Here is a 56,641-nt window from a genome sequence, read left to right as displayed (position 1 = left end):
TGCATCACCATGAGGGTGATACTGCATGGACTGACCAATAATGTTTGCCACCTTATTAAAGCGCCCATCATCCATTTCCTTCATGGCATGAAGGATCCTTCTCTGTACAGGCTTTAATCCATCCTCAATGGCAGGTACGGCGCGCTCCAGAATTACATAGGAAGCATAATCTAAAAACCAGTCCTTATACATTCCGGAAACCGGAACAGATACTTGTAAATCCTCGTCGTTATTTTCGTGAGTGTTATTCTCCTCGCTCATTTATTTATTAAAATTTTGACCTGAGACCTAAAATCCTTTAAGCTGCTTCTATTTCCTCCTCCTCAGCTTTTGACTCCCCACCGAGATCCAGGTCTTTTTCTATTTTCAGATTATCTATGATAAAGTTTTGTCTGTCCGGAGTGTTTTTACCCATATAGAACTTCAGAAGGTCAGCAATTTTGGTCTCCTTGTTTAATATGATAGGTTCTAACCTTATATCCTCTCCGATAAACCCTCCAAATTCCTCCGGAGAAATCTCTCCCAGTCCCTTGAAACGGGTGATTTCTGGTTTTCCTCCAAGTTTATGGATGGCTCTTTGACGCTCCTCATCAGAGTAGCAATAAATAGTCTCCTTTTTATTTCGGACTCTAAAAAGAGGCGTATCCAAAATGAATAGATGCCCATTTCTTACCAAATCGGGAAAGAACTGAAGAAAATAGGTCATGATGAGTAAGCGGATGTGCATACCGTCAACATCCGCATCTGTCGCAATCACAATTTTTCTATAACGCAATCCATCAATCCCATCCTCAATATTCAACGCATGCTGAAGAAGGTTAAACTCCTCATTTTCATAAACCACCTTCTTGGTCATGCCATAGCAGTTCAGGGGTTTTCCCCTTAATGAAAAGACCGCCTGAGTCTGCACATTTCTGGATTTGGTGATGGACCCTGATGCTGAATCACCTTCAGTAATGAAAAGCATGGTTTCATTTTTCAGTTCTTCATCGCCCTTGTTATCATCATAGTGCACTCTACAATCTCTAAGCTTTTTATTATGAAGATTGGCCTTCTTCGCCCGCTCATTGGCAAGTTTTTTAATACCTGAAATCTCCTTGCGTTCTCTTTCGGACTGAAGAATCCTCTTCAGTAAAGCATCTGCGGCTTTCGGATTTTTATGTAGGTAATTATCCAGCTCAACCCTTAGGAATTCGTTTACAAAAGTCCTTACAGTTGGACCATCAGGACCCACAGACTGCGAACCTAGCTTTGTTTTGGTCTGAGATTCAAAAACTGGCTCTTGAACTCGAATTGCTATCGCTCCAACCACACTCTGCCGGATATCCGCTGAGTCGTAGTCCTTTTTATAGAAATCACGGACCGTCTTCACTATGCTCTCCCTAAAGGCCGCCAAATGCGTTCCTCCCTGGGTGGTATACTGTCCATTTACAAAAGAGTAGTACTCCTCACCATACTGATTGGTATGAGTCAGAGCCACTTCTATGTCATTCCCCTTTAAATGGATGATAGGATACCTGCAGGCCTCTTCATCTACTTTATTCGAAAGTAAATCATAAAGCCCTTTATCCGAGAAATATTTCTTCCCATTATAATTTATGGTCAAACCTGCATTTAGGTATGCATAATTCCATATCTGGTTTTCAAGGTATTCAGGAATGAAATGATAATTCTTGAAGACACTGGCATCTGGCGAGAACACTATTTTAGTCCCATTTCGATCTGAAGTTTTACCCACTTTTTGATCATTGACCAAGACGCCTTTTTCGAATTCGGCAACTTTAGTTTCCCCGTCACGGTATGATTGAACTTTAAAATAATCGGAAAGGGCATTTACAGCTTTGGTACCCACCCCATTTAGTCCTACCGATTTCTGGAATGCTCCGGAGTCATATTTTCCACCCGTATTTATTTTGGAAACGCAATCGATGACCTTTCCCAGAGGAATTCCTCGGCCATAATCTCTTACCTCCACTTTGTGCTCGGAAATCTTAACCTCGATGGTACGGCCATGACCCATCATGTGCTCATCGATGGAGTTATCTAATATCTCCTTGACTAAAACATAAATACCATCATCCTGCGCACTTCCATCCCCTAGTTTTCCAATGTACATCCCTGGTCTTAGGCGAATATGCTCCCGCCAATCCAGTGACTTGATACTATCCTCGTTGTATTGAACTTTTTCTGCCATAGGCTAATAGATTCTAAGAATCTAATCTCACTTGTTTGAATTTATTGACTAATAGAATAAAAAAAGCTATCACCCAAATAACGAGCAAAAGCGGGATTAAGTAAAAGAAGAAATTGAATTCTGATGCATTAATTCCTTCCTGATTATTGATGGCATGAACAAAGAAAACCATAACTAAAAGACAGGTATTCAGAATCGCTCCAAAAGTATAAAACCATGCTAGAAAATAATCTCTGTAATCATCTCCTACCGGGAAAAGCTTATGCAGGCCGTTATGAGTTTTGGTTTCGAGCAATTTCGGAGGCAACAAAACCACTAAGTTGCACACCACAAACAAGGCAATAATGCTATAAAAAAAAGCATCTCTTCCATGCTCTGTAGGTGAGTCAGGTTGGTACTGAACAGTTTCTGGCATTGCTGAATAGAAATACAGCAAGAAAAAAATGAATCCAAAAACCATGAAGAAATAGAAGACTTTTCCGAAACGACTGTACATAAATTTATCGGGGGATTTCAAATGCTAATATAAAGGATTTGAGTGAACAGAATCATCCCATAAGGTGTTCGATTATTGATTATATTTGACAGTTAGTTTCAGGAAAATTACCCAAAACAATGAACCTCAGTCCGGTAGTGATCGCCATCCCGATGTATTTTATTCTGATGGCCATAGAAATGATCACTCTTCGTTTCCAAAAACACCCGGGTTATCGCTTAAATGATGCTGTAACCAATATCAACTGTGGAGTGATTTCTCAGGTAACAGGAGTATTCGTAAAAGTTATCTCCATTGGGATTTATACGCTCATTTACGAAAACCTGGCCCTTTTACAGATTCCTAATAATATCTGGACTTTTCTGTTGCTCTTTTTCCTTTACGATCTTTGCTATTATTGGGCTCATCGCAAAAGTCATGAAATCAATCTTTTCTGGGGAGGACATGTGGTTCATCACTCCAGTGAGGAGTATAATCTTTCAGTTGCCTTGCGGCAAAGCAGCACCCAAACCTTCTGGACTTTTTTCTTCTATTTCCCACTAGCCATTTTGGGGTTCGATCCGGTGATGCTTGTTTTAGCCTCGGGAATAAACCTGCTTTATCAATTTTGGATCCACACAGAAGCTATTGGCAAGATGGGTTTTCTGGAAAAATTCATGAATACTCCATCTCATCATCGAGTGCACCATGGAAGAAATCCTAAGTATATAGACAAAAACCATGGAGGAACTTTTATCATTTTCGATAAATGGTTTGGCACATTTCAGGAGGAGGAGGAGACCCCTACCTATGGAATTACCACTCCGGTAAACAGTTGGAATCCCTTTTGGGTGAATCTGGCGCATTACGCCACCATGAAAGAAGAATTAGCCATGATTCCTAAATGGGGCGATAAAGTCAGGTATCTATTCAATAAACCAGGATGGTTACCGGATTACCTTGGAGGTTATCGTGCCCCTAAGGAACCGGGAAAAGATTTTAAAAAGTATGATACTGTGGTGCCTCCAAGTTTCAACTGGTACGTTTTCTTTCAGTACATCCTCCTGCTGGTCCTCACAGGTTTTTTCCTATTTCAAGTGAACGCTTTTGAATGGATGATCAAAGTTGGTGTAAGTGCTATAATTATTTGGACAACCATAAGTTTTTCCGGGATTTTTGAGAAACGAAATTGGTTTCTTCCACAGGAGATTTTGAGGATATTGGTTTTTTCCACTGTGCTATTTCTTCTTTTCAATTCCTTAATCTCCATTCCCATTTTAAGTACTTTCATTGCAATTTATGCCCTTGTTTCCTTTGCCTGGCTATTTAAAAACCAGCAACAAAAAGATCAAATTACTTCAGCCTCTCTTTAAAATGGGTAGAATTTTAATAGCAGTTCTGGGACTTGTTTTAGTCCTTGGCTCATGCAGTTCAAAGCTGGACGCTGGTGATATCAATCTGGAAAATTGGAAAGCAGATCGGTATGGATGTAACGGGCTGAGAATTCAGGATTTGGAAGAGATAAGAAGAATAAAAAATACTTTCCTTGGAGCCTCCAATCAATCCATAATTAAGACTTTGGGCAGACCAGATCGTGTAGAGCTAGTGGATAAAAGCCAAAGTTTCTTTTTCTACTTTTTGGAACCAAGTAGGGACTGTGAAGGGGTAGAAACAGAAAAAGAACCCTTAAAGGTCCTTTTTCGAATGAATGCAATAAGTAAAGTATCTGAAGTGACGATTACAAACCTGAACCCATAAAGCAAAGAGCCGCCGCTCCGAGGGTTCCCGCGTCGTTTTCTAAAGTAGCTCTTTTGAGGTGAAGGCTTTTTGTGTAATACGAGGTTAGTGATTCATTTAGCACTTTTTTCATGCTTGGCAAAATGAATTCAAGTCCGGCTGAAACCCCACCCCCAAAATAGATTTCGGTAACATCAAGAATTCTAACGGTAGAGACAATAGCGGCTCCAAGAATTTCTCCTACTTCTTCAAAAACTTTTAAAGCCACCGGATTATTTTCTCTGGCACCTTTTACAAGCATATGAATGCCTGGAACTTCATGAGCTAAATCTCCAGCCTGATCAGGGTGTGCTTTTAGATATTTATCGAGAATATTTAAAATCCCTCCGCGTCCTACCAAAGTTTCCAATCTAGCATTGTCACGAGCCAACATATGCCCCATTTCCATGGCATTTCCTCTCGAACCCTTGAAAACTTGACCATCCAGTACCAAGGCACTTCCAATACCAGTTCCTAAAGTGATAAAAAGGAAGTTTTCAGCTGGGTCATCTTGACCAAAATAAAATTCACCTATTGCAGCGGCAGCGGCATCATTCTCGAGAAAGAAATCATGTTCTGGATAGGCTTTCTTTAGCCCTTCTTTTAATTTGAACCCGTTTAACCCTGGGATCGCCGGGATTTCCAGCGGAACGGTTCTATCCTTAGAAATCAGCCCAGGCAAACCAATGCCTACTTCCCGAACCTCTGGATACTTATCCAAGTATTTACCGAGCTCCTTAATGAATTTGGGACCAAATCCCTCCGGATACTCCCTGTATGTAGTGGTCTCTTCTTTCTGAAAGTCAAGTATTTCACCGGATTTATTAACTAATCCAATTTTAAGATGGGTTCCGCCCACGTCTACACCTAAAAATGGTATATCCTGATTCTGCATAGTTTCGATAGGTTATTGGGACATCAAAAAAGCAAAAGTTTTAATTTACTTCCTATAATCCTGACCAATCTGCTGGAAAATTTTAAGAACGGCAGGACAAACCAAAGTATTCTTTAAGGTCAAATTTAAAATCCCTAGCATATTTTTTCGATTAGTATGTGGGTATTCCCGGCAGGCTTTTGGCCGGTTTTCATAGACTAAACATGTGTTGTCTTCATTCAAAAATGGACAGGGAGCAGAGTTTAAAACATAATCCCCTTCATCATCCTGATGAAGATATTCATCAATGAATTCAGTGGACTTCATTCTAAATACTCTTGCAAGCCTATCGATGTCTGTTTTGATGAAAATAGGACTCGTAGTTTTGCAACAATTAGCACAATCCAAGCAATCAATTTCTGAAAAAACCTCCTCATGAAGCTGTTGGAATTTTGTATCCAAAGCTTTGGATTTGACCTTTCTGAGTCGAATTTTGAGCTTTTTATTTGCTGAGAAATCGGAGAGGGATTCTACTTTAAAAGCTTCGAGATCTAACATTAATTCGTTGAATTCAAAACTATCCCATCTGGAAGAATCAAAATTTTCCTGGCTTTGTAAAGCTGCCCAATGCTTTGTTTAAAATGCTTTTTACTCATTCCAAGCTCAGCCTTGATTTCCTCTGGAGCGGATTTATCATGAAGCTTCAGCGATCCTTTACTCTCCAGAATTTTCAAGATTTTCTCTGCACCATCATCGTACTTGGTTCTATTTGGTGGCAAAAGGAGTAAATCAAGCTTCCCATCCTCTCTCCTTTTCTTGATGTAAACGGTGCGGGTTTCACCAATTTCAATTTTTTCGAAAACTTCATTTTTATATAGCAGCCCTTCAAACTGATCCTCAACCAGTACCTTAAAACCTAGATCGGTCTTGTCAAAAATCAGCCCTGTCAGTGGCAAGCCTGTGGTAAACTCTTCAGGAGCCGGGTCCAAAAAACCAGCATACTTTCCTACTCCAATCAGCCGATTGGTTTTATTATCTATACAAACTTTGACAAGAACCTTATCTCCCTCCTTCATTTCCTTTCCCATTTCGGAATTAGGCAGGAAAAGATCTTTAGGCAATCCCCAATCCAAAAAAGCCCCAAAGGAAGTCTTATGCTTTACCTCCAACACTGCAAAATCATCCAGATAGGCTAGCGGTCTTTCTGTTACTGCGACTGGCCTATCTTCACTGTCCGTGTAGACAAAAACCTCAATCAAGTCTCCCTCCTTTTCATCGCCGGTAAGGTAGCCTTGTGGCAATAAAACTTCATCTCCTGAAGCAAGCCCTAAATAGGCTCCAAAATCGGTAAAACGATTAATAGGTAATTCAGAAACCAATCCTAATTCTTCCATAAATCAAAGTTAGACAATATTCTTCGCAAGCTCGAAATTGGTGAAAACATAAGTTCTTTAGAGAGGTTAAAAATTGGATTGTCACAGCCTGCATCTTAGCTTTGACATTTCAATAACCCATTATAAAACCCAATTAACTTTAACTCAATCTCATGAAAAATTTAGCTGTAATCGGTTCTGGAACTATGGGAAATGGAATTGCCCATGTTTTTGCGCAGTATGGATTTAATGTTTCTTTAATCGACCTTAAGCAAGAATTTTTAGACAAGGCTTTGGCAAAAATCCAAAAGAACATGGATAGGCAAGTTGCCAAGGGGGTTATTTCCGAAGTAGAAAAAGAAGCGGCTTTAGGAAGGATAAATACTTTCACCTCAATGCCCGACGGGGTGAAGAATTCAGATTTGGTCGTAGAAGCGGCTACAGAGAATATGGAGATTAAATTGGATCTTTTTAGACAGCTAGATGAAGCAGCACCTGAAGGAGCAATTTTAGCATCAAACACCTCTTCCATTTCTATCACCAAAATCGCTGCAGCCACCAAAAGGCCAAATAAAGTCATAGGAATGCATTTCATGAATCCTGTTCCAGTCATGAAATTAATCGAGGTAATCAGAGGATATGCCACGTCTGATGAGACCACAGAAATCATTATGGCTCTGTCTAAAGAGTTAGAGAAAGTTCCTGTAGAAGTGAACGATTATCCCGGCTTTGTGGCAAACCGAATCCTAATGCCAATGATTAACGAAGCAATTTACAGCCTTTATGAGGGTGTAGCGGGAGTAGAAGAAATAGATACGGTTATGAAACTGGGAATGGCTCATCCCATGGGTCCATTGCAATTGGCGGACTTTATTGGCTTAGACGTATGCCTTTCCATTCTGCGTGTTCTACATGAAGGCTTTGGTAATCCGAAATATGCTCCATGTCCACTTTTAGTAAACATGGTGGAAGCTGGTTTTAAAGGTGCCAAAACAGGAGAAGGATTCTATGCTTACACGCAAGGAAGCAAGGATTTAATCGTTTCCTCTCAATTCAAAAAATAAGCCATGCATCTGGCCATCGCTGGTAATATTGGAAGTGGAAAAACCACCCTAGCCGAAATGCTTGGAAAGCATCTTGGCTGGGATATTGAATTCGAGTCAGTGGATAATAATCCTTATTTACCCGATTTCTACGCTGATATGAAGCGCTGGGCCTTTCACCTTCAAGTTTATTTCCTCAACTCTAGATTTAATCAAATCAAGAAAATTCAGGAGAAGAAATCAAACACCATTCAGGATAGGACTATTTATGAAGATGCCTACATTTTTGCAGCCAACTTATATAAAAGTGGCTTTTTAAGCCAAAGGGATTACGATAGCTATTTGAGTCTTTTCAATTCCATGATCCCACATGTTAAAGCACCGGATCTCTTGATCTACTTAAAGGCTGATATTTCTAAGTTAGTCGGACAAATTGAAAAAAGAGGAAGGGATTATGAAACCACAATGAGGATAGACTACCTGAAAAACCTAAACAAACATTACGAGGAATGGATCTCAAGCTATCGGGAAGGTAATCTCTTGATTGTAGACGTGAATGAGTTAGATTTTGTGGAAAGACCGACAGATTTTTCTTTTATTTTGGAAAAAGTAAATCGCGAGATTTTTGGCCTCTTCTCTTAAATTAGGCCATTTTTCTTTTTAGCCAGTTCAGGATAATGACTTTGGTATCCTCATTTGCGGACATCAACAAATGATCTATACGTTGGAGTCTACCTCCAATCATAAGCGTTTCATAAGGAGGAATGCGTATCAATTTATATCCATGTAGTCGCGATTGGAGGTCCATTTGAAGATCATTGAAGGCAAGTAACTTCCAGCCCGGCGCACCTTCATCATAAAAATCTCCGGGATCACTGCCCTCACCAAAGTGTGCTTTAGCCATAGGGCTACCAAACCAAAACCTCTTTTGGAGCCCCACCTTTAGACAATCTTTCTCGAATGTTCGACAAAGTCTTTTATAGGCTTGAGAGAATGGAAAATTAAATTGATCGTAAATATCTGATTTTAAGGTTATTGATCTATATCTATTGAAGTGACTTTCATCGTCATACTTGATGACAAATCGATTGATTTTAAAATCAAACTTTAACTTATTTAGCAATGGGAACTCCGACTTTCCGCCTAGTTCTAAGTATGTCTCAGATAACCATTCTTTAGACTTCTCATCAAGAAAACTGTGGTTTAATTCAAGGTCAAAACCCGAATCATAAAAAAGGTCGCTTTCTTGTAAAATTTCATCAAGCTGACGAATAATTAGATTTTGCATAATCAGTCGCCTTCTCTCAAAATATCCCAGGTATGATCAGCGAGCAACTTCACCTCCGCTATGAATGCTGCAAAGCCCTTCTTTCTTCCCCAATCTTCTGGTGAAAGCATACTTAAAAAATCGGAGCCATCATCCTTTTGATATAGAAAATAGATGTGATTAATCAGAGGTTCAAAGCCAATTGAAGCTTGGTAAATACGCTCAGAAATCTCAACTCTGGATTGAATTTTTTTAGCTTGATCGGCCAAAAGCTGCATCTGCTGATAGATTTGAGACATCTGCATATCTGTTTGCGAATGCATGGCCGCCACGGCACGTCCTGTGATCTTACCTTTATCCTCGGGCTTAATGATCGCACTCCCACTATGATGAGCATAAGGAAGATTAGACGGACTCTCAGTCGTCTTTTCCTTCATCTTTTCCAGATCAATCTTATCTACGTCTATTTTATTCTTCTCCATTTTAATTTTGATCTGTGATCCGTTCCTGAAGTTGGGGTTTTGAACCAGGAAAGGTGGTTCGCTTAGAGATGTCATACCCTATCCAAATCATGATGAGCATGAAAATCAGGAAAGCCGCCAGGAATATTTTTTTCTTTTTTTCCATCAAATCCAAATTCTGATTCAAAATTACGAAATGCTTGACAATGCAAATGCTTTGATATGATTTTTACGTGCGACGTAAAATGACAACACAAAGCCGACTGCGGCTCCCAAGAGATGACTCTCCCAAGAGACTCTACCCACATTTGGCACTAACCCAAAGACTAAGCTGCCATAAATCATCATGACCAGTATTGATATGATTAAGTCTTTTGCTTTCCACCTGAAAAAGCCAAAACACATCAGAAAAAAGGCAAGCATATATACTAAGCCACTACTACCGATATGTAAATAAGGCCTACCCGCACACCAAACCAGTATATTCGTCCAGAGCATGCCATAAACTATGACCCATCCTGCGATTCGGTCATAGAAATAGTACAGTACCATGGAAAGAATAAGAAATGGCCAGAGATTAGAAATCAGATGAAGCCAATTCCCATGGATAAATGGGGTCAGGACAATCCCAAATAATCCATGAATTTTCCTTGGAAGAATCCCTAGGATTCCAAAATCAAGATTGAACGACTCCTGCACCGCAAAGACCAAGACCATTACCAAACCAATCCTAACCGGTATGGAAATGCTTCTTTTAAAATGCTTCCAATCAAACGCACACATACCATAGAAATAAGTGGTTTTGAAAAATGTTTATATTTTTAGCTGCTATTACAAAATTTTTCACCCACCTGCTTTAAAATGTATCAGCATATCGACGAGGAGACGATTTATAATTACCTAGGAAGGGATAACCTTGAACTTATCGAAGAGTTGCTTGGATTGGTGATTTCCGTGAATTTGGTTGAATTGGAAGAACTGAGTGAATTGTACCAGAAAAAAGATTATTCCACCATTAAAAAACGAGTCCATAAGTCAAAGCCTTCTCTGAGTTATATTGGAGCATCCAAAACACTTGAACTAGTTGATCAGATTGAATCAGAACTAGAGACTTCAGCACCCATTAACTCAGAACTACAGAAGCATATAAAATCAATAAAACTTGAACTCACCACATTTTTGGCGGAGCTCAGAAGTAACTAAGCCAACCTTATGAAAAAACTATTACTCTCTACTATCCTCATTCTAACCTTTGGTCTAATTAATGCCCAGGAAAGTGCTCTGAGTGTGGAATATATCATGCGTGACCCCGCATGGATAGGTACTTTTCCTTCATCTCCTTATTGGTCAAAAGACGGTCAAACGATCTATTTCAGATATAATCTTGAAAATGATCCTGCAGATTCTCTGTACAAAATATCCCTAGCCAATCCCGAGAAAATCAAAAAAGTAGATTGGAAAGAGGCTCAAAATTCCAGAGCCACAAGAGGTGAACTTAATATGAGTAAAACTTCCATTCTTTACAGTGAAGGCCAAAAGATTATGGAGGAAGATGTGAAAACCGGAGAGTCAAAAGTCATTTTTGAATGGTATACCAACTTAAATAATCCTTCGTATCTAGCAGATGAGTCTTTGATCTCTTTTAATTCCGAGGATAACATTTTCGTTTTTGATACTGAAAAAGAAAAAGTTACTAAGGTCACCAATATCAAAGACGGAAAAGCTCCTTCTCAATCTTCAGGATCAAGCAATACAGAAAAAGAAAAGGGCTACCTAGAGCAGGAAACTGTAAAATTGAGTAAGGTACTTCAGGAAAGGGAAGAGAAGGATAAAATGAGAAGGGCTTACCGAGAGGCAACTCAGGAAGAGAAGGAAGAAGAGCCTTTTGCTTTCTACAAGCAGGGAAAAAATCTGACGAACCTTCGCTTATCTCCCAATCAGAGATTTGCCACATTCAGCGAGTATAATCGAAATTCAAATAAACCTACAGGAGTTCCTGATTACATGGATGCCTCAGGTTACACCAAAGAATTGAGAGGGAGACCAAAAGTAGGTACAGAAGGAACCACAGTAGAAATAGGCTTTTACGATCTTGAAAATGATACAGTTTTTTACTTGAATAAATCAATACTAGACGGAATCAAAGATCTTCCTGACTATGTAGCTGACTACCCGGACAAGGAATGGGAAGAAGAGGAGCGTAAAGTTTTTCTAGCCGGCCCCTACTTTTCACCTTCGGGTGAGACCGCAATCGTAGTGGCAAGATCCTTGGACAACAAGGATCGCTGGATTGCTTCGGTAGATTTTGAAACAGGCGATTTGATCACCTTAGACAGGCAGCGGGACGAGGCTTGGATTGCGGGTCCAGGAATTGGATGGACCTACTCCTCAGGTGTTTTTGGGTGGTTACCAGACAGCGAACATATTTATTTCCAATCTGAAGAGAGTGGCTATTCACATCTATATTTACTGAACGTAAATACTGGTAAGAAAACGGCTTTGACTTCAGGAGATTTTGAAGTTTTTGACCCTTTCATTTCAAAAGACGGCGAGCATTGGTATTTCACCAGTTCGGAAGTTAGCCCAAGCGAGAGACACTTTTACAAAATGCCTCTAATGGGTGGAGAAAAGGAACAATTGACTTTTCTAGAAGGCAAGAATGACGCTTTTCTTTCTCCAGAGGAAGACAAACTCTTAGTTCTTAATTCTTTTAGCAATAGACCTGAAGAGCTTTTTCTGAAGGATTTAAGCAAGAGAAATGCTGAAGCAAAACAATTGACCTTTGGTCAAAGTGAGGAGTTCCAAGCATACGAATGGCGTGAGCCAGAGATAATTCGGTTTGAGGCTGAGGACGGTGCCATGGTTCCAGCAAGACTTTATACTCCGGAAGATTCTAAAAAAAATGGGGCTGCAGTGATTTTTGTCCATGGAGCAGGATATCTACAAAACGTTCACAAATGGTGGAGTAGCTATTTCCGCGAATACATGTTTCATAATCTCCTGACCGATTTAGGATATACCGTTCTCGATATTGATTACAGATCTAGCGCAGGATATGGAAGAGATTGGAGAACTGGAATTTATAGGCACATGGGTGGAAAAGATCTTTCAGATCAAATTGACGGGGCGAAATATCTTATAGATTTCCAAGACATTGACCCTGAAAGGCTAGGTATTTATGGCGGTAGTTATGGAGGTTTCATAACGCTAATGGCTCTTTTTACAGAACCAGATGTATTCAAATCCGGTGCAGCACTTAGATCTGTAACCGATTGGGCTCATTACAACCACGGATATACCTCGAACATTCTCAATACTCCCGAAGAAGACCCAATCGCTTACGAACGCTCCTCTCCTATTTATTTTGCCGAAGGACTGAAAGGAAATCTTCTAATCGCACACGGCATGGTGGATGTAAATGTTCAATTTCAGGACGTGGTCAGACTTGCCCAGCGTCTGATTGAACTCGAAAAAGATAATTGGGAAATGGCAGTTTATCCGGTCGAAGATCATGGATTCGTAGAGCCTTCCTCATGGACCGATGAGTACAAACGCATTTTAAAACTCTTCAATACCACTTTACTAGACTAGATCCCTATGCTTAGAGCAGGCAAATTCCTCCTAATAGCCATAATTCTTCTTTATGGCTGTTCACCTCAGGTTGAGCAACCCAAAAAAGTAGGTCCAATTGTAGAAAATGCCATGGTGGTTTCCGCTATGGAAGAAGCCTCAGCCATCGGAGTGCAGATTATGGAAAAAGGCGGAAATGCCTTTGATGCTATGATGGCAACCGAAATGGCTTTAGCGGTTTGCTACCCTTTTGCCGGCAATCTTGGAGGGGGTGGATTTATGGTTTATCGAATGGCCGATGGTAGTATTGGATCTCTTGACTACCGTGAAAAAGCTCCAGGAGCCGCCGATCGCGACATGTATTTGGATGAGGAAGGTAATATTATTCCTGGATTAAGTACTCAAGGCGCTTTGGCATCTGGAATTCCAGGAACTGTTGCAGGGGTTTTCGAGGCTCAAGAGAAGTTTGGGAAACTTGATCCAAAAGAAATTTTAGAACCTGTCATTGAATTAGCGCAGAAAGGATGGGCCGTCCGGCAAAGGCAAGCGAATAGCTTTGAAAGACTTCGCGAAACCTTTATTGAGGTAAATGGCCCTAATACTTTCTACTCGAAGCCTTATCCTGAGGGCACCATGCTGAAAATGCCCATTTTGGCGGAAACGCTAAGGAGGATTTCTGAAAATGGAAGGGACGAATTTTACAAGGGCAAAACTGCAGAAATGCTGGTGAGTCATATGGATTCTATTGGTGGAATTTTCACTATGGAGGACTTGGCAAATTATGAGGCTGTTTGGAGAGAGCCCGTAGTATTTGATTACAATGGGCATAGAATAATTTCTATGGCTCCCCCAAGTTCGGGTGGAGTAACCATAGGTCAGATTCTTCAGATGATGGAGCCATACTCCGTTGGAAATATGGAATATCATAGCGCTGAGCATATTCAGCTCATGGTGGAAGCCGAGAGAAGGGCTTACGCAGACAGAAACTTTTACCTTGGCGACCCTGATTTTGTAGATATTCCGATTGAGCAGTTACTTGATGAAGAATACCTTAAGGCTAGGATGAGTTCTTTCACCCCGGGAAAGGCAACCAAATCAGAGGATATAGCCAAAGGCGAAGTACTATATGCTGAGAGCATGGAGACCACACATTACTCCATTGTTGACGCAGAAGGGAATGCTGTTTCTGTCACAACCACCCTAAATGGAGCTTACGGTTCCAAAGTCTTTATTGATGATTTGGGCTTTTTCATGAATAATGAAATGGATGATTTCAGCTCTAAAGCAGGAGAACCAAACATGTTTGGCCTCATTGGTGCTGAGGCAAACAGCATTCAGCCAGGAAAAAGAATGCTAAGCTCCATGACCCCAACAATTGTTGAAAAAGAGGGGAAGCTTAAGTTCGTGGTGGGTACACCAGGAGGCTCTACTATCATCACCTCTGTGGCACAGGTAATCTCAAACGTGGTAGACTTTGACATGGGAATGCATGAAGCTGTTGAATCACCAAGATTTCATCACCAATGGCTTCCGGACCGAGTAATTTTTGAGCCTGGAGCCTTCGATTCTACTTTGATTCAGACCATGAAATCTAATGGATATCTGATCAGTGAAGAATATAGCAGAATTTTAGGCTATGTAGATGCGATCCTTGTTTTGCCTGACGGCAGACTAGAAGGTGGTGCTGATCCAAGAGGAGATGACAGCGCTCTCGGTTTTTAAAAATGAAATATTTCCTCCATATCTTTGCATTTCGAACTATTTTCTGAACAGGAATTGTTCTACTTCCAAGTATCCTAATGGACCTTTAATCCATTACAAACTGAAACACATGCAAAAAAAGAAAAGAGTGGTCGTGGGCCTCTCCGGAGGGGTAGACAGCTCTGTAGCCGCACATTTACTTATAGAACAGGGATACGAAGTCATTGGAATGTTCATGAAGAACTGGCACGACGAATCCGTGACCATCTCGAATGAATGTCCTTGGATGGAAGACTCTACGGATGCCATGCTTGTGGCTGAAAAACTGGGAATCCCATTCCAGGCTATAGATCTCAGCTATGAATACAAAGACAGGATAGTAGATTACATGTTCGCGGAATATGAGGCCGGTAGAACTCCAAATCCTGATATTCTCTGCAATAGAGAGATAAAGTTTGATCTTTTTCTGAAAGCAGCCGAAAAGCTCAAAGCGGATTTCGTGGCCACTGGGCATTATTGCCAAAAAGACGAATTCGATTCTGATGGTAAAACTATTTATCAGCTAAAGGCTGGTGCCGATGCAAATAAAGACCAGAGCTATTTCCTTTGTCAACTAGATCAAGAGCAGCTGAGCAAAGCCTTATTTCCTATTGGTCATTTGCAAAAATCTGAAGTGCGGCAGATCGCTAAGTCTTTGGACCTAATAACAGCAGATAAAAAAGACAGTCAAGGCCTTTGCTTTATTGGCAAAGTTCGATTACCCGATTTCTTGCAGCAGCAATTAAAACCAAAAAAAGGGAGAATCATCCAAATTCCCGAAGATCTTCCATCCTTACAGAAATATGCTATTCCCGCAGGAATCGAAATGGAAGATTTGAATGATGAGGAATTAGACAACATGGCTTTGCCACTTGGATTTAAACCAGAACAAGGAACCGTGATTGGTGAACACAATGGTGCTCACTATTTTACTGTAGGTCAAAGAAAGGGTTTAAAAGTAGGAGGAACAGGAAAGCCGCTATTCGTAATCTCCACTGATACTCGCCAAAACGTAATTTATACTGGCTTAGGAGAGGATCATCCTGGTTTATTACGAAATGCTCTTTTTGTAAAAGAAGATCAGATTCATTGGATTCGGGAAGACCTAGAATTAGAGGTGGGTCAAACTGCCACCTATCAAGCCAGAATTCGATACAGACAGCCCCTGGTAGGCACTACCCTTTTGCGACGCGAAAATGGTCTGTATTTTATTTTCGATCAACCACAGAAAGGCATTGCCTCAGGACAATTTGTAGCCTGGTACAAAGGTGAGGAATGTATCGGTTCGGGCACTATATTCTAGATCAGCTTGAAATTAGAAATCATCCATGAGGACGAGGATATAGTAGCAATCAATAAACCTGCTGGATTATTGGTTCATAAAACCAGAATTGATGCTTATGAAACCCTGTTCGCTCTCCAAATTCTAAGAGACCAGATAGATCATTGGGTAACACCCGTACACCGACTTGATAAGGCGACAAGTGGCCTTCTTTTATTTTCAAAGAAGAAAGCGCATCTCCCCTTTCTCAAGTCACAGTTCGAATCAAAAGAAGTTGACAAATATTATCTGGCCCTTTGTCGTGGAATACCAAAAGAACGAACTGGAGTTATTGATTACCCTCTTTCAAATGAATACTCTAATACAAAGCAGGAAGCTATTTCAGAGTATAAGTTAATTTCTGAAACCGAATTGCCTTTTAACACTACGGGTCGATACCCTACCAGTAGATATTCCCTTCTCGAAGTAAGCCCAAAAACAGGCCGAACCCACCAGATTAGGAAACATATGGCTCATATGCGGCACTACATTATTGGTGACAAAAAACATGGCGATAATCGCCAAAATCAATTCTTTGAAAGTCAATTTGGAAATAGAAATCTTCTCCTTCATTCCAGAGAACTAAGAATTTTACATCCTACCGACCAACGTCAAATTTCCCTAAAAGCAAAACTCCCGGATTATTTCAATCGAATACTTGATACCTGCGGGTTAGACTCTATGGAATAAATACCAAGTAAAAACCCTATTTTAGCGTCCCTAAAAATCACTCTAATGAAAAATGTCTTCTTAAGTCTACTGATTCTAGTGGGCTTCTCAACATCGACTTTCGCACAAAAGAAGAAAGTAGAAAAACGCTTTGATCGTGATGAGGCGGAAGCCCATCTCACTTACCTTGCCTCAGATGAACTAATGGGCAGGGACCCTGCTAGACCTGAAATGCAGCTGGCCATAGACTATATCAGCGGCGAACTGGAAAAATATGGAGTTATGCAGGTTCCCGGCGCTGATGGCTATGCTCAAATAATCCCGTTTAACTTATCCTCACCTCCAAAGTCAGGAAACTTGAAAATGGGCCCTGAAACCTATTCTCAAAAGGAATCTATGCTTGTTTTGGATGGAAAGTCCCTCTCTGGAAGCTTTGAATTGGTCGACTTAGGATATGGGCTAGAGGAAGATTATGAAGGTAAGGAAGTCAAAGGTAAAGTGGTGGTGACCAATCTTGGTGCTCCTGATCAAATGAGTCCAGCCGCATTAATGGCCTTGGGTCGTAAGAAAACAGCTTTAGCGGCAGAAAATGGAGCTATTGCACTTATCGAGATGTACAATATTCCTTCCATTCCGTGGCCGTTGATTGCCAATTACCTTAGCTCTGATCAGCTTTCTTTAGATCAAGGCTCTAAAAGTGATCTCCCCTACCTCTGGGTAAAGGATCTAAAAAGTGAGATGAAAAATTCAGTTGCTAAAGGCGACGTAAAAAAGGCAGACCTGGACATTCAGGGAAAGATTCAGAAACCCATTGAGGGACAAAATATCCTAGGTTGGATCGAAGGAACAGATAAGAATTTAAAGGATGAATTCATTATGCTTTCAGCCCATTATGATCATGTGGGAGTTGGCAATCCAGATGCTGAGGGCGATACCATTTACAATGGAGCCAGAGATAATGCTGTTGGAACGGTATCAGTACTTAATGCAGCTAAATATTTTGCAAAAAGACCACCAAAGCGCTCTGTACTTTTCGCTCTTTGGACAGCTGAAGAAAAAGGATTGCTTGGCAGTGCCTACTTTGCAGAAAATCCGTTAATTCCTTTGGATAAAATTATTTATAACCTGAATATTGACGGTGCTGGTTATAACGATACTTCTATAATCACCGTCATTGGTTTAACCAGAACCAGCGAGCAAGAGAAACTCGCAGAAGCAGCGAAGGCATTTGGACTTGAAGCAATCGAAGACCAAGCACCAGAACAAGGTTTATTCGACAGATCGGATAATGTTTCCTTTGCAAAAAAGGGAATCCCAGCTCCAACATTTAGCCTTGGATTTACCGCATTTGATGATGAAATCAGTAAATACTATCATAAGGCAGCGGATGAAGTAGATAGCATGGATATGGATTATGTAGTAAAATACTGGAAAGCATACATCCTCGCTGCAGAGTCGATTGCAAATACCCAAATCCAACCATTCTGGCTTTCAGGAGATAAATACGAAGAGGTTGGTAAGGAGCTTTATGGATTAGAATAAGCCATAGAAAAAAAATGAAAGGGCTCCGTTTTCGGAGCCTTTTTTATAGCTTAAAACAAAATCCCAGCTACTGTTCCAGTCATTAGACAGGCCAAGGAAGCGGCCAGGAGAGCTCTTAATCCCAATCGACTTAAATTACCTTGTTGATTTGGGGCGATGATGGTGATTCCACCCAACTGAATAGCGATGGATGAGAAATTAGAAAAGCCACATAGGGCATAAGTAGCTACGATAATTGACTTAGGTTGAAGCGTTCCAGCTTCTTTCATTTCTGCCAAACTTAAATAAGCAACAAACTCATTTATAGCGGTCTTTTGACCCAAGAGACTTCCCACCTGCAAGGTATCCTGCCACTCTATCCCTATTATCCATGCAAAGACTCTGAATATTTGTCCAAAAATATATTCTAAAGAAAAACCTTGAAACTGTCCTCCGGTAGAAGAAATCACCCAATTATTCAGCCCGGTCACGTCACCCAATAGGCCTTCAAGAACAAAATTTATGGCTGCAATTACAGCGATAAAAGCAAGCAGCATCGCGCCTACATTAAGCGCCAGTTTGAGTCCCTCAGAAGCCCCAATTGACATCGCATCAATCAGGTTGACACCCATCCCCTCCTGACTCAGCTCCAGCTTTTCATTTACATTGGTTTTTTCTACCTCCGGAACACAAATTTTAGCCATCACAATGGCTGCTGGGGCATTAATAAAACTAGCCCCAAGCAAATAGGCAGCAAACTTGGTTTGCTCCTCCGGACTATCTCCCCCTAAAAATGCAACATAGCCGGCAAGGACCCCTCCAGCAATGGTCGCCATTCCTCCTGTCATCAAACACATAAGTTCCGATTTACTCATGTCTTTGATGTAGGGTCTTACCAACAATGGAGCCTCGGTTTGGCCAAGAAATATATTCCCTGCCGCAGAAAGGGATTCCGCCCCGGATAGTCTCATGGTTCTGGACATGATCCAGGCGATTCCAAAAACCACTTTTTGAAGGACTCCGAGGTAATACAAGCCCGCAGAAACAGTTGAGAAGAAAATGATTGTTGGGAGGACCTGAAACGCAAAAATGCTTCCAAAGCTACCATTTGCTAAATCACCAAAAATGAACTCAGCCCCATCCATGCTAAAGCTTAAAAGCTTGACAAATGCCTGAGAAAGCACGGTAAATGCACTGGCTACAAAAGGCACCTTGGTGATCAAAAAGCCAAAAACCAACTGTAAACCAACTCCTATCCCAACAAGGCGCCAGTCAATTTTCTTTTTATTCACAGAAAAAAGAAAAGCAACCAAAAGGATCACCAGAATGCCAAAGGCCCCTCTTAAAATATCCATTCTTAATTTTAGTAAAGCCCCGTTAAAATAGGTATCCGTTTGTTCACAAAAAAGCTCGGCGATAGCCGAGCCGCACTTAATTTCTTTTGTTTATTTCGTCCCGGATTCGAGCAGCCTTCTCATAATCCTCGTCAGCGATAGCCTTATCGAGCATCTGATTTAGTCGATCGAGACTATAATCCTTTAGTCCAGAATCCCTCTTTGGAGAAGCTTTAACCTCAGCAGATTTTGCTTTCTGTTCTTCTTGGGTTTCATCATCAGAAGGTTCGACAGCAGCTTCTGACATTACTTTTTCAGAGCAGAAAATAGGGCAATCAAACCTTACAGCGATAGCAATGGCATCAGAAGGCCTGGAGTCTATTTCCACCTCCTCTGCCCCATTTTGGCCGAAAATTCTGGCGTAAAACACACCTTCCTTCATGTCAGAAATAACAATTCGGTTAAGTTCAAAAGAAAAGCTAGCTGCAAAAGATTTGAATAGGTCATGAGTCATAGGTCTATTCGGAACAATCTTCTCGATCTCAATGGCAATCGCCTGTGCCTCAAACATTCCAATGATGATGGGTAACCTTCTTGTACCCTCTGTCTCACCCAACACTAAAGTAAAAGAACCCGAATGTGAGTGATTCGATGATAAACCTAAAATTTCTAATTCAACTAGCTTTTCCACAAAAATTATAGTTCTGCCTTGAGCGCCTCGGTAAGTTTTGGAACCACATCAAATGCATCCCCAACAATACCATAATCGGCCGCTTTGAAAAATGGTGCTTCTGGATCTTTGTTGATCACTACAATGCATTTGGATGAATTCACGCCTGCAAGATGTTGAATAGCACCAGAAATTCCTACAGCAATATATAAAGATGGTGCCACTTTTATTCCCGTCTGCCCTACGTGTTCATGGTGAGGCCTCCATCCTATGTCTGAAACTGGTTTGGAACAACCGGTAGCAGCACCTAGAGTTTTTGCCATATCTTCTATCATTCCCCAGTTCTCAGGACCTTTTAATCCTCTTCCTCCTGAAACTACGATATCAGCCTCAGGAAGTAGTACGTCCCCAGTGGCTCGATCTGTAGAAGTTATTTTGGCGGCAAAATCAGAATCAGCTACACCTGCATCAAATTGTTCAACTTGTGCATCTGCACCATCGGTGATTAAATCTGCAGCATTTTTCTTAATGGCAAGGATTTTATTTTCGGTGGCCAAAGAAGTTTCTGCGAAAGCTTTACCGGTGTAAATACTTCTTTTGACCGTGTATCCTCCATCCGTATTTGGAAGTTCAACTACATTGGATACCAATCCTGCATTGATTTTGATTGCTAATCTTGCTGCTACGGCGTCAGCAAGTGAGGACTTCGCCATAACCACCGTTTTAGCTCCTGTCTGTTTGAAAGCTGAAGCTACAGCAGAGGCATGCGCTTGAATGACGCCAGCACTTAATTTATCATTTGGGTCATGCATTACTTTGCTTGCACCTGCAGATCCGGCTTTCGCCAAAGCAGCTGATTCAATAGAACCAAGTGCCACAGCCACTACATCACCTTCACCTGTTTTATCTACAAGTCCTTTCGCAAAGGAAATAGCTTCCAAACTTGTTTTCTTTATTTGCCCATCGGCATGTTCAATATATACTAATACTGACATAATATCTTGAATTTAAATATTTTAAATCTAATTGATTAAAGTACTTTTGCCTCATTTTTCAGCAGTGAAACAAGCTCAGAAACATTATCTGCATCGATCAACTTCACCTCAGCCTTTGCAGGAGGTAGAGCATAGCTTTTGGCTTCAGCCTGAGTCTCATCTCCCACCGGATCCACCACATTCATAGGTTTTGTTCTAGCAGACATAATACCACGCATATTTGGAATTTTCCATTCTGCAATTGGCTCCTGGCATCCAGCTATCAAAGGAAGGTTAGCTTCTAAGTTCTCTTTTCCTCCTTCAATCTCCCTCTGCATATTTGCTGTAGTTCCGTCAATGTCCAGCTTCATAACAGGAGAGAAACTAGGCATCCCAAGAATTTCACCAACCATTCCATGGACCATTCCACCATTGAAATCGATGGATTCTCTACCCATTAGGATTAAATCATATCCACCCTCTTTAGCGTAGTGCGCTATTTGTTGAGCAACAAAGTAAGAATCCTTTGGTTCAGCATTAACCCTTATGGCTTCGTCAGCTCCGATAGCCAGAGCTTTTCTTAAGGTAGGCTCAGTTTCAGCTCCACCTACATTTAGTACGGTAAGTTTTCCACTCGTTTGATCCCTCAACTCTACAGCTCTGGCCAGTGCATAATCATCGTACGGTCCGATGATGAATTGAACCCCTGTAGTGTCAAATTTTGTATTATTATCAGTAAACTGAATTTTGGAAGTCGTATCGGGCACATGCGTGATACAAACAAGAATATTCATTGGTTCAGATTTAGATTTTAGATTTATTTTGCGTGAAATTAACAGTCACCCTCTAATTAAAAAAACTTATCAGTGAGCAATTTAAATCGATTGAGAGCACTCCACGAGTTTTGCGAAACCGAACCTGACAATCCTTTCAATTGGTATGCTCTGGCACTTGAATACCAAGAACATGATCCTGAAAAAACAAGCGAATTGTTTAACAAATTATTGCTTGAACATCCAGATTACCTTCCTACCTATTATCCTGCCGCTCATTTCTTTTCAGATCAAGATGATATAGAAAAAGCTCTGGATATCTTTGAAAAAGGAATAAGCCTTGCCAAAATTCAAGGAGAAACCAAAACTTTAAATGAGCTTAGTAGTGCTCTTGAGATGTTGAAATTCGAGAACGATTTAGATTAATCTATCATAAATCCACTCGGAAAATGCTTTGCTTTTATTTCCTGCGATCCAGCCTCATAACCTAAATCATATAACTTTTGGCAATTTTTGGCATTGTCCATAGCAGCCAAATCATCGACAACCTTTTGCGTATAGGGCTTTTCAGGATTGAATCTTTTATTTAAATCATCCACATCTAGCAGTACATTATAGCGCAAATAATGAAGTAGCGGATCACGTTTCTTTTGACCAAAACCAAGGAGATCATTCCTCAAATCCCCGGTCTGTCTATCGATAAACTGAGGAGTGGGCGAATTAGAAATCCACTGTAAAATCGTTTGATTCTGCCAGCTGGCATCCTCCATTAACATGTTTGGAATCTCTGAAGCCCAATTCAAAAGATGATTTTTCTGAATTTTCTTTGGTAGCTTTTTCATTTGATGCATTCCCGTTCCCACAGAAGTTAACAGAATCTTATCTTCTCCCATTTCCCATTTAAATGGAAAACCAGACATAGTGGAAACCATAAGTAGCTGTAATGCAGGATTATTTGCCATGCTCACCCCTCCATCTACAAATGCCGCATATCCCATGTCACCACCCACTTCTATGGACTGCGGTAAAAAATAGGTAGGTGCAGCAGCACTTGCCCTGACAGCTTTCCAAATTGGAATTTTGGAATTATTTCCATGCTCAGAGTCAAAGAACTTTCCATCGGGATGGTTTAATAAAGTCCAAACACTATTGGTATCTGCTCGCTTTGCAACGATACACAAGCCCGTTTTTAAATGATCTGTATCCCCAAGAGTTATATCCCCAAAAACAGATTTCAATTCAGAATCAAGTGCCTGATGATCATATTTTGCCTTAAAGGCATCGTCAATTTCAAATATTCTCCACCACTTATACTTTCTTCCAAAAATCTTCGTACCTAACTCGAAGTATTTCTGCTTTATTTCATCTACTGAGAGACCTATGGCCAAAGCTGATGCTATGATCGAACCTGTACTGGTGCCCCCAATAAGATCAAAATAATCTCCCAAAAGCAGATCAGGATTTTTATGTTGTTTTCTGAGATAATCTTCAATGTGTTTTAGATAGCCTAAGGTCAAAGCACCTCGAATACCCCCTCCGTCAAGTGCAAGAATTCGTTTAGGTCCTTTGGTTTTGAGTTTTTGTTTAAAAGTTTTCATTGGAAAAAAATCAAGGATGAATTACTAAAATGATTGATAATCAATTTAGTAAATTCCATTTTTAGATTAAAACCGGAAAGACCAATGAAGAGCCAGGAGGAAGTCAAGGCATTACTCATTCCCATATTAGAAAAGCATGGCGAATGTTTTCAGAAGTTTCTGTGCATCAAAGCTAAATCTGCAGTTCCTGGTGAAGAAGTGATTACCAGAACGGCAGATGGTGTAGAAACCGTTAATTTGGCGGAGCAGGGAGATTGGCTTGTTGAAAATCAAACTAAAGCGAAAGAAAGGTATCTGGTTCCAGATAAAATTTTTCAGGATAAATATGAGCTGCAGGAGTCCAATGGCGAATGGAAAAAATTTAAACCGAAGGGGAAAATTATCGGGATTGTGTACGACAAAAGCCTTTTTCATAACAATGATTTTCAGGAAGAATTAGTGTTCGAAGCTCCCTGGGGCGAAAAAATGCGATTACGAAAAGGCGATTATTTGGTATGCCCTCCTGATAAAACCGAGGTCTACAGAATTGCGAAAAAAGAGTTCGAAGAAACGTATAAACCTTGCTAGGGAGTCAGGACTATTTTTCCCATCTGTTTCCCCGCCTTCATACGATCAAAAGCATTTACAGCTTCCTCCAATTCAAAAACCTGATCGACTACCGGATGTATTTGGTTCCTGTTTACAAAGTCCAACATTTCTTCAAAGTCCTGGTCTGAGCCCATCGTAGATCCTTTAATGGTGATTTGATTCCAAAAAACTCTCCTTGCATCTAATCCTTCAGGGTTTCCTGTGGTTGCACCATAAAAGACTATTGTCCCGCCGGGAGAAACAACTTTGAGCAGGTTTGCAAAACCCTGTCCAGCAGCTCCATCAATGATCAAATCGAAACCTTCACTTTCTTCCTTGGCCTGATTCACCCAATCTTCATTTAGATAGTCAAAGCCTCCTTTTGCCCCGAGAGAAATAGCTCTTTCAATTTTTTGCTTGCTACTACTACTCACCCAAACCTTCGCACCGGCATAGATGGCAAACTGAGTTGCAAACTGGGCTACACCACCTCCAAAACCAGTGATCAGAACCTTTTGATCTGATTGAAGCCCTCCTCGGTAGAAAAGTGCACGATAGGCTGTTATCCCGGCTAATGGCAGTGCAGCAGCCTCTTCCCAGGAAAGATGTGATGGCTTAACTTTAATCCGATCCGAAGGAACATCTACAAATTCGGCAAGGGTACCGTTTGTAGGGATACCCAAAATTCCGAAATCTTTGGATTGTGCTCTTTGATCATCTCCCCAGAAGAGCGATGGATTTATGATAACTTCCTTCCCGAGCCAACCCTTCGATACCCCAGAACCTACTCCGCTTACTTCACCAGCCCCATCTGAGCCGAGGATAATTCCGTCTTTCAGGTTTGGATATAAACCTTTTCGCGCCCATTCGTCTCTATGATTCAGGGCTGCAGCTTTAACCCGAACCCTGACATAATCTGGCTCCAAACTGCCTTGCTCTACATCAACAATTTGAATTTTATCGGCTAAGGATCTTTCAAGGACAACAGCTTTCATAAATTAAAAATCGGCTAGGTTCCCTAACCCCTTCGGATCATCATCATCCGAATCCCCATTCGCTTTACTCTGGTAGCTAATTGTATTCCCTTCATCAAAATCTGAATAACCAGTGGATTGTGATGGAAGTGAATTCCCATAAGGCTTCATAGATCCCATATCAGGAGTGGAGATGGTTTCATAGTCTGTAAATTTGGTAAACTGACCAATGAACCTAAGTCTTACGCTTCCTAAAGAACCGTTTCTGTGCTTTGCAATGATGACCTCTCCCATTCCATTGGTGTTCACGATCTGGTTGTTTTCATCCTCCACTTCATTGATTCCATAGTATTCCGGACGATACAAAAACATAACCATATCAGCGTCTTGCTCTATGGAACCAGATTCCCTCAAATCAGAAAGCTGAGGCTTTTTATCACCGCCTCTGGTTTCCACCGCCCTGGAGAGCTGTGAAAGTGCAATCACAGGTACATCCAACTCCTTGGCGATTTTCTTCAAGGCTCTGGAAATACTGGCGATTTCCTGCTCTCGGTTACCTCCCCCTCCTTTGGTATCGCCTGACATCAGTTGTAGGTAATCTATTACGATCAATTGTATATCGTGCTGGGCCTTGAGTTTTCGACATTTTGCTCGCAATTCCAGAATAGATAAGGCAGGAGTGTCATCTACGAATAAGGGAGCCTTGGAAAGTGCAGCTGTTTTATGGACCAGTTGTTCCCACTCGTAGTTTTCAAGTGAACCTTTTTTAATTTTCTCGGAGCTCAATTCAGCCTCAGCACTAATTAATCGATTAACCAGCTGAACCGAAGACATTTCCAGGGAGAAAATCGCTACAGGCTTGTTATGATCAACAGCCGCATTTCTCAAAACAGAAAGAACAAAGGCCGTCTTACCCATGGCAGGACGAGCAGCTATGATTACCAGATCAGATTTTTGCCAGCCGGAAGTAACCCTGTCCAAAGCTGTGAATCCGGAAGGGACACCAGTTAATCCATCTTTTTGGGTTTTTCGGATTTCCATTTCTTGGATGGCCTCCCTCATAATGGACTTCATATCGGAATAATTTTTCCTGATATTCTTTTCTGAAATCTCAAAAAGAGATTGCTCCATTTTATCTAGAAGCTCGAAAACATCAGTGGTTTCCTCGTAGGACTCCTTCTGGATTTCTGAGGAAATCTGAATCAATTCCCGCTTAATCGCCTGCTCTGTAATAATTCGAGCATGGTATTCAATATTCGCTGCTGAAGCTACTTTGGAAGTTAATTCCGTAACGTAAAAAGCACCTCCGGCAATTTCCAGAGTTCCGTTTTTGCGAAGCTGAGAAGTTACTGTCAGAAGATCTATGGGCTGAGAATCCGTAAACAGGTCTAGGATAGCTTGAAATATCACCTGATGGGCATCCTTGTAAAATGACTCAACCTTAAGGATATCGATGACATTTGTCAAGGCATCCTTTTCCAACATTAAAGCACCTAAAACCGCTTCTTCTAAATCAGTGGCTTGAGGGGGTAATTTTCCGAGTGGACTTGGGGTTTCAAAATTTGGTTTCTTACGGCTAATTCTAGGCTTAGAGCTTTCTGACATATTACAAAGGTATTTTCTTTTCGGTCAAACTTTTAAACAATTTTTACACCCAGTTTTGCACGAATTGTCCACAATAATTCGTCAAACTATGACAATTTATGTCAGTTGATGAATTCAATAAAATCAGGCTCTACTTGTAATAAACGCCATTTCTATACCCTCTGAACATACTGCAAAGCATACCCCAGGTGGTATGCCAAAGCATTTCGGATAGAGGAATGTTAGCAACTCTGATGCCTAGAATAGGCTTATCATCTAACATTCCATAGTCATCCCAAAAATTTGGAAAAAGGATATTAAAATTAATGGAGTAAATGACAAAGGTAATGACACCGACAGCTACCGCTGAAATCAAAGAAATCCCGATTAAATCAGGCCGTTGGATCCAGATATATACTGAAAGAAAGAAAAAGGTGAAAAAAGTGACATACCCAGAATGAATATTAAACCCAATACTGAAAATAGTCATACTGCTCACACCTGCGATAAACAACCAAAAGAAGTCTCTGTACTTGGCTGGAGTCTTTTTTGAGTAATCAATTTCTCTTTTTGTAAAAGAAGAGTAAATGTATCCACCCACTCCAAACATGGCAAATCCTATAAGATAGTCCTCTATCCCTGGTATTCCCTGACCAAAAAGTGTTGGCGGACGCCAGTAATCCCTAAAATACCAAACCTCGGCAACCACTCCCATAAGCCCACCTACCGCTCCCACTTTGATCATCCCTCGTTTATAAGGACTGTAAATGAAGACCACCAGCCAGGCAAGAAGATAAAGAAGAGCAAGTGATAAATAGGCGTATTTGTCAGGTAGCATATCCAAATTTTGGCCCGAAAATAAGGGAAAAACCTTTTGTCTAAAAAATATTCAGTTTAAAGGTTTTTTATCCCCTTAGTAGATGATATAATTCCTAAGTTTAAATCTTGAAAACTATACGACCGACAAGATGAAAAAGTACCATTTTATAGCTATTGGGGGTGCAGTGATGCATAACCTGGCCTTGGCTCTTCACCAAAAAGGATATGAAGTGAGCGGTTCGGACGACGAAATTTATGAACCATCCAGGTCCAGACTTGCCAAAGCAGGAATCTTACCAGATGAATGGGGCTGGTTTCCTGAGAAAATTGATAAAAATCTTGATGGAGTAATTCTAGGCATGCATGCTCGAATTGAAAATCCTGAATTAGTCAAAGCCAAGGAACTGGGTCTACCAATCTATTCTTTCCCAGAATTTATTTATAACCAAAGCAAAGATAAAACACGTGTGGTAGTAGCCGGTTCTCATGGCAAAACTTCCATCACCTCCATAATTCTTCATGTCCTGAAGGATCAGGGAATTGATTTTGACTATCTAGTGGGTGCTCAAATAGAGGGCTTTGACCTGATGGTGAGACTATCAGATGCCCCGATAATTATCATCGAAGGCGATGAATACCTCACTTCTCCCCTTGACCGAAGGTCAAAGTTCTTTCACTACCACCATGACATCGGATTGGTGAGTGGAATTGCCTGGGACCATTTTAATGTTTTCCCGGATTTCGATAAGTATAAAGATCTTTTCAGACAATTTATGGAAATGACTCCGGAAGGTGGAAAACTCATTTACTGCGAAGTGGATCCTTTGGTGAAAGAAATAGCTGATAAGCTAAAATCGGAGGCCACTTTGATTCCATATAAAGCTCATCCATCAGAAATTCGGCAGGGACAAACCATCTTAAAAACCGAAAAAGGAGACGTTCCTATCCAGCTTTTTGGAGAGCATAATCTTCAGAATTTACAGGGTGCAAAGGAAATCTGTCTCTCACTTGGCGTAAGTGAAATAGAGTTCTACTCCAGTATTCAAAAGTTTAAAGGAGCCGCCAAAAGACTCGAACTGGTCAAGAAAAAGGGGAACTCTCATTTATTTCGGGACTTTGCCCACGCCCCATCAAAGCTTAAGGCCACCTCGGATGCCGTTAAAAACCAATTTCCCGATTCCAGACTTATTTCCGTTCAGGAACTGCATACCTACTCGAGTTTAAACAAGGATTTTCTTCCAAATTATGCTGGTACTATGGACTTAGCAGATGAGGCCATTATTTATTTAAATCCGCATGCGGTAGCCTTAAAAAAACTGGAATTAATGGATGAAGAAACTTTGAGAGAGGGATTCAAAAGACCTGATCTGAGGCTCTTTACGGATAGTCAAGAATTAAAGAAGTATCTTCTATCCCAAAATTACGACAATACCAACCTTCTTCTGATGAGCTCTGGAAATTATGACAACATGGAGCTGGAGGAAATCATAGCAAAATTCGAATAGAATGAAACTTAATTTAAAAAACCCTATTGCATTTTTTGACCTGGAAGCCACTGGAACCAATATTTCTACAGATAGAATTGTGGAAGTATCCGTGGTGAAACTGAAGCCAGATGGCCAAAAAGAAATTTTCACTCAGAGAGTAAATCCCGGAGTACCGATCCCACTGGAATCTTCTCTGATTCACGGAATCTATGATGCTGATGTCAAAGATGCTCCAGCTTTCAAGGATATCTCAAAAGACCTCTTACAGTTTTTTGGAAGCTCAGATCTTGCTGGATTTAATGTTCTAAAATACGATATCCCACTTTTAACTGAAGAGTTTCACAGGGCAGGCCTGGAATTTCCACTAGATAAAAGAAATCTTCTCGATGCACAGAAGATTTTCCATCTAATGGAAAAAAGGAACCTTAGCTCAGCCTATAAATTCTATTGTGATAAAACCCTTGAAAATGCCCATAGTGCTGAAGCTGATACACTGGCAACTCTGGAAGTTTTTCAGGCTCAAGTGGACCGGTATCTTGGTGAAGAAGCAGAAGACTTAAAAGGAAATAAGCTTGGGATCTTTGAAAATGATATGAAAAAGATCCACGATTTGGTGAACAATAACATGGTGGATTTGGCTGGACGATTTGTATTTGACAGCGAAGGGACCGAGGTTTTTAATTTTGGAAAGCACAAAGGGAAACCAGTCAGCACAGTCCTCTCCGAGGAGCCTGGTTATTATGATTGGATGATGCGGGGAGACTTCCCAGTGGATACAAAAAGGAAGCTGACTCAAATAAAACTTAGAGGATTTCAACAATAAGAAAAGCCGAGCGATGCTCGGCTTTTTTTATAACTCTCCTCGATAATATTTCATCGCTCTTTCCATTTGCTGTTCAAGCTTTTGCTGACGATTTTCAGGCCCAGGGTGTGTGGATAAGAATTCTGGTGGAGCTTCTCCTCCTTGTGCAGCCATCCTTTCCCAAAAAACTGGAGCTTCTCTAGGGTCATAGCCAGCTTTGGCCATAAAAATCAATCCAAGTTCATCAGCCTCAAGTTCATGCTTCCTTGAAAAGCTCAGCATTCCCAACTCGCTTCCCATTCCTATAGACTGTAAAAAAATCTGCTCAGTAAGGGTTGGATTTTGACCAATTGCTGTAGATAAAACACTCATACCAAAATTAGCCAAAAGGCCATTGGACATCCTCTCCCGCGAATGTGAAGCTACAGCATGGGCTATCTCATGACCCATCACCACCGCAATTCCGGTTTCATCCTCACAGATCGGCAAAATACCAGTGTAAAAAGCAACCTTTCCACCTGGCATGCACCAGGCGTTTACATTTGCATTCTGCAGTAGATTGAATTCCCATTCGAATGTTTGAGCAAGATCATTATAGCCTTCCTGAATAAGAAAACCCTCCACCACGGCAGCCATTCTGTTGCCTACTTCTAGAACCTGCTGTCCTTCCGGTGTACCAGTAATTACTTTCTCTTGGCTCAATACCTTTTTATATTCCTCATTCACCAACGGCTGTATCTCCGAGCTTTCGACTAGCGCAAGCTGGCTTCTACCCGTAAGAGGTACTTTTGCACAAGCATAAATTATCAGGCCCAGGAAAACGATTAAGGCTATTTTTTTCATATTAGATTGATCTGTTTCAAAGATATTCTTGGTAGCAATTTTTTGTACTTTGTACCAAAGTTACAAAGTATGTCACCACAAACTCAAAAATCCTCACTCAATAAAGCACAGCAGAAATACCTGGATCAAATGTCCAGTCCGCTTACTTTTTGGTTCGGAATGCTTTCTAAATTACCTACGGCTATTTTTTGGCGGCTAAGAATTAAATCACTTTCTCTGGAAAAATGTCAGGTGACCATCCCATATTTCTGGCGCAGCCAAAACCCATTTAAATCTATCTACTTCGCAGCCATGGCCGGTGCAGCTGAATTGAGTACCGGAGCACTATGTCAGTTAGCCATGGCGGGCAAAGGAAAGTTCAGTATGCTGGTGGTGGATTTTCGAGCTCAGTACAGCAAAAAGGCAAACCAGAAAATTACCTTCACCTGCGATCAGGGATTAGAGTTAAATGAAATAATCGATTCGCTGAAGCCTAATGAAACGAATCAATTAACCATGGTGTCAGTGGGTATAAATGAAGATGGAGATGAGGTGGCTAGATTTTTTGTGACATGGTCATTCAAAAGGAAATCTTGATTTTGAATAAGGTCTGGCCCTTTCGATAAAAGCATTCAAAGATGCATACACCTGCTCAGATGACCAGTCTAAAAACTGATGAGATCGATTTAATTGATTGTATTCGATAATTAAAGCATCCCAGATTTCTCTGTCTAATTGATGCTTTACCATAAGATTTTTTCGGACAGAGTCCGATTCTACAATTTCATAATACCCTGCCCGTCGGGAATGCCAAAGCTGCTTTTCCCTATACTCTCGGGCTTGCCTTGCGCTTTTAGTGAAATATGAAATAACCCCATAAATGGCCATCCCACCATTCGGAGAATTCAGTGTACCAGCGCTTATTTCGCCTTTCTTGGATTGGGGTTGAGCCTCATTTTCATCAACCTTGGAAAGTACTCCATCCTTAAACCTATAAGAATAGGGTTTGGCTTCTACTTGAAAAGTGGGCAACAACCTGGCTTTATCTTGGAGCTCTACAAAAAGAAATCTTTCCTCCCCGGCGGACAAATTAGTATCCAAAAAACCTGGAAAGGAGAGCCTTAAGGTATCTCCAAAACTTGCCTTCAAACTAAAATATCCACGATTGTTAGTAAATGCCTTTTCGCCTGTTTCTATATTCACTACGAGCACAGATTCAAGATATTTCTTATCAAATGCATCTACTACATTACCAGAATAAGTAGCCTGTCCAACGAGTTGGTGGGTTAAAATGAACGCAAAAAAGAAGGTTAGAACTGCTCTCACCTGCGCAAGATAAAAGCCGAAATAATCTCAAATAACCTTTAGGGGTTAATAATCCTTAAGTAAATCTTAAGACTTCTAAACTGGAATCGGCAAGCCATTTCAATTCTCTCCTTCGATTTTGACCAATTTATCCGTGGCGAGAAATTCAGGTATTTCTGTTCTGTACCATGTGCGATTTTGGGGTATTTTCATTCCGTTATGTTCCAGTTCTCCATCCAGATAAATAATCTCACCCTTTTCATTAGGTTCATCCTGGTAAAACTTATAGGCGGCCATGCGGTAAGTTTCAGGCTCCAAATAAAAGTACCAGATGTCTTTTTCATATGGAATTCGAATCACATGATAAGTCTTGCCATTTAATATCTCATCACTTACTTCCTCCTCTATGATCGTTCCAGGATCATTTAATTTCATGGGGAGACCCCAGAGATAAGTATAATAATTTCTCATTCTTAATGCTCTCTCCTCCTCTACCTCACCCTCCAAGTTCACAACAGAATCCTGAATTACTTGATACTTCAAACCTTCAATGCTGTAGGTCATTTCAGAATTTGAATTATCCAGTTCTACCTGATAAACCCTATCTTCCCTGTGAGGCGGTAAACTATCTTCAAAAAATAATGTACCCTTAAAATTGGTCCATTGACCTTCAGGATCATGATAATTGATAGAAGCCTTAATCATTTCAGGACCAGTGCTTGGGTCACTTTTGGATGAAATACCGCAGCCAGAAATAACCAAAAAGATTAAAACCTGATAAGAGAAAAGTTTAACATTTTTCAATTTTCTTTGAGTTAGATGAATTCGAAAGTTACACGTTTTGCACCAACTCCCAGTGGGTATCTACATCTCGGAAATCTTTATTCTTTTTTGGTGACCAAAGCTATGGCTAACCACCATGGTGCCAAAATTCTCCTCAGAATTGACGACATGGATCAAGAGCGAGTTAGGCCTGAATACATTCAGGATATTTTTGACACCCTGGAATTCATGGATTTGGGTTATGATTTCGGACCGAAAACCAGCAAAGAGTTAAAGGAAGTTTGGTCACAAATGAATAGACTTAAAAAGTACAGTAAAGCCATCGAACAACTTATTTCGGCACAAAAACTTTTTACATGTGATTGCTCTCGAAAAACCATTAAAAAGAGAACCCCTGATGGTCAGTATGACGGTTTTTGCTTAGCAAGAGAATTACCCCTGGATCAGCCTGATACTGCACTAAGACTCAAAACGGATGATTTTACCTCGAGTTTTGGACGGTCCGAAGCATTCCCTGTCATCCTCAAAAAAGACGGCTTTCCTGCTTATCATCTCTGCTCCCTGATGGACGATTTGGAATTTGAAGTGGATTTGGTAATCCGGGGATTGGACTTATTAACTTCTACGGCTACCCAAGAAATATTAGCCAATGCACTGAATCAATCTGAGAATTTTGGAAAAATTAAATTCATTCATCACGAACTACTGTTTGATGAAAACGGAGGTAAGCTCGCAAAATCTTCAGGCTCCCGATCCATCAAGCATTTGAGAGAAAGTGGGAAAACAAAAAGTCAAGTTTATACTATGCTTTCTAGTGCACTAAACTGGAAAACTGAAGTGGATAATTTCCAGGACTTTTCCAGTGAAATAATAAAAAAAAATGGCCTCCCATAATTGAGTGGCCATTTCATTTTTTGAATCTTAGTATTTAGCGGGCTGATCAGGCATCACTTTAGACTTTTCAATGAAGTCTCTGATGTCTTGATTCGAAGTTTCCAGATCTTCTGCTCTAAGATACATCATATGCCCACTTCTGTAGCCTTTGAAGGATGTTCTGTCACTCATTCTACCCGTTGGGTCTATATGTCTGAGGCTATATTTTGCATTAAAGTAATCCGTCCCTCCATCAAAATACCCAGACTGTATCATTACATGTAAGTATGGATTTTGTCTCATCGCAGTTCCCAAGTCGTAACCTGTAGTCTCATTTGATCTATCCCATGGATGAACCGGTCCAAAAAGATTATAAGTCAAATCGGTCTCAAAGCCCAATACATTCTTAGCGTAAATATTAAATGCCGGGGCAAAGGCATGATTCCAGGAAGTTAGTGCTGGATCGAAATCATAAGCCGTTCCTGCATTTTGTCTATCTATTCCGCGATAGCGGCTATCAAGCCTTCCGACAGTTAAACCTTCATCCCTCAGCAATTCTTTCCAAAAAAATCTTGTTGGAACCATAAGATTATGGTCTAAAATAGCCTGCTTACTGATGCCTGAGTAGTACGACATTTTTTCTGCAATAGCATCTCTTTCAGTATCGGAAAGGTACCCTCCTTTTACCATGGCGGGTAAGAGTTCATTGATGGCAAATTCTTCTGCTTCAGGTAATATATCATCCAGATCCTTACTTTGCAGCGCCTGCGGCAATTGTTTGTGATACCAGGCGGTGGCAGTAAAATAAGGAAGGTAATTTGCCATTTTCACTGGACCTCCACGCTCGATCCCCATATCTGTAGGAGAAACTAATATCACTCCATTGAAATACATCCAATGCGAATTTTGAAGTTGTGAAACCAAACCAGCAACCCGAGTGGTACCGTAGCTTTCCCCGATCAGGTATTTCGGTGAGGCCCATCGGTTATGACGGGTAACGAAAGTATTCACCCAATCTGCCAAATACCTTATATCGGAGTTAATCCCAAAGAAAGTAGATCGATCCACCTCTTTATTTAAAATTCTGGAATAGCCTGTATTCACTGGATCTACATAGACAATGTCAGCAACATCTAGGATGGAATGAGGATTATCCTTTACTCCGTATGGCTGAATGGGATAGCCTTCATCATCTATTTTCAAAAGCTTTGGGCCGGTATAGGCCAAATGCATCCAAATTGAAGCAGAACCGGGTCCACCATTAAATGAAATAACCAAGGGACGACTTTCCTTATCTGAAATATCAGATCGCTCATAGTAAGTGTAAAAAAGCGAAGCCATTGGTTTACCATCTTCATCCCATACGGGTTGCGTACCTGCAGTAGCTGTGTAAGGAACCGTTTGACCTTTAATCATAACAGAATGACTTGTTTGGACTTTGGACTCAGGCTCCAAAGCTCTTTCGACCTGGGCAGTAGAAAGATGACAAACTATTAATCCGGTGATTAGAAATAAAGTTTTTCTCATAGTATTATAATTATCAACTTAAAACTAGTCTGACGAATCAGAACAAAACAGGAGATTTACACAGGTGGATTAAGGAATTACTTACTGCTGGAAACCAATTTGGCTATCACCACTGCAGGATAAAGTATTCCAATGGTGGATAAAAATACGGCAAACATTTTAGCCATAATATTCACTGCCACTATATCCCCATAACCTACCGTAGTAAGTGAAACGAGACTGAAATAAACATATTCTGGAAAATCTAATTCAGTGCCAGTTAACGGTCGCGATCCTTCAATAGACGATCCCAGATAAATATGGATCAATTCAAAAACGTAGGCACCCAACACAGCCATCAAAAGATAAACATTGACAGCTCCAAATACCCTGTAAAGATTTACTTCATTATCTCTGAATAAAAGCCTGAAATTCACAACAATAAATACGGCCATATTTGCCAAACCGACCATAAGTTCCACATTATAATATTCGGCAGAAGTAGGTCCAAAACGAATGATCCTTAAAATCACTTGACATAAAAAAAGTGTGGTCGTCAGATAGATCAATGCAGGTTCTCGGGAGGACCAAATTCCTGTAAAAAACAAGAACAAGAATGTAGAACTTACCAAAATAGGGCCTATAGACTCGTACTCAATAAGTATAGGTAGTACAAAAACTAAAAATAAAAGGATAAAAAAAAGTAAAACAAAACTCGCATCAGTCAACCAATAACTGGTGAACCTGTGAAAAACCTTTCTTACATGTGGCCTCCTATACCTTTTAGCTTTTGATAAATCTGGCATAACTTAAAATTCCATAATTCCCTGCATTACTCCAACTGCCTTCCCTCGAATCATAACTCTATCCTCTACCTTCTCTATTTCCATCTCCCCTCCTCTTTTGCTCGCCTGAAAAGCTTTTAGCAGAGTTTTACCTGTCTTTTTACTCCAATAATCCATCAAGGCACAATGAGCAAAACCTGTAACTGGATCTTCAGGAACACCTACATTCGGTCCAAAAAAACGTGAATAAATATCATATCCTTTGACACCTTGTGCAGTAATAATAATACCCTCCTCACTATGCTTAGCTATTTCCAGAAAGTCTGGCTCACATTCCTGGACTTCTTTCGCCGATCCCAACTCAAGTATCCAGTTTTTCTTCAACTCAGCAGAATTTACAACTGCTGAGCCCATGAATTCATGTGAAAAGTGCGGGTGAGATTTATGTTTTGTTGGGATCAAAGGAAAATTCATTTCTAGCTTTTCGCCAATACTTCTAACTATTAACTCCCCACTTTTAGTAGAAAAATGCATCCTTTCTCCTTCTCTAGCCCATCCTGACCTTAGCATCCAAAAAGCACTCGCCAGGGTGGCATGTCCACATAAATCAATTTCTAAAGTGGGTGTGAACCACCTTAGGTTAAATTGATTAGGCTTATCTGTTTTCTGCACAAAAGCAGTTTCACTCAGATTCATTTCCATGGCAATGGATTGCATCTGATCGGGTGATAACTCTTCTTCCAAAAGAACAACTCCAGCCGGATTACCTGAAAAAGCTTGCGAAGTGAATGAGTCAACGGTTGCGATAGAAATTTTCATTTAATATTTCTCCTTTAAAACTTGAAAGTGATGCGCAAAATGAGCCGGGATAATCCAAAAGAGCGAATTCACAATAATATCACTCCCATTCGCCTTGCCTTTTTGCCTCAAGGATTTTTCATCCAAAGTCCTTAGTAAAGACAAAATAGCAATTCGGTTGATTTTAAAATCACTCAATAGATCTTTTGAATCAAGTGAATTAAAACCTGCGCCTTGAACATACGGATCCTGATCATAGCCCGGTAAATCTGCTTTCTCACCTCGTGATATGGAAAGTGCCCGATAGGCAAATATCCTCTCAGAATCCGTGATATGCCCCAAAACTTCCTTTGGGCTCCATTTCCCCTTGGCATAGCCAGAAACCGCCCAGGCCTCATCTTTCGACTCAAATAGCTTTTCAATTTCCTTAACTTGCTTATTCATCAAGCCAAGGAATTCTTGCCCTTTGACATAATTGAGATATTTATCAAAATATTTTGGATGGTCTCCCTCCTGGGGAAAATCTAAGGTTTTCATGAGTTCTGATTTAGTTTTTTGAAAGTAGGAAAAAAAATAAATCCAGCTTTATGGTTTAAATTAAACCAATTCTAAATTCTATAACCAACCAGCAGATAAGAACCAGAGGGCTACTTTATTGGTTATAATTGTGTTTAAAATCTGAAACTATGAGAGAAAAAGAAATAGTAACCCTACAGAGATCCTTGCTTTCGGAAACGGAAGAGTTACTGAATAAGCAAATTGAAATGGAAGGTACATCATCCGCATACTATCTTTCTATGGCTTCCTGGTGTGATATGATGGGCTACGCGAATGCTGCTAAATATCTATACACTCATGCCGATGAGGAAAGAATGCATATGATGAAACTTTTTCACTACGTGAATGAGGCAGGTGGACATGCTATTCAACCGGAAATCACAGGAATCCGACATAATTTTAATTCACTTCGTGAGGTTTTCGAATTGATCCTTGAGCATGAAATTAAAGTCACCAAGTCAATCAATTCCATTGTGGAGCACTCTTTTGGCGCCAAAGACTTCGCAACATTCAGTTTCATGCAGTGGTATGTGACTGAACAAAGAGAAGAAGAAACTATGTCCCGAAGAGCTCTAGAATTATTCGATATCATTGGAGAAGAAGGAGTTGGACTTTGGACCATAGATCAGGAACTAGGAAAACTCCATGATCAGGCCATCAGCAAGTCTGGAGCGGAATAATCAAACTGACAACTATTGAAAAAGCGGCTCATGCCGCTTTTTTTGGTTTCTGATGCCCATTATTAATTTCTGCAAAACCCCAACAGGACAATTATTAGATTTTTCAAATTGAGACGAGATTTTTATTCCTGAAGATCACTTTTTGCATTTTTTGTTAAAATCACCTCTTGGCTTTTTCATACAGTAAAAAACTCAAAATTCTCTTTCTCATAGCTTGAGTTAAAAAAGCTATGAAAAACACAAAACCTAACCCACGCCCAACTCCCCGACTCTTTTGCATTTTTCAGGCCTTCCTAATTCTTGGATCTATCCTAAGTTTAGGGATTTTGTTAGAATCAAATCGGATTCTCAGTTATGTGCTAATTTTTACTTCAGGATGGTTTACCTGGACTTTTATCGAATACGGCATGCATCGATTTTTAATGCATGAACTCATCGTCCCTGGAAAGAAGATCACTCTTTTTAATCATCTTGAGCATCACAAATCACCACAGCATTTAAAGGTAACATTTTGGCATCGGGTTCTTTCAGTGAGTGCGTTAATTGTAAGTTCAATCTTTGCCTGGTACAAAGGAGGCGCTTATCCTTTGGCAGCTGGATTTATAAGTGGATTCGCGACGTTTAATCTTATTCATTATGTTTTACATCAGCGTATCGGGTCATATTTACTCCCTCACACTCAAAGAGCCCACATCCTTCATCATTCTACCCGACCTCATCACGGCTACAGCTTCAGTACCACTTTTTGGGATTGGTTATTCAACACTTTACCCCCAAAGAATGATGTGGTCACTGAAAGGATGAAAAAACACTACTATTCGAAGGAAAAAACTACTTCGCACATTGAAAAAGCACATCAAGCTGTCTCTCGCCAAATTTCAATAATTGCCTTCGGTTTTCTTCTTCTAAGTACCTCTTGTGTACCTGTATTCTCAGATCTACAAAGCGCCAGAACCCTAGGTTCAGGGGGAGTTGAAGCCACCCCTTACTATACAAATACAGGGAATGAAGTCTCTCATTTGGGTTTTAATTTTGGAGTAGGACTATCTGAAAGTGTTGATATTAGAGGAAAACTTGATCACAACTGGTATGGTAATTCAGAGGAACGGGAGAATTTAACCGTTCTGGGAATAGGACCTAAAATTTCTCTTGTACCCAATCGTCTTTCATTTTTTATTCCTGCCGGAAGGGCTCTAGGTAGTAGGGCTAATGAAACTTGGGAAATCCATCCAACTATTTTTTATTCACAACCATTAATTCCTGAAAGACTTGAATTAACAGTGTCACCCAAGTGGATAAATTATTTATGCGAAGACTGTGGTTCATCATTTGCCACCAACCTTGGTTTGGCTTACGGAAAAGACTTGAATAAAAGTGCCTTGAGAATAGAGTATGGGAGGATCTTGGCAGGAGGAAGCGTTGGACAATTATCCATCGGCTATTCATTCAATCTTAATCAAGGCAAAAACCGCTAGAAATCTGAATTGATTAATGATGGATCATGCTTAAGTGTAAGGCAAATCCAATAAAAAGTCATATATTATTTCATTATTCATGTCATAACAGAATTTTATTCTAAATCATGAGTACTCATAACTTAACACAGGTGGCATTTTTTGAAAGCTTGAAAACTGCCATACCCTCATATGCTTCTATAGTCGATGTAGTTTCCGAAACATTAGATATAAGTATTGACAGTGCTTATAGAAGAATTCGTGGACAAAAACTCCTGGACTTCTCAGAATTAGTTTTACTAAGCAATAAGTTCAATATCTCTTTAGATCAGGTATTTGGCAATCAAAGCGATACGGTGCTTTTTCATGCCAATCAAAATGACTTTAACGATCAAGGCAATTTCAAAAGTTGGATGGAAGATGTGCTAGCCCAACTAGAAATGGTTTCAAGTTTTAATGAAAAACATATCTATTTTCTACTTAAGGATATGCCTCCGTGGTATCATTATTATTATCCCGAATTGGCAGCATTTAAGTTTTTCTTTTGGCAAAAATCCATTCTATTCAATGACAATCTAAAGGACAAGAGATTCTCAGTATCAAATCAGGATTATGCTCATTTAGAGCAGGTTAAGCAGAAGATTTTAAGAACGTCAACTAAAATACCCACCACGGAAATCTGGAATCTTGAGGGCATGAACACCACCTTGAGGCAGATAGATCTATATCATGAAATGGGCATTATGAGTAGTTCAAAAGATACAGCCAAACTCTACGAATGCGTGATTCAGGTGGTTGATCATTTGGAAAAAATGGCTGAATATGGAAAGAAGTTTATGCCGGGTACTTTACCGGATTCAGATTCCGCAGATTACAATTTCTATGTAAATGATTTTGTCCTCGGTGACAACACATTTTTTGTCCAACTCAATGACACCAAGGTTACCTACCTGAATTACAGTGTGATCTATTTCATGGGAACCTCTGACCCATCATTCAATGAGGGAATGTTCAGAAATTTGGAAAACCTCATTAAAAAATCCACCCTTATCAGCAAAACTGGAGAAAAGGATAGAAGGCAGTTTTTCAATAAACTTCGCAGAAAAACCCAAACCAGACTAGATAGCCTCTATGAGGCAATTTAATCCTCAGGCTTTCAGCCAAAAAAATGTGATTTAACGTCTTTCTTATTACTTTTATCATACTAAAGAAAGGTGAATGCAATTGAAGAGTAATAGATTAAAATTGGCAGTGGTGTTGGCCACAACCATCTTGATTTCCTGTGAAAAACCATCTGAAAAGATCACAGAAAAAAGCCCTAAAGCGGTAGAAGAAACCCTGAAGCAACCAACAGAAAATCCTGAAGGAATGGTCTGGATTCCTGGAGGGCAATTTACCATGGGAACCAACGAAGCCGATGCTTATCAAGTAGAGCGACCTGCTGTTGATCTAACCGTGGAAGGCTTCTGGATGGATGTGCATGAAGTAACCAATGCTGAATTTCAAGCTTTCGTGGATGCAACTGGCTATGTGACCTTGGCAGAGAAGGCAACTAAATGGGAAGATCTGAAGAAACAACTTCCACCTGATACTCCTGAACCTGACCCTTCATACTTAGCGCCCGGTTCTATGGTTTTTACCCCACCTTCAGAGCCTGTACCCTTACAGGATATTTCTCTTTGGTGGACCTGGGTACAGGGAGCAAATTGGAAGCATCCTGAAGGTCCTGGAAGTGATATTAAAGGACTCGAAAATCATCCCGTAGTCCATATTGCATATGAAGATGCCGTTGCATACGCCGACTGGGTAGGAAAGAGATTACCTACAGAAATTGAATGGGAATTTGCTGGAAGAGGCGGGCTGAATGGAAAAAGGTTTGCCTGGGGAGATGAGTTGAGCCCAAATGGACAATATCTTGCCAACACCTTTACTGGTACGTTTCCTCATGAAAATTCTGCCCTTGATGGTTATGAAGGCACTTCTCCTGTAAAATCCTATGCACCAAACAATTATGGCCTTTACGATATGATTGGAAATGTTTGGGAACTTACAGATGATTGGTTTGATGCCTTAAAATTTGCTCGGCTAGCCGGTCAGGCACCAAAGTTGGATGCAGATATGAATCCATGCTACGTTCCTGGAAATCCATATGCCAAAGAAAGAGTAATCAAAGGAGGATCTTTTCTCTGTGCAGATAATTACTGCATAAATTACCGTCCCAGTGCAAGGCAAGGGCATGCAATAGATGGAGGTTCCTCAAATGTTGGTTTTCGTTTAGTGAAATCACCTGAGGAGGATATGCTAGGTATGAAATAAAGGCTTAAGGATAAGTCTAGATTTAATACCCTTGAGTAATCCTTTGGATATACTTTCCTACGATATCGAACTCAAGATTTACGGAGTCACCAACTCTCAATTGATGAAAGTTCGTATTCTCGAAAGTATAAGGAATGATGGCAACGGTAAACTCTCCTGGCTTTGAGTTAAAGCAGGTGAGACTTGTTCCGTTTATTGTGATCGAACCTTTTTCTACAGTCACATTCGATTTATGATCATCAAAATTCACAGTAAAAAGCCAGCTACCGTCTTGGTCTTCTATTGATTTAATAATTCCAATTTGATCCACATGACCTTGTACTATGTGCCCATCAAAACGTCCATTTGCTGGCATACATCTTTCTAAATTCACCTTCTTACCTACTTCCCAGCAACTCAAATTAGTTTTTAACAACGTCTCATCAATTGCAGTGACTCTATAAGCATTACCCTTTACTGACACCACAGTTAGGCAAACTCCATCGTGAGCCAATGATTGATCTACTTTCAGTTCAGACCCAATTTCGGAGACCAGGTCAAAATGAATATTCGTTCCCTCTCGGGTAATGGCTTCGATGGTTCCAAAGGCTTCAATAATTCCTGTAAACATTCCTATTTCTATTTTTTCGCTTTTGAAGGATAAAAGTCAAAAATGGTAATTTCGGTTTCAAAATACGTTAATAATTCAAGTATCTTCGGCCAAAAATCACCCAAAGAATGCTTCGCCTTCAAGACACCTATCTTCATAAAGGAAAAAGAAAAGCCTTAGTCAAGACAATCCGTGAGAAAGGAATTAAGGATGAGAGGGTGCTCGACGCAATCTATCAATTACCTAGACATTTTTTCTTTGATTCGGCTCTTGTTTCCCATGCTTATGAGGATAAGGCCTTCCCGATAGGCGAAGGCCAAACGATATCCCAGCCGTACACTGTTGCTTTTCAGACCGAGTTACTTGAAGTGAAAGAAGGCGATAAAATCTTGGAAATTGGAACCGGATCTGGTTATCAGGGTACTATTCTCCATATTTTGGGTGCTGAGGTTTATAGCATTGAGTATCAAAAGAAACTATACGAGAGAACTCGGAAGTTTTTAGAGAGACTTGGTGTTAGCTTCCACCTCTTTCAGGGTGATGGCTCCAAAGGTTTACCCCAGCACGCTCCATATGATAAAATCCTTGTAACTGCTGGTGCTCCTGTAGTTCCTAACGAGCTAATCAGACAATTAAAAATTGGAGGGATTCTGGTTATCCCAGTTGGAGATAGGTCCAGTCAGAAAATGCTTAAATTGACGAAGCAATCAAATACAAAGGTGGTCAAAGAGGAATTCGATTCTTTTGCCTTCGTTCCTCTTTTGGGTAAAGATGGCTGGAAATAATTTCGAAATATTATTTCGAATAATAAAGGATAATAATTCCAGTCAAAATTTTATTCGTAATTTTGAATAAATACTTTGATAATGGCTAAAAAGAAGTTTGCAAAAGAATCAGCAACCATCATGACGGAGATGGTTCTTCCCAATGATACCAATACTTTAAATAATCTCATGGGGGGTAAACTTATGCATTGGATGGATGTGGTAGCTGCCATAGCTGCCCAAAAGCATTCAAATCGCATAGTGGTCACCGCCTCAGCGGATAACATTTCATTTAAACAACCCATTGCCCTTGGTAATGTTGTCACTCTTAAGGCGCAAGTAACCCGGTCCTTCACCTCTTCTATGGAGGTCCATATTGAGGTCAGTGCAGAAGATATACCAGCAAACAAGAGCATCGTCACCCATAGGGCTTTTTTCACCTTTGTGGCCGTAGATCAAAACGGAAAACCGATAGAAATACCCGAAGTGATTCCGGAGACTGAAGAAGAAAAAGAATTGTTCGATGGTGCCTTGAGAAGACGCCAGTTGCGATTAGTTTTAGGCAAGCGAATGAAGGCAGAGGACGCACATGAACTCAAGTCCATTTTTAACATGAAATAATTTTAAAGGCCACTTCAGAAAGTGGTCTTTTTTTTTGGCAAAAGTGCAATTAAAAGCCAATTTCCACCATGGAAAAAGAGAACCTGAACGAGTTGTCATCCCTCCTTACGGAGGAGATTTACTTTCTTCCTGAGGAATTCAATGAAGCGCCACAAGAGGAAAAGGAAGAAAAAAGGCCTGTCCCCAGTATTAGTTCTGTAGAAGAACCAAAAATAAAATCTCTAAAATCCGGAAAAACAGAAGATTTAAAACCTGAGCCCATTAAGGTAAGGAGTGAATTCTCTCAACAAGTGTTGGTTTTGCATGAGGAAAGCGAATTAACCGAAGATGCCCTGGAACTTCTATCAAAAATATTAGGTGCAGTGAATCACTCCATGTCCGATATTGGCCTATTGTCATCGGAGGAATTAGAAGGGAGAAGTTTGGAGGATTTTAATGAAATCGGAGCACATAAAATCATTCGTTTTGGTCGAATCAAACACCCAATTAATGCTACCCCAGCACCTGAATATCAAGTCTATTCTGATGAGGAAACTGAATTCTTATTTGCAGATGCTTTAACCGTAATTAAAGACGATAATTCTTTAAAAAGGAAACTTTGGGGAGCTCTTCAAGTATTATTTCATGTCACCAAATAAAACCAAATGACTGAGGAGCAAAACAAGTGGTATAATCGATTTAGATATATAAGTCTCACAGAGGGTATTTCCTTCCTGGTTCTTTTATTTCTGGCAATGCCATTGAAATATGCCTTTGACATGCCTATGGCAGTTAAAGTGGTGGGTTGGGCGCATGGTGTTCTTTTCATGGCTTATCTTTATGTTCTTATCCCTACGGCCCTAAAGCTGGATTGGAGCTGGAAAAGAATATTTATGGCCTTAACAGCATCTGTTTTACCTTTTGGGCCTTTTGTATTTGACCAGGACCTAAAGAAGAAATACCAAATTTCTGCCTGATAATGGCCTTAATCAGCAAAAAGAAAAAAATCTATCCCATTAGCGAGGGGCTACGAGAGTATCTTGTAGGGTACGGAAGGGAGGTGGATATTCCCATTCATTATGATGAGCTTCTTCGATATTCCAGTTCAATAGCTCTTTATGATTCACTGGAAAAAGACACACTTTGGGAAACCGTTTTCTATGATCAGTCTGACAGGGAGGAAATTCATCTGAATGTAAAGAAAATATACGCTCTGCTCAAAGCTGGAGGAGATATGAGCGTCATGCAGCACCTTTACGTAGATCGCATTGACCTATGTGTGTATGGCAATACCCAACCTTTTCGGGTGAGGATTGTGAATAGAATTAATGATAATTTCGATTACTTCTATATTAAAAATGCTGATGCTTCCAGGGTGTATGGCCTTGAGCTAGAGCACTTATTATCCCCGAATAGAATCAGCTATTTGGTGCATCAAAACACCCTGATTGAAGAGCACATAGCAGGGATTCCGGGTGATAAATTTATGAAAGATCACATGGACCTCCATGATACCAATGCCATTCGGCTAGCCAAGGAGTTTGTGAAATTTAATGAACGTTGCTTTGTGAGGCTTTTGGGGGATATGCATTCCTCAAATTTTGTGATCGATGTAACACCAGATTTTGAGGAGACACACTACCGCATTCGGGCAATAGATTTTGACCAGCAATCATATGAAGGCAAAAAGTCCATTTATCTTCCGCAGTATTTCAAGGAAAACAACAAGCTCATTGAATTAGGGATGAAATACATCACCCCTGAATCAATGCGGCAGTATCAAAAAGAAGAAAGAACTTTAATTTCCAACCGGGTCCGTTCAGCAAAAGTCACCATTCAAAACATCCTGAATGCGATGGAAGGTGATGTGCTTTCCCAACGTGAAAACGTGGACAGTCTTCGTCGTGAACTTGCACGACATTACAAGAAACAGGAGTTTTTAAAGGCACAGAATATGGGACAATTGCTCAGAATAAGCCTGAATCAGTTATAATTAGATTATCCGCTTTAAATAATCCCCATAACCGCTCTTTCCGAGTTTCTTCGCAGCCTCTAGAAGTTGATCCTTTCCAATAAACCCTTTGCGATAAGCAATTTCTTCAATACAGCCGATCTTTAAACCCTGGCGTTGTTCTATTACCTCCACAAAAGTAGCTGCCTGTAGCAAAGAGTCATGGGTGCCGGTGTCCAGCCATGCTGTGCCTCTTTCCAGGATAGCCACATTGAGTGCTTTCTTTTTTAAATAGGCATTATTCACATCGGTAATTTCCAATTCTCCACGGGGACTTGGCTTAATTCCCTTGGCAATACTAACCACCTCATTATCATAAAAATAAAGGCCAGGAACTGCAAAATTAGACTTTGGTGACTTTGGCTTTTCTTCAATGCTCACTGCCATCTGGTTTTCATCAAATTCTACCACTCCATAACGTTCAGGATCTGTAACATGATAAGCGAAAACTACTCCCCCATCCGGATCTGTATATTCTGTCAAAGTCTTCTCCAAACCTGCTCCGTAAAAAATATTATCCCCAAGAATAAGGGCCACCTTATCATCACCTATGAATTCTTCTCCAATCAAAAAAGCCTGGGCCAGACCATCAGGACTTGGTTGGACGGCATATTCAAATGAACACCCAACCTGAGAGCCGTCTCCTAAAAGCTTTCTGAAGGAGTCAGAATCCTCCGGAGTAGTGATAATCAAAATCTCCCGAATTCCCGCCATCATCAGAGCTGACAATGGATAGTAAATCATCGGTTTATCATAAACCGGCATAAGTTGCTTGGACACTGCTATGGTAAGCGGATACAATCTCGTTCCAGAGCCTCCAGCCAAAATAATTCCTTTCATAAGTGAAATTTCAAAACAAATCCTAGATTGAAGTCTAAAGCTATTAATATTGGCTCATTCCCAAAAGCACTATGAAATTTCTGTTCATGGCTCTCGGCTCCAGAGGTGATGTAGAACCTTTTCTCGCACAGGCAGCTCTCTTCGATAATTCCCATGAAATTCTATGCGTTTTTCCAGAGCAATTCCGAGAGGAAGTAGAAGGCCTTGGTTATGCATTTGAAGGCTTCCCAGCTGAGTTTTTGGAACTCTTAAGTTCACAAACAGGTAAACAGGTAATGGGAGGACAGGGAGGATTTTTTGAGAAAATCAAAGGATACCTAAAATTGATGAAATCTTCGATGAAGCTTCAAAATAGAATTATAGAAGTTCAAAAAGAGGCCATTGACAGGTTCCAGCCTGATCGAGTCATGTATCATTCCAAATGCTTATATGGTTTATTTGGAGGCCTTTTAGAGCCATCTAAATACATCGCTGTTCATGCCATGCCATGTCTCACTCATCCATCTTCAAAATATCCACATATCGGATTTGGAAAATGGAATATAATATCTCCCTTTTGGATTAAACTCAGCTATAGTTTTGTGAATGGAGTCAGGAGAAGAATGCTCAAAAGGTTTTTGGGTCAATTCTACTCTGATCATCCTGAAATGGATTTTTCTCCCAAAAACTTTAAGGAATTGGAAGAGAAAATTCTGACAAACATTTATAACATATCCCCTTCCCTGTTTCCAAAACCAGCCGAATGGCCTGAAAATGCTAGAATAACAGGCTACCTGCACAGAAATCAAAAAAAAGACTATCAGCCAGAGCCAGGGCTTGAAAACTGGCTTGAAAAATACCCAAAAGCTATTTTGGTGACTTTTGGCTCCATGAGTAATACTCGGCCAAGGGAGATTTCTGAAATATTTGTGAGAATGCTTTCAGAAATGGAAATACCTGCCATTATAAACACTTCATGGGGAGGATTGGAAAAAGTAGAGAATGCTCCAGATTCTATCTTATTTGTCAATCGCATACCTTACGATTATATCATGCCAAAGCTTTATGGTGTAGTCCATCATGGCGGTTCTGGCACCACTCACCTCGCTAGCTATTATTCTTGTGTTCAACTTATAATTCCTCATATAATTGATCAGTATTTTTGGAATAGGCTAGTGTCTGATAAAGGGCTGGGGCCAAAAGGCATTTCGGTGCATAAATTGAATCAGAAAAATCTTTCACCAGTACTTTCTGACTTTTGGTCAAATGGAAAATACTTAGAAAATGTATCTGAAATGGCAAATCGAATGCAAGGAGAATCAGATCCTAATCTGGTAAAAGAGCTCATAATGAATCCCAAGTCATGAATAAAACACTACCCTTTGCATCTATTTTTCTCTTATTAATTTTTGGTTGTAATACAGGAGAACCCATAAAATTCGAGTCTCCCAATGGTGAAAAATATAGATCAGAGTACCATTTCACCCCCAAAACAGGCTGGATGAATGATCCCAATGGTATGGTCTATATCAACGGAGATTATCACCTTTTCTATCAATATTATCCGGACTCCACCGTCTGGGGTCCCATGCATTGGGGTCATGCTACGAGTAAGGATATGCTAAGATGGGAGCATAAACCCATTGCCCTTTATCCGGACAGCTTAGGCTATATTTTTTCTGGGAGTGCAGTCTTTGATTTGAAAAATTCATCTGGTTTGGGAACAGCTGGCAACCCACCTTACATAGCGATTTATACCTATCATGATCCTGTAGGGGCTGATTCAGGTTCAAATACATTCCAAAGTCAGGGAATTGCCTTTTCACTTGATGAGGGAAAGACCTGGAAACCCTATGATGAAAACCCTGTTTTGGAAAGTCCCGGGATAGCTGATTTTAGAGATCCCAAGGTCATGAATTTACCAAAAGAGGATGGAAGAGATAATTGGATCATGACCTTGGCCGTGAAAGACGAAATTCATTTCTATGAATCCTCAAACCTGATCAACTGGGAAAAAATAGGTGACTTTGGAAAGAATATAGGTGCACATGGTGGTGTCTGGGAGTGTCCCGATCTACTGCAGTTTACGGCTCCAAATGGTGAAGAAAAATGGGTTTTACTGGTTAGTTTAAATCCAGGTGGCCCACAAATGGGTTCTGCCACACAGTATTTTATTGGGGATTTTATGGATGGAAAATTCATCCCTGATGATGATTTGATCAGATGGCTGGATTATGGACCGGATAATTACGCGGGTGTTACCTGGAGCAATGTTCCAGAATCTGATGGAAGAACTCTCTTTATGGGATGGATGAGTAATTGGCTCTACGCTCAGGTGGTGCCCACCAAAACTTGGAGATCGGCAATGACCCTTCCTCGGGAACTCTCCCTTTTTGATGTGGATGGAACTCTACTGGTAAAATCAAAACCGTCAGAAGAATTGCTTTCGCTAAGAAATCAAACTTTCCACATTTCCCAATCCTCCCCTCTTCCGGGTCAGGCTTTCGAATTAGAGGCAGAAATAGATTCTAATACCTTCAGCTTCAAAATTGAAAATAACTCAGGAGAAGAAGTCCATTTTTCCAAAGAAAATGGCTTAGTAACTGTGGACCGAAGGAAGGCAGGAAAAAGTAATTTCCATCCCGACTTTGCCGCATCACATTCCGCACCCATGAGTTGGGAAGCAAACGAATTAAGACTTTTTGTCGACGCCAACTCCATTGAATTATTTATTAACGATGGTGAATTAGTGATGACTTCATTGGTTTTCCCTGAATCGCCCTATACTCAGATCAGAATAGAAAATGGCCTTGAAGATTTAAAAATCCATTCTTTGGATCCAGTTATGAAGTCTACTGACTAAGAAAAAACAACTGTTTTGCTTAAGGCTCTGACGAATCAGAGCCCTATTTGAATTAATTTATACTTATCTTCTTGATCAATTCGAACTTTCAAATCTATGAGCACTCCTAAAACCAAAAAAGAATACTCAAATGGCGAAGTCACCATCACTTGGGAAGCGCATAAGTGCATACATGCCGCAAATTGTGTGAAAGGGCTTCCTTCTGTTTTTGATGCAAACAAGAGACCCTGGATCAATGCTCAGGGAGCGAGCACCGAAGAAATAGTTAACCAAGTCAAAGCTTGTCCAAGTGGGGCTTTGGGCTATTTCATGAATGGAAGTTCCGAAAAATCAGAACCGGAAATTCTTGACGAACAGGTAGTTGAGATAGCTAAAGATGGGCCGTTAATGGTTTATGGCAACATAACAGTCAAAATGCCCGACGGAAGCGAATTGAAAAAGTCTAAGGTTTCAGCCTTTTGCAGGTGTGGAGCAAGTCAAAACAAGCCCTTTTGCGACGGTAGTCATAAAAAAGTTGAATTTAAGGGTTAAGCCAGATTTTTTATGAGGAAGGTATTGGTGCTTTTTGCCCACCCTAAATTTGAGCACTCTGAAGCCAACCAGGTCTTGATTAAAGCTATTTCAGATTTAGAAAAAGTGGAAATTCGGGACCTATATGAGCTTTATCCAGACTTCAATGTAAAAGTACAGAAAGAGCAAGGTCGACTTTTTGAAAGTGAGGTAATTATTTGGCAGCACCCTTTTTACTGGTATTCCTGCCCTCCACTTCTTAAACAGTGGATCGATCTGGTTCTTGAATTTGGTTGGGCTTATGGACCAGGTGGAGTTTATCTGAAAAATAAATTTATCATGAATGCGATTACTATGGGGGGATCTGATACGGCCTATTCGCATGAAGGAAGAAACAATTACACTGTCGAGGAATTTTTGAGGCCATTCGAACAGACAGCCCGCCTGTGTGGAATGAAATATTTATCTCCATTTACCTTAAAAGGAACTCATCGGATCGGAGGTGAAGGATTAAACCAAAAGGCAGAAGAGTACAAAAATTTGATTCTTCAGCTAAGGGATTCAGAAAACTTAGATTCACTAAACTATATCCGCTAAATCATGGAAGGATTCTTTGCTCAGGCCATTATTTACATTTTAGCGGCAATAGTCTGCGTTCCCATCGCCAAAAAGCTTGGAATGGGATCTGTTTTAGGATACTTGATAGCTGGAATTGTCATTGGACCTTACCTGTTGGGATTTCTATCCGAAGGTGAAGACATCATGCACAAAGCCGAATTCGGTGTAGTCATGATGCTTTTTCTGATCGGTTTGGAACTGGAGCCTAAAAACCTTTGGAAAATGCGAGACCTGATCCTCCGGGTTGGCCTCTCGCAGGTTTTAGTTACAGCAGCACTGGTTTTTGGTATAGCATTGGCTTTGGGTTTTTCTTGGAGAATTTCACTTGCTATAGGTTTATCCATGGCTCTTTCTTCTACCGCCATAGTCCTTCAATCTTTAAAGGAAAAGAATGAAATGGGTAGTCCTACAGGGAAACTATCCTTTGGAGTTCTACTTATGCAGGACATTGCAGTTATTCCTATTCTGGCAATTTTACCTCTTTTGGTAGTGTCAGGAGTTCAGACCACAGGAGGAGCCGGTGGAAGTGGAGGATTAATCGAAAACTTCCCAGGATGGGCTCAAACATTATTCATTTTTGGAGCTATCGGTCTCGTGGTTCTCTTAGGTAGATATGCATTCGGACCACTATTAGGATTGGTTTCTAAAACAAAACTCAGAGAACTTTTCACTGCATCAGCCCTATTGATTGTGGTTGGGATAGGTTTCCTCATGCAAGTGGTTGGGCTAAGCCCAGCTTTAGGTACCTTTCTCGCTGGTGTAATCCTTGCAAACAGTCCTTACCGTCATGCTCTTGAAACCGATCTTGACCCTTTCAAGGGTCTACTCCTCGGTCTTTTCTTTATGGCTGTGGGTGCTACGATCAATTTTAGCCTTATCGCTGAAAACACGAGTATCATTGTTTCTGCAACTGTTGGAATCATCCTCCTCAAGGCATTGATTCTATTTGTCATTGGAAGGAGCAAAAGACTTACTCTTCCTGAAAATCTTTCGTTTTCAATAGGATTGTCACAAGTGGGTGAATTTTCCTTTGTGACCTATGCTTTTGCTTCGCAATTGGGAATTTTCAACGTTGAAATTTCGGATTTCTTAATGGCCATCACAGCCTTAAGTATGACCATTACCCCAATATTCCTGGTGCTTCTGGACAAAGTCATTTTACCAAAAATGATCAAAGTTGAGAAAAATGATAGAGATATGGATGAAATCGAAAGCAAGGGAAAAGTTATCCTACTGGGTTTCTCACATTTTGGATCTACTCTGGGAAGGTTTCTCAGGGCAAATGGAATAGAAGCTACAGTCTTAGATTACAATCCAGATCAGGTAGATTTTCTGAGAAAAATGGGTTTCAAAGTTTACTTTGGAGATGGCACCAGGCTGGATTTACTTCATGCCGCTGGGGCTGATGAAGCTGACATCCTTATTTCTGCCATAAATAATGCAGAAACCAATGCCAAGTTGGTGCATTTATGCAAAGAAAATTTCCCTAATCTAGAGGTGATGGTGAGGGCTAAAAATCGATATGATGCCTATGAGCTGATGGAAATGGGAGTCACAAATATCTACCGGGAACATCTAGACACCTCAATTAGAATGGGTGAAGATGTAATGAAAAAACTGGGCTTCAGAAGCCATACTATTCATAGACTTGCTCAGAATTTCCGCGAGTACGATGAAGAGGCCTTGAAAATCTTGGTTCAATACCGAAACAATAGAAAGGAATACATATCAAAAGTGAAAAGCCAAATTGAAATGCAAGAATCAATGCTTTCAGGTGAAATGGCCAAAAAGTTCTCTTTGAATGATCATGCTTGGGATAGTGACTCCATAAAAAAGTCACTCAACTCTGAGAAAAGCTGAACCACCACTACTCCCACTTTCCAAAAAAGCGATATTAACAAAATCTATTTCAAGAGGTTTTTCAGGTGATAATTATCACCATTTTATCTTTTAGCATCAATTTACCTTTGTATTTCAAAACCTTAACGATCAAAATAATCGTATAACATCATATTTCTTTGGGAACCTTTAAGTGCAAAAAAATCTTTTCTAATGAAAATTCTAGAACCAGGTTTTGAGTTGAATCATTTAAAAGGAATTCAGAGAACTTATCAAGTTCAGGTTTGGACAGCTATTAAAAATTACGACCAATGACTACCAACTACACCACATTAAAAAAAGCAATCGAGGTATTCCATTCTTATGGAATAAGCCTTTCAGGATCAAGGAAAAATGATCACTTCATCCAAACCTTGAGAATGGATCCAATCTTCGTCAATGGACTTATTTTCGAGCTTGAGCTTGAGCTTCAGAGATTCATAATGGAAGAGAATGTGATGGACATTCAGACACCAAGAGAGTTAATCGATCTTTTGATGAAGCTACCTCAGCACAACTAATGGAAGAAAAACTAACAGGCACAGATAGGAAAAATATACAAATTGGTTCTGAAGTTTCTGTGGTGCAAAAGCATCACCAAAGGACCGGAGAGCTGACAGAAGGGATTGTCAAGAGAATTCTGACAAAATCCGGGACCCACCCCCATGGAATAAAGGTCATACTCGATACAGGAGAGGTAGGAAGAGTAAAGTGGGTTTATTTATGACCTGTACCTCTATATTTTTTTTGTAATCCTCTCAGAAAATACCTTAAGACCTGATCATGACAAACTCGATATTGAGACTGCTTTGGATTTCTGAAAAAAGCACTTAACTCATGTGGGCTTATATGCATGCCTACGGATGACAAAACCTCCAGGATATCATCTTCCTTGTAAGTCAAAGCTATTCTGAGCTTTCTAAAAATCTGGTTATTATTTAGGCTTTTTTCGGCTTTTGGAATTTCTCCATCCTTCTTTCCTCTGTTTTTGATAATTAAGCCATTAAGAAAATAAGCAAGATCCTTATCAAAAAGAGCTTGAAAATCTTCCTCATCCTCTTTCTTCATCCAGTTGATCACCTCTGACCTATTCATCTCTCTCCCAGCTAGGGCAAAGATTTCAATCATTTCGGAATCTTTAAAGTCAAAGGTGTAACGTAAGGTTCTAAGGATGTCGTTGTTGCTCATTTTTTACTTAAATCAATTATACTTTCATCTCTTTCCATTTACCTTTTCTGAAAATATAGTAGGCTACCAAAGCATGGAATGAGTGACTAAAGGAAATAGAAATAAAGATTCCTAAATAGCCCATTTCTAGAGGAAAAGCCAAAATATAAGCCAATGGAATCTCTAAACCCCAAAGCACAGCAATATTAATCCATGCTGGGGTCCTCGTATCTCCTGCACCGTTGAAAGCCTGCGTAATGACCATCCCTACCGCGTAAAATACATACCCAAGGACAACCACCATTAGACCCTTTGCTGCAACTTCTTTTACCTCCGGAATGTCAGTAAAGAAACCTGCAAGATCTTCAGCGAAAAGCAGATAAACACCAGTCATAGCTGCCAGAAAAATAACTGTATAGCGAACAGTCAGCCAAACTGCCTTCTCAGCCCTCGCTGGTTGCTCGGCTCCCAAGTTCTGACCAACCAAGGTTGCAGCAGCTCCTGATAAACCCCAAGCTGGCAGAATTGTAAAAATCAAAATCCGAAAAGCAAGTGTGTACCCTGCTAGAGAGGCAGACCCAAATTCAGCGTTCATTCGGGTCAAGGCAAGCCATGAAACCGAATCGATCAGAAACTGCCCCATCCCACCTACCGCAATGGACATGATCTTTTGGATCACACCCCATTTCACTATCAGGTCTTCCTTGAGAATCCTCAATTTATCAGAACCCGCAAAAAGGTGATAAAGCTGATACAAAACACCTATACCTCTTCCAGTAGTTGTCGCGATCGCGGCCCCCTCCAAACCAAAACCGGTGAAAGAACCAAGTCCAAAAATTAATAATGGGTCCAGAACAATGTTTAGCCCATTCGCTATCCATAAAGAACGCATAGCCAAATGAGCAAGCCCTGCTCCACGAAATGCACCATTGATAAGAAAAAGAAGCATTATCGCTGTATTCCCGGCGAAAATAATTCTGGAATACACAACTCCAGATTGAACCACATCTTCTTCTGCGCCCATCAGTCGTAGAATATCCGCGGCGAAAATCCAGCCTAACACCCCTAATAAAATACTAATTACACCACCTACCAGAAGAAGCTGAAAAGCTGCCGCACCTGCATCTCTGTATCTCCTTTCACCAAACCTTCTAGAAATTAATGCTGTGGCGGCCATGCTGATTCCAAATCCAACAGCATAAACCAGGACAATTACAGATTCAGTCAATCCAACCGTAGCGATGGCATTCTCGCCCAATTTGGCGACGAAGAAAATATCGACCACAGCAAAAAGCGACTCCATCATCATTTCCAGGATCATTGGGATCGCCAGAATAATGATTGCAGTCTTCAATGAAAGTTGGGTAAAATCTTGCTCTTTACCCTTTATCGCATCCTTGATTAATTGCCAGGTCATCAAAAAGTCATAGTAGGAGGATGCAAAGATGTGGAAAAAATCAGAAGAACTGTTAAACCAAAATAGAAGAAAGCACCGACTACTTTAAACTAATAGATTGACTTGCGTAGACATTTCCATTTTCACCTTTGACTTGGTAAACCAAAGTAGAATTTTCCCAATCGAATATGATTAAGCCATAATTTAGCTTTGCTATCAAATCCCCCTCCCGAAGATCATTTGCTTCCTCACCTACGGTAGACCAGGTATGAGTTAAACCACTGGAAGTGAATTCAAAAAGACCCTCTGGAAATCTATCATCTTCATACTTCATTATCTCGGCGATATGCCTGTCGCCACTAAGAAGAATTGGGTTTCTCACTTCTGAAGCAGCAAGTAGATCAAGCAACTTCACCCTCTCTTGAGGGAAATTAGCCCACTTTTCAAAACGATGTTGCGTTGGAAGAATTTGAATTCCGCTCGCTATCAAAGTTACTTTTGGTTTTGTGTCAGAAAGCTCTTTTTCTAACCATGCCCATTGTTCTTCACCCAAAATTGTCCCTTGTTCATTGGGCAAATATGCCCCATCTATTCTCGAGAGTGTATCCCTAAAATATCTTGCATCCAGCAGAATAAGCTTAACCAGATTTTCACCCTCTCCAATCAAATGACTTGAATAAGCACCTTCCCTTTTTCTTTCAGGAGCATCCTCTGGAACGTCCAGAAAGTCCAGCATAATCTGCTTTGACTCACTTTTCTTAGGATAATTTTTGTCGCCATCATTCCTTCCATAGTCATGGTCATCCCAGATACCATAAATTGGAACCTGTGATTTAAGTTGGCTATACTTCTCTATTTCATCCTGAGCGTCATACTTTGATCTGAGCAGGTCCATATCCTCAGTATCACCATAAATATTATCTCCTAACCAAACCCATGCATCAACAGAATCTGCCAGAATTGGATTCCAAAGTGGTTGGGGTTCATCATGCTTATTGCAGGATCCTATAGCAATTTTAAAAGGCTCAACCTGTGCTGATTCTTCTGTCTTTTTACAGGAAGAAAAGCCGATAATCAGAGCCAGGAATAGTACAGGATAATATGCAGTTTTCATATGTGGTAAAGGTTTCTTGAAAATGCGAAAATTCTTCATATCAACATTGACCAATCATCATTCTTGTCAATTCCTTAACATTGAAAGTATTCAATAATGAGCTACAGTTATTTGTTAATCAGCTAATTAATTTTGAAATTAAAACACATCTAGCCTTTTCAAATAAAGGATATTCTTTTTTTCAGTTTCATTTTTAAACCAAATTTTATTCATGGTAACCCATTACATCATTACAAATCGCGAAGTCACTTCCAGAAAAAGTCGAGATTATGTGGCTGTCAATGACAAGGAATTCATGAGAAAAGATGGAGACGAGGAGGCTCGTCACAATCTTAGGTATGGAACCGTTAGGTTTGACCCAGCTAATGCCAAAAAGCTAAATGATTTCGAAATCAATATTCTTCCGGATGTTGCAACCAGTACCCTTGAGCAGTATGCAGATGGTCAAACCGTAAACAAAAAGATTTTCCCTTCGACCAAAGTCTTTGAAGAGCTTTACAAAGCAGGTAGCAAAGCCAAAAAACAGGAGGACATATTAGTCTTTGTTCATGGTTTTAGAAATGATC

General features: G+C 40.3%; 63 protein-coding genes (2 of these 63 cut by a window edge). 33 read left to right on the top strand and 30 right to left on the bottom strand.

All coding sequences use genetic code 11. The annotated features are described in order from the left end of the window. The 3 genes in view from QVH07_RS05990 to QVH07_RS05980 are tightly spaced (at most 37 nt apart) and all read right to left on the bottom strand, a layout consistent with a single transcriptional unit that may run on beyond the window. Positions 1–261, bottom strand: the 5' end (the start) of a protein-coding gene (locus QVH07_RS05990; protein ID WP_289999248.1) for a DNA gyrase/topoisomerase IV subunit A. The gene continues 2,496 nt to the left of window position 1, outside the view; only the first 261 of its 2,757 coding nucleotides appear in the window; the start codon lies at positions 259–261; its stop codon lies beyond the left edge, outside the window. Positions 262–298: 37 nt separating this feature from the next. After that, on the bottom strand, positions 299–2,194 hold the full coding sequence (locus tag QVH07_RS05985; RefSeq protein WP_289999247.1) for a DNA topoisomerase IV subunit B: 1,896 nt from the start codon (positions 2,192–2,194) through the stop codon (positions 299–301). 13 nt (positions 2,195–2,207) lie between these two features. Continuing rightward, positions 2,208–2,690: a DNA topoisomerase IV gene (locus tag QVH07_RS05980; protein WP_289999246.1), complete on the bottom strand. Its 483-nt coding sequence runs from the start codon at positions 2,688–2,690 to the stop codon at positions 2,208–2,210. A gap of 119 nt (positions 2,691–2,809) precedes the next feature. Here QVH07_RS05980 and QVH07_RS05975 point away from each other — a divergent pair, with 119 nt between their 5' ends. Continuing rightward, entirely contained in the window at positions 2,810–4,042 is a 1,233-nt protein-coding gene (locus QVH07_RS05975) for a sterol desaturase family protein (protein WP_289999245.1), read from the top strand. A 1-nt stretch (position 4,043) separates the two neighbouring features. Next, the gene (locus QVH07_RS05970; RefSeq protein ID WP_289999244.1) at positions 4,044–4,427 is read left to right on the top strand and encodes a hypothetical protein; all 384 of its coding nucleotides are present in this window, start codon (positions 4,044–4,046) and stop codon (positions 4,425–4,427) included. Here QVH07_RS05970 and QVH07_RS05965 read toward each other — a convergent pair. The 3 genes from QVH07_RS05965 to QVH07_RS05955 are packed head-to-tail and all read right to left on the bottom strand — an operon-like array spanning position 4,408 to position 6,713. Next, on the bottom strand, positions 4,408–5,340 hold the full coding sequence (locus tag QVH07_RS05965; RefSeq protein WP_289999243.1) for an ROK family protein: 933 nt from the start codon (positions 5,338–5,340) through the stop codon (positions 4,408–4,410). The genes QVH07_RS05970 and QVH07_RS05965 overlap by 20 nt on opposite strands. A 45-nt stretch (positions 5,341–5,385) precedes the next feature. Next, complete coding sequence (locus tag QVH07_RS05960; protein ID WP_289999242.1) at positions 5,386–5,877, bottom strand: YkgJ family cysteine cluster protein; 492 nt, start codon at positions 5,875–5,877, stop codon at positions 5,386–5,388. Further along, a complete protein-coding gene (locus QVH07_RS05955; protein ID WP_289999241.1) occupies positions 5,877–6,713 on the bottom strand; it encodes a CvfB family protein in 837 nt (278 codons plus the stop codon). Before QVH07_RS05955 ends, QVH07_RS05960 begins: the two co-directional genes overlap by 1 nt. 152 nt (positions 6,714–6,865) lie before the next feature. On the opposite strand from QVH07_RS05955, the gene QVH07_RS05950 reads away from it, so the two are divergent. Both QVH07_RS05950 and QVH07_RS05945 read left to right on the top strand, forming a co-directional pair. Continuing rightward, complete coding sequence (locus tag QVH07_RS05950) at positions 6,866–7,756, top strand: 3-hydroxyacyl-CoA dehydrogenase family protein (RefSeq protein ID WP_289999240.1); 891 nt, start codon at positions 6,866–6,868, stop codon at positions 7,754–7,756. Between the two features lie 3 nt (positions 7,757–7,759). Further along, on the top strand, positions 7,760–8,377 hold the full coding sequence (locus QVH07_RS05945) for a deoxynucleoside kinase (RefSeq protein WP_289999239.1): 618 nt from the start codon (positions 7,760–7,762) through the stop codon (positions 8,375–8,377). Between the two features lies 1 nt (position 8,378). Here the strand turns inward: QVH07_RS05945 and QVH07_RS05940 are convergent, their stop codons facing one another. Genes QVH07_RS05940 through QVH07_RS05925 form a run of 4 tightly spaced genes read right to left on the bottom strand, consistent with a single transcriptional unit; the run spans position 8,379 to position 10,246 of the window. Continuing rightward, positions 8,379–9,023, bottom strand: coding sequence for a DUF7255 family protein (locus QVH07_RS05940; RefSeq protein WP_289999238.1), 645 nt, complete (start codon positions 9,021–9,023; stop codon positions 8,379–8,381). A gap of 2 nt (positions 9,024–9,025) precedes the next feature. Then, positions 9,026–9,484, bottom strand: a complete 459-nt coding sequence (locus tag QVH07_RS05935; RefSeq protein ID WP_289999237.1) for a DUF2452 domain-containing protein — start codon at positions 9,482–9,484, stop codon at positions 9,026–9,028. Position 9,485: 1 nt separating this feature from the next. Continuing rightward, positions 9,486–9,629 (bottom strand): hypothetical protein, encoded by a 144-nt coding sequence (locus QVH07_RS05930; protein ID WP_289999236.1) that lies wholly within the window; start codon positions 9,627–9,629, stop codon positions 9,486–9,488. A 23-nt stretch (positions 9,630–9,652) separates the two neighbouring features. Next, positions 9,653–10,246 (bottom strand): rhomboid family intramembrane serine protease, encoded by a 594-nt coding sequence (locus tag QVH07_RS05925; protein WP_289999235.1) that lies wholly within the window; start codon positions 10,244–10,246, stop codon positions 9,653–9,655. A gap of 78 nt (positions 10,247–10,324) precedes the next feature. On the opposite strand from QVH07_RS05925, the gene QVH07_RS05920 reads away from it, so the two are divergent. The 6 genes from QVH07_RS05920 to QVH07_RS05895 all read left to right on the top strand — a co-directional run bounded on the left by QVH07_RS05920 (position 10,325) and on the right by QVH07_RS05895 (position 18,305). Then, complete coding sequence (locus QVH07_RS05920) at positions 10,325–10,666, top strand: Hpt domain-containing protein (protein WP_289999234.1); 342 nt, start codon at positions 10,325–10,327, stop codon at positions 10,664–10,666. Positions 10,667–10,675: 9 nt separating this feature from the next. Beyond that, positions 10,676–13,054 (top strand): S9 family peptidase, encoded by a 2,379-nt coding sequence (locus tag QVH07_RS05915; RefSeq protein WP_289999233.1) that lies wholly within the window; start codon positions 10,676–10,678, stop codon positions 13,052–13,054. 6 nt (positions 13,055–13,060) lie between these two features. Continuing rightward, the gene (ggt, locus tag QVH07_RS05910) at positions 13,061–14,755 is read left to right on the top strand and encodes a gamma-glutamyltransferase (protein WP_289999232.1); all 1,695 of its coding nucleotides are present in this window, start codon (positions 13,061–13,063) and stop codon (positions 14,753–14,755) included. Between the two features lie 109 nt (positions 14,756–14,864). Continuing rightward, the gene (gene mnmA, locus QVH07_RS05905) at positions 14,865–16,076 is read left to right on the top strand and encodes a tRNA 2-thiouridine(34) synthase MnmA (RefSeq protein ID WP_289999231.1); all 1,212 of its coding nucleotides are present in this window, start codon (positions 14,865–14,867) and stop codon (positions 16,074–16,076) included. A 6-nt stretch (positions 16,077–16,082) separates the two neighbouring features. After that, on the top strand, positions 16,083–16,784 hold the full coding sequence (locus QVH07_RS05900; RefSeq protein WP_289999230.1) for a pseudouridine synthase: 702 nt from the start codon (positions 16,083–16,085) through the stop codon (positions 16,782–16,784). 45 nt (positions 16,785–16,829) lie between these two features. Next, positions 16,830–18,305: a M28 family peptidase gene (locus tag QVH07_RS05895; protein ID WP_289999229.1), complete on the top strand. Its 1,476-nt coding sequence runs from the start codon at positions 16,830–16,832 to the stop codon at positions 18,303–18,305. A 50-nt stretch (positions 18,306–18,355) separates the two neighbouring features. On the opposite strand, the gene QVH07_RS05890 is transcribed toward QVH07_RS05895, so the two are convergent. The 4 genes from QVH07_RS05890 to QVH07_RS05875 all read right to left on the bottom strand — a co-directional run bounded on the left by QVH07_RS05890 (position 18,356) and on the right by QVH07_RS05875 (position 22,056). Further along, positions 18,356–19,639: a NupC/NupG family nucleoside CNT transporter gene (locus tag QVH07_RS05890; protein WP_289999228.1), complete on the bottom strand. Its 1,284-nt coding sequence runs from the start codon at positions 19,637–19,639 to the stop codon at positions 18,356–18,358. A gap of 76 nt (positions 19,640–19,715) precedes the next feature. Further along, positions 19,716–20,309, bottom strand: coding sequence for a bifunctional nuclease family protein (locus tag QVH07_RS05885; RefSeq protein ID WP_289999227.1), 594 nt, complete (start codon positions 20,307–20,309; stop codon positions 19,716–19,718). A gap of 5 nt (positions 20,310–20,314) precedes the next feature. Further along, complete coding sequence (locus tag QVH07_RS05880) at positions 20,315–21,283, bottom strand: electron transfer flavoprotein subunit alpha/FixB family protein (RefSeq protein WP_289999226.1); 969 nt, start codon at positions 21,281–21,283, stop codon at positions 20,315–20,317. A gap of 35 nt (positions 21,284–21,318) precedes the next feature. Continuing rightward, positions 21,319–22,056 carry an electron transfer flavoprotein subunit beta/FixA family protein gene (locus QVH07_RS05875; RefSeq protein ID WP_289999225.1) on the bottom strand — a complete coding sequence of 246 codons (738 nt, stop codon included), beginning with the start codon at positions 22,054–22,056 and terminating at the stop codon, positions 21,319–21,321. 72 nt (positions 22,057–22,128) lie between these two features. On the opposite strand from QVH07_RS05875, the gene QVH07_RS05870 reads away from it, so the two are divergent. After that, on the top strand, positions 22,129–22,461 hold the full coding sequence (locus tag QVH07_RS05870) for a tetratricopeptide repeat protein (protein WP_289999224.1): 333 nt from the start codon (positions 22,129–22,131) through the stop codon (positions 22,459–22,461). On the opposite strand, the gene QVH07_RS05865 is transcribed toward QVH07_RS05870, so the two are convergent. After that, entirely contained in the window at positions 22,458–23,633 is a 1,176-nt protein-coding gene (locus tag QVH07_RS05865) for a patatin-like phospholipase family protein (RefSeq protein WP_289999223.1), read from the bottom strand. The two genes, QVH07_RS05870 and QVH07_RS05865, sit on opposite strands and share 4 nt — an antisense overlap. An 84-nt stretch (positions 23,634–23,717) precedes the next feature. Here QVH07_RS05865 and QVH07_RS05860 point away from each other — a divergent pair, with 84 nt between their 5' ends. Beyond that, entirely contained in the window at positions 23,718–24,200 is a 483-nt protein-coding gene (locus tag QVH07_RS05860; protein ID WP_289999222.1) for a hypothetical protein, read from the top strand. On the opposite strand, the gene QVH07_RS05855 is transcribed toward QVH07_RS05860, so the two are convergent. The 3 genes from QVH07_RS05855 to QVH07_RS05845 form a co-directional block, all read right to left on the bottom strand. After that, positions 24,197–25,195 (bottom strand): zinc-binding dehydrogenase, encoded by a 999-nt coding sequence (locus tag QVH07_RS05855; RefSeq protein WP_289999221.1) that lies wholly within the window; start codon positions 25,193–25,195, stop codon positions 24,197–24,199. The genes QVH07_RS05860 and QVH07_RS05855 overlap by 4 nt on opposite strands. A 3-nt stretch (positions 25,196–25,198) precedes the next feature. Beyond that, entirely contained in the window at positions 25,199–26,779 is a 1,581-nt protein-coding gene (gene dnaB, locus QVH07_RS05850) for a replicative DNA helicase (protein ID WP_289999220.1), read from the bottom strand. Between the two features lie 130 nt (positions 26,780–26,909). Further along, positions 26,910–27,596, bottom strand: a complete 687-nt coding sequence (locus tag QVH07_RS05845) for a lycopene cyclase domain-containing protein (RefSeq protein WP_289999219.1) — start codon at positions 27,594–27,596, stop codon at positions 26,910–26,912. Between the two features lie 130 nt (positions 27,597–27,726). On the opposite strand from QVH07_RS05845, the gene QVH07_RS05840 reads away from it, so the two are divergent. Then, positions 27,727–29,082, top strand: coding sequence for a UDP-N-acetylmuramate--L-alanine ligase (locus tag QVH07_RS05840; RefSeq protein ID WP_289999218.1), 1,356 nt, complete (start codon positions 27,727–27,729; stop codon positions 29,080–29,082). A 1-nt stretch (position 29,083) separates the two neighbouring features. Beyond that, positions 29,084–29,887: a 3'-5' exonuclease gene (locus QVH07_RS05835; protein WP_289999217.1), complete on the top strand. Its 804-nt coding sequence runs from the start codon at positions 29,084–29,086 to the stop codon at positions 29,885–29,887. Between the two features lie 27 nt (positions 29,888–29,914). Here the strand turns inward: QVH07_RS05835 and QVH07_RS05830 are convergent, their stop codons facing one another. Beyond that, entirely contained in the window at positions 29,915–30,709 is a 795-nt protein-coding gene (locus tag QVH07_RS05830; RefSeq protein ID WP_289999216.1) for a M48 family metallopeptidase, read from the bottom strand. Positions 30,710–30,778: 69 nt separating this feature from the next. On the opposite strand from QVH07_RS05830, the gene QVH07_RS05825 reads away from it, so the two are divergent. Beyond that, positions 30,779–31,285, top strand: a complete 507-nt coding sequence (locus tag QVH07_RS05825; RefSeq protein ID WP_289999215.1) for a DUF4442 domain-containing protein — start codon at positions 30,779–30,781, stop codon at positions 31,283–31,285. Here QVH07_RS05825 and QVH07_RS05820 read toward each other — a convergent pair. Next, positions 31,265–32,014, bottom strand: coding sequence for a peptidase associated/transthyretin-like domain-containing protein (locus QVH07_RS05820; RefSeq protein ID WP_289999214.1), 750 nt, complete (start codon positions 32,012–32,014; stop codon positions 31,265–31,267). The two genes, QVH07_RS05825 and QVH07_RS05820, sit on opposite strands and share 21 nt — an antisense overlap. A 99-nt stretch (positions 32,015–32,113) precedes the next feature. Further along, on the bottom strand, positions 32,114–32,797 hold the full coding sequence (locus QVH07_RS05815; RefSeq protein WP_289999213.1) for a DUF6503 family protein: 684 nt from the start codon (positions 32,795–32,797) through the stop codon (positions 32,114–32,116). Positions 32,798–32,812: 15 nt separating this feature from the next. Here QVH07_RS05815 and QVH07_RS05810 point away from each other — a divergent pair, with 15 nt between their 5' ends. Continuing rightward, on the top strand, positions 32,813–33,670 hold the full coding sequence (locus QVH07_RS05810; RefSeq protein WP_289999212.1) for a glutamate--tRNA ligase family protein: 858 nt from the start codon (positions 32,813–32,815) through the stop codon (positions 33,668–33,670). A gap of 27 nt (positions 33,671–33,697) precedes the next feature. Here QVH07_RS05810 and QVH07_RS05805 read toward each other — a convergent pair whose 3' ends face one another. The 4 genes from QVH07_RS05805 to QVH07_RS05790 form a co-directional block, all read right to left on the bottom strand. Then, the gene (locus QVH07_RS05805) at positions 33,698–35,176 is read right to left on the bottom strand and encodes a S10 family peptidase (RefSeq protein WP_289999211.1); all 1,479 of its coding nucleotides are present in this window, start codon (positions 35,174–35,176) and stop codon (positions 33,698–33,700) included. A gap of 77 nt (positions 35,177–35,253) precedes the next feature. Continuing rightward, positions 35,254–35,769: a potassium channel family protein gene (locus QVH07_RS05800; protein WP_289999210.1), complete on the bottom strand. Its 516-nt coding sequence runs from the start codon at positions 35,767–35,769 to the stop codon at positions 35,254–35,256. 195 nt (positions 35,770–35,964) lie between these two features. Then, a complete protein-coding gene (locus QVH07_RS05795; protein ID WP_289999209.1) occupies positions 35,965–36,759 on the bottom strand; it encodes a PhzF family phenazine biosynthesis protein in 795 nt (264 codons plus the stop codon). After that, entirely contained in the window at positions 36,760–37,275 is a 516-nt protein-coding gene (locus QVH07_RS05790) for a DinB family protein (protein WP_289999208.1), read from the bottom strand. A 149-nt stretch (positions 37,276–37,424) separates the two neighbouring features. Between QVH07_RS05790 and QVH07_RS05785 the strand changes: the two genes are divergently transcribed. The 4 genes from QVH07_RS05785 to QVH07_RS05770 all read left to right on the top strand — a co-directional run bounded on the left by QVH07_RS05785 (position 37,425) and on the right by QVH07_RS05770 (position 41,746). Continuing rightward, positions 37,425–37,976, top strand: coding sequence for a ferritin (locus tag QVH07_RS05785; protein WP_289999207.1), 552 nt, complete (start codon positions 37,425–37,427; stop codon positions 37,974–37,976). Positions 37,977–38,206: 230 nt separating this feature from the next. Next, the gene (locus tag QVH07_RS05780) at positions 38,207–39,451 is read left to right on the top strand and encodes a sterol desaturase family protein (protein ID WP_289999206.1); all 1,245 of its coding nucleotides are present in this window, start codon (positions 38,207–38,209) and stop codon (positions 39,449–39,451) included. 107 nt (positions 39,452–39,558) lie between these two features. Further along, on the top strand, positions 39,559–40,575 hold the full coding sequence (locus QVH07_RS05775) for a hypothetical protein (RefSeq protein ID WP_289999205.1): 1,017 nt from the start codon (positions 39,559–39,561) through the stop codon (positions 40,573–40,575). Between the two features lie 73 nt (positions 40,576–40,648). Further along, complete coding sequence (locus tag QVH07_RS05770; protein WP_289999204.1) at positions 40,649–41,746, top strand: formylglycine-generating enzyme family protein; 1,098 nt, start codon at positions 40,649–40,651, stop codon at positions 41,744–41,746. 22 nt (positions 41,747–41,768) lie between these two features. Here the strand turns inward: QVH07_RS05770 and QVH07_RS05765 are convergent, their stop codons facing one another. Further along, on the bottom strand, positions 41,769–42,356 hold the full coding sequence (locus QVH07_RS05765) for a riboflavin synthase (RefSeq protein WP_289999203.1): 588 nt from the start codon (positions 42,354–42,356) through the stop codon (positions 41,769–41,771). 107 nt (positions 42,357–42,463) lie between these two features. Between QVH07_RS05765 and QVH07_RS05760 the strand changes: the two genes are divergently transcribed. The 5 genes from QVH07_RS05760 (at position 42,464) to QVH07_RS05740 (ending at position 45,692) form a co-directional block, all read left to right on the top strand. Then, a complete protein-coding gene (locus tag QVH07_RS05760) occupies positions 42,464–43,120 on the top strand; it encodes a protein-L-isoaspartate(D-aspartate) O-methyltransferase (RefSeq protein WP_289999202.1) in 657 nt (218 codons plus the stop codon). Positions 43,121–43,201: 81 nt separating this feature from the next. Then, positions 43,202–43,720, top strand: a complete 519-nt coding sequence (locus QVH07_RS05755; protein WP_289999201.1) for an acyl-CoA thioesterase — start codon at positions 43,202–43,204, stop codon at positions 43,718–43,720. Between the two features lie 68 nt (positions 43,721–43,788). Next, positions 43,789–44,358, top strand: coding sequence for a hypothetical protein (locus QVH07_RS05750; RefSeq protein WP_289999200.1), 570 nt, complete (start codon positions 43,789–43,791; stop codon positions 44,356–44,358). Between the two features lie 6 nt (positions 44,359–44,364). Further along, positions 44,365–44,676 carry a DUF3817 domain-containing protein gene (locus tag QVH07_RS05745; protein ID WP_289999199.1) on the top strand — a complete coding sequence of 104 codons (312 nt, stop codon included), beginning with the start codon at positions 44,365–44,367 and terminating at the stop codon, positions 44,674–44,676. Between the two features lie 2 nt (positions 44,677–44,678). Continuing rightward, entirely contained in the window at positions 44,679–45,692 is a 1,014-nt protein-coding gene (locus QVH07_RS05740) for a hypothetical protein (protein ID WP_289999198.1), read from the top strand. On the opposite strand, the gene rfbA is transcribed toward QVH07_RS05740, so the two are convergent. Next, positions 45,693–46,550, bottom strand: coding sequence for a glucose-1-phosphate thymidylyltransferase RfbA (gene rfbA, locus QVH07_RS05735; RefSeq protein ID WP_289999197.1), 858 nt, complete (start codon positions 46,548–46,550; stop codon positions 45,693–45,695). A gap of 71 nt (positions 46,551–46,621) precedes the next feature. Here rfbA and QVH07_RS05730 point away from each other — a divergent pair, with 71 nt between their 5' ends. The 7 genes from QVH07_RS05730 to QVH07_RS05700 all read left to right on the top strand — a co-directional run bounded on the left by QVH07_RS05730 (position 46,622) and on the right by QVH07_RS05700 (position 53,125). Further along, positions 46,622–47,896, top strand: a complete 1,275-nt coding sequence (locus tag QVH07_RS05730; RefSeq protein WP_289999196.1) for a glycosyltransferase — start codon at positions 46,622–46,624, stop codon at positions 47,894–47,896. Beyond that, positions 47,893–49,392 (top strand): glycoside hydrolase family 32 protein, encoded by a 1,500-nt coding sequence (locus tag QVH07_RS05725; RefSeq protein ID WP_289999195.1) that lies wholly within the window; start codon positions 47,893–47,895, stop codon positions 49,390–49,392. Before QVH07_RS05730 ends, QVH07_RS05725 begins: the two co-directional genes overlap by 4 nt. Positions 49,393–49,488: 96 nt before the next feature. Then, a complete protein-coding gene (locus QVH07_RS05720) occupies positions 49,489–49,923 on the top strand; it encodes a (4Fe-4S)-binding protein (protein WP_289999194.1) in 435 nt (144 codons plus the stop codon). Between the two features lie 12 nt (positions 49,924–49,935). Continuing rightward, the gene (gene kefF / locus QVH07_RS05715) at positions 49,936–50,499 is read left to right on the top strand and encodes a glutathione-regulated potassium-efflux system oxidoreductase KefF (RefSeq protein ID WP_289999193.1); all 564 of its coding nucleotides are present in this window, start codon (positions 49,936–49,938) and stop codon (positions 50,497–50,499) included. 3 nt (positions 50,500–50,502) lie between these two features. Beyond that, complete coding sequence (locus tag QVH07_RS05710; protein WP_289999192.1) at positions 50,503–52,380, top strand: monovalent cation:proton antiporter-2 (CPA2) family protein; 1,878 nt, start codon at positions 50,503–50,505, stop codon at positions 52,378–52,380. 290 nt (positions 52,381–52,670) lie between these two features. Next, on the top strand, positions 52,671–52,919 hold the full coding sequence (locus tag QVH07_RS05705) for an acyl carrier protein (RefSeq protein ID WP_289999191.1): 249 nt from the start codon (positions 52,671–52,673) through the stop codon (positions 52,917–52,919). Then, positions 52,919–53,125 carry a YwbE family protein gene (locus QVH07_RS05700; protein WP_289999190.1) on the top strand — a complete coding sequence of 69 codons (207 nt, stop codon included), beginning with the start codon at positions 52,919–52,921 and terminating at the stop codon, positions 53,123–53,125. The genes QVH07_RS05705 and QVH07_RS05700 overlap by 1 nt, the downstream gene beginning before the upstream one ends. Here the strand turns inward: QVH07_RS05700 and QVH07_RS05695 are convergent. From QVH07_RS05695 to QVH07_RS05685, 3 genes are all read right to left on the bottom strand, one after another. Continuing rightward, positions 53,116–53,586 carry a YehS family protein gene (locus tag QVH07_RS05695; RefSeq protein ID WP_289999189.1) on the bottom strand — a complete coding sequence of 157 codons (471 nt, stop codon included), beginning with the start codon at positions 53,584–53,586 and terminating at the stop codon, positions 53,116–53,118. The two genes, QVH07_RS05700 and QVH07_RS05695, sit on opposite strands and share 10 nt — an antisense overlap. A 16-nt stretch (positions 53,587–53,602) precedes the next feature. Beyond that, positions 53,603–54,982, bottom strand: a complete 1,380-nt coding sequence (locus QVH07_RS05690) for an MATE family efflux transporter (RefSeq protein ID WP_289999188.1) — start codon at positions 54,980–54,982, stop codon at positions 53,603–53,605. 79 nt (positions 54,983–55,061) lie between these two features. After that, a complete protein-coding gene (locus QVH07_RS05685; RefSeq protein WP_289999187.1) occupies positions 55,062–56,075 on the bottom strand; it encodes an alkaline phosphatase D family protein in 1,014 nt (337 codons plus the stop codon). A 211-nt stretch (positions 56,076–56,286) separates the two neighbouring features. Between QVH07_RS05685 and QVH07_RS05680 the strand changes: the two genes are divergently transcribed. Beyond that, a protein-coding gene (locus tag QVH07_RS05680) for an alpha/beta hydrolase (RefSeq protein WP_289999186.1) crosses the window boundary here: on the top strand, positions 56,287–56,641 show its start. Its footprint extends 686 nt past the window's final position; only the first 355 of its 1,041 coding nucleotides appear in the window; its start codon is at positions 56,287–56,289; the stop codon falls past the right edge of the window.

The sequence above is a fragment of the Algoriphagus sediminis genome, from assembly GCF_030403435.1.
GTDB classification, from domain to species: domain Bacteria; phylum Bacteroidota; class Bacteroidia; order Cytophagales; family Cyclobacteriaceae; genus Algoriphagus; species Algoriphagus sediminis.
Note: the sequence above shows the minus strand (reverse complement) of the source record. Positions and strands in the feature narration are given on the sequence as shown.

Bases quoted from the DNA above. Each gene is read 5' to 3' on its own strand.
- QVH07_RS05985 (WP_289999247.1), bottom strand. From the start codon at position 2,194: ATGGCAGAAAAAGTTCAATACAACGAGGATAGTATCAAGTCACTGGAT.
- QVH07_RS05980 (WP_289999246.1), bottom strand. From the start codon at position 2,690: ATGTACAGTCGTTTCGGAAAAGTCTTCTATTTCTTCATGGTTTTTGGA.
- QVH07_RS05975 (WP_289999245.1), top strand. From the start codon at position 2,810: ATGAACCTCAGTCCGGTAGTGATCGCCATCCCGATGTATTTTATTCTG.
- QVH07_RS05970 (WP_289999244.1), top strand. From the start codon at position 4,044: ATGGGTAGAATTTTAATAGCAGTTCTGGGACTTGTTTTAGTCCTTGGC.
- QVH07_RS05965 (WP_289999243.1), bottom strand. From the start codon at position 5,340: ATGCAGAATCAGGATATACCATTTTTAGGTGTAGACGTGGGCGGAACC.
- QVH07_RS05960 (WP_289999242.1), bottom strand. From the start codon at position 5,877: ATGTTAGATCTCGAAGCTTTTAAAGTAGAATCCCTCTCCGATTTCTCA.
- QVH07_RS05955 (WP_289999241.1), bottom strand. From the start codon at position 6,713: ATGGAAGAATTAGGATTGGTTTCTGAATTACCTATTAATCGTTTTACC.
- QVH07_RS05950 (WP_289999240.1), top strand. From the start codon at position 6,866: ATGAAAAATTTAGCTGTAATCGGTTCTGGAACTATGGGAAATGGAATT.
- QVH07_RS05945 (WP_289999239.1), top strand. From the start codon at position 7,760: ATGCATCTGGCCATCGCTGGTAATATTGGAAGTGGAAAAACCACCCTA.
- QVH07_RS05940 (WP_289999238.1), bottom strand. From the start codon at position 9,023: ATGCAAAATCTAATTATTCGTCAGCTTGATGAAATTTTACAAGAAAGC.
- QVH07_RS05935 (WP_289999237.1), bottom strand. From the start codon at position 9,484: ATGGAGAAGAATAAAATAGACGTAGATAAGATTGATCTGGAAAAGATG.
- QVH07_RS05930 (WP_289999236.1), bottom strand. From the start codon at position 9,629: ATGGAAAAAAAGAAAAAAATATTCCTGGCGGCTTTCCTGATTTTCATG.
- QVH07_RS05925 (WP_289999235.1), bottom strand. From the start codon at position 10,246: ATGTGTGCGTTTGATTGGAAGCATTTTAAAAGAAGCATTTCCATACCG.
- QVH07_RS05920 (WP_289999234.1), top strand. From the start codon at position 10,325: ATGTATCAGCATATCGACGAGGAGACGATTTATAATTACCTAGGAAGG.
- QVH07_RS05915 (WP_289999233.1), top strand. From the start codon at position 10,676: ATGAAAAAACTATTACTCTCTACTATCCTCATTCTAACCTTTGGTCTA.
- ggt (WP_289999232.1), top strand. From the start codon at position 13,061: ATGCTTAGAGCAGGCAAATTCCTCCTAATAGCCATAATTCTTCTTTAT.
- mnmA (WP_289999231.1), top strand. From the start codon at position 14,865: ATGCAAAAAAAGAAAAGAGTGGTCGTGGGCCTCTCCGGAGGGGTAGAC.
- QVH07_RS05895 (WP_289999229.1), top strand. From the start codon at position 16,830: ATGAAAAATGTCTTCTTAAGTCTACTGATTCTAGTGGGCTTCTCAACA.
- QVH07_RS05890 (WP_289999228.1), bottom strand. From the start codon at position 19,639: ATGGATATTTTAAGAGGGGCCTTTGGCATTCTGGTGATCCTTTTGGTT.
- QVH07_RS05880 (WP_289999226.1), bottom strand. From the start codon at position 21,283: ATGTCAGTATTAGTATATATTGAACATGCCGATGGGCAAATAAAGAAA.
- QVH07_RS05875 (WP_289999225.1), bottom strand. From the start codon at position 22,056: ATGAATATTCTTGTTTGTATCACGCATGTGCCCGATACGACTTCCAAA.
- QVH07_RS05865 (WP_289999223.1), bottom strand. From the start codon at position 23,633: ATGAAAACTTTTAAACAAAAACTCAAAACCAAAGGACCTAAACGAATT.
- QVH07_RS05860 (WP_289999222.1), top strand. From the start codon at position 23,718: ATGAAGAGCCAGGAGGAAGTCAAGGCATTACTCATTCCCATATTAGAA.
- QVH07_RS05855 (WP_289999221.1), bottom strand. From the start codon at position 25,195: ATGAAAGCTGTTGTCCTTGAAAGATCCTTAGCCGATAAAATTCAAATT.
- dnaB (WP_289999220.1), bottom strand. From the start codon at position 26,779: ATGTCAGAAAGCTCTAAGCCTAGAATTAGCCGTAAGAAACCAAATTTT.
- QVH07_RS05845 (WP_289999219.1), bottom strand. From the start codon at position 27,596: ATGCTACCTGACAAATACGCCTATTTATCACTTGCTCTTCTTTATCTT.
- QVH07_RS05840 (WP_289999218.1), top strand. From the start codon at position 27,727: ATGAAAAAGTACCATTTTATAGCTATTGGGGGTGCAGTGATGCATAAC.
- QVH07_RS05835 (WP_289999217.1), top strand. From the start codon at position 29,084: ATGAAACTTAATTTAAAAAACCCTATTGCATTTTTTGACCTGGAAGCC.
- QVH07_RS05830 (WP_289999216.1), bottom strand. From the start codon at position 30,709: ATGAAAAAAATAGCCTTAATCGTTTTCCTGGGCCTGATAATTTATGCT.
- QVH07_RS05825 (WP_289999215.1), top strand. From the start codon at position 30,779: ATGTCACCACAAACTCAAAAATCCTCACTCAATAAAGCACAGCAGAAA.
- QVH07_RS05810 (WP_289999212.1), top strand. From the start codon at position 32,813: ATGAATTCGAAAGTTACACGTTTTGCACCAACTCCCAGTGGGTATCTA.
- QVH07_RS05805 (WP_289999211.1), bottom strand. From the start codon at position 35,176: ATGAGAAAAACTTTATTTCTAATCACCGGATTAATAGTTTGTCATCTT.
- QVH07_RS05795 (WP_289999209.1), bottom strand. From the start codon at position 36,759: ATGAAAATTTCTATCGCAACCGTTGACTCATTCACTTCGCAAGCTTTT.
- QVH07_RS05790 (WP_289999208.1), bottom strand. From the start codon at position 37,275: ATGAAAACCTTAGATTTTCCCCAGGAGGGAGACCATCCAAAATATTTT.
- QVH07_RS05785 (WP_289999207.1), top strand. From the start codon at position 37,425: ATGAGAGAAAAAGAAATAGTAACCCTACAGAGATCCTTGCTTTCGGAA.
- QVH07_RS05780 (WP_289999206.1), top strand. From the start codon at position 38,207: ATGAAAAACACAAAACCTAACCCACGCCCAACTCCCCGACTCTTTTGC.
- QVH07_RS05775 (WP_289999205.1), top strand. From the start codon at position 39,559: ATGAGTACTCATAACTTAACACAGGTGGCATTTTTTGAAAGCTTGAAA.
- QVH07_RS05770 (WP_289999204.1), top strand. From the start codon at position 40,649: ATGCAATTGAAGAGTAATAGATTAAAATTGGCAGTGGTGTTGGCCACA.
- QVH07_RS05765 (WP_289999203.1), bottom strand. From the start codon at position 42,356: ATGTTTACAGGAATTATTGAAGCCTTTGGAACCATCGAAGCCATTACC.
- QVH07_RS05760 (WP_289999202.1), top strand. From the start codon at position 42,464: ATGCTTCGCCTTCAAGACACCTATCTTCATAAAGGAAAAAGAAAAGCC.
- QVH07_RS05755 (WP_289999201.1), top strand. From the start codon at position 43,202: ATGGCTAAAAAGAAGTTTGCAAAAGAATCAGCAACCATCATGACGGAG.
- QVH07_RS05750 (WP_289999200.1), top strand. From the start codon at position 43,789: ATGGAAAAAGAGAACCTGAACGAGTTGTCATCCCTCCTTACGGAGGAG.
- QVH07_RS05745 (WP_289999199.1), top strand. From the start codon at position 44,365: ATGACTGAGGAGCAAAACAAGTGGTATAATCGATTTAGATATATAAGT.
- QVH07_RS05740 (WP_289999198.1), top strand. From the start codon at position 44,679: ATGGCCTTAATCAGCAAAAAGAAAAAAATCTATCCCATTAGCGAGGGG.
- rfbA (WP_289999197.1), bottom strand. From the start codon at position 46,550: ATGAAAGGAATTATTTTGGCTGGAGGCTCTGGAACGAGATTGTATCCG.
- QVH07_RS05730 (WP_289999196.1), top strand. From the start codon at position 46,622: ATGAAATTTCTGTTCATGGCTCTCGGCTCCAGAGGTGATGTAGAACCT.
- QVH07_RS05725 (WP_289999195.1), top strand. From the start codon at position 47,893: ATGAATAAAACACTACCCTTTGCATCTATTTTTCTCTTATTAATTTTT.
- QVH07_RS05720 (WP_289999194.1), top strand. From the start codon at position 49,489: ATGAGCACTCCTAAAACCAAAAAAGAATACTCAAATGGCGAAGTCACC.
- kefF (WP_289999193.1), top strand. From the start codon at position 49,936: ATGAGGAAGGTATTGGTGCTTTTTGCCCACCCTAAATTTGAGCACTCT.
- QVH07_RS05710 (WP_289999192.1), top strand. From the start codon at position 50,503: ATGGAAGGATTCTTTGCTCAGGCCATTATTTACATTTTAGCGGCAATA.
- QVH07_RS05705 (WP_289999191.1), top strand. From the start codon at position 52,671: ATGACTACCAACTACACCACATTAAAAAAAGCAATCGAGGTATTCCAT.
- QVH07_RS05700 (WP_289999190.1), top strand. From the start codon at position 52,919: ATGGAAGAAAAACTAACAGGCACAGATAGGAAAAATATACAAATTGGT.
- QVH07_RS05695 (WP_289999189.1), bottom strand. From the start codon at position 53,586: ATGAGCAACAACGACATCCTTAGAACCTTACGTTACACCTTTGACTTT.
- QVH07_RS05690 (WP_289999188.1), bottom strand. From the start codon at position 54,982: ATGACCTGGCAATTAATCAAGGATGCGATAAAGGGTAAAGAGCAAGAT.
- QVH07_RS05685 (WP_289999187.1), bottom strand. From the start codon at position 56,075: ATGAAAACTGCATATTATCCTGTACTATTCCTGGCTCTGATTATCGGC.